This is a genomic window from Gordonia sp. CPCC 205515, assembly GCF_048537925.1.
Taxonomy (GTDB): Bacteria; Actinomycetota; Actinomycetes; order Mycobacteriales; family Mycobacteriaceae; genus Gordonia.
The window spans coordinates 1-56,525 of record NZ_JBCLVJ010000027.1 but is presented as its reverse complement, the minus strand read 5'-3'; the positions used below and the strand labels follow the sequence as shown (position 1 = coordinate 56,525).

51 protein-coding genes and 2 tRNA genes are annotated in these 56,525 nt (G+C 66.6%); 26 read left to right on the top strand and 27 right to left on the bottom strand.

The window, feature by feature from the left end:
- The first annotated feature begins 280 nt into the window (after positions 1–280).
- Both AAFP30_RS28290 and AAFP30_RS28285 read left to right on the top strand, forming a co-directional pair.
- On the top strand, positions 281–826 hold the full coding sequence (locus AAFP30_RS28290) for a GNAT family N-acetyltransferase (protein ID WP_419233385.1): 546 nt from the start codon (positions 281–283) through the stop codon (positions 824–826).
- A 39-nt stretch (positions 827–865) separates the two neighbouring features.
- A complete protein-coding gene (locus AAFP30_RS28285) occupies positions 866–1,801 on the top strand; it encodes a 4-(cytidine 5'-diphospho)-2-C-methyl-D-erythritol kinase (RefSeq protein WP_419233384.1) in 936 nt (311 codons plus the stop codon).
- A gap of 13 nt (positions 1,802–1,814) precedes the next feature.
- On the opposite strand, the gene AAFP30_RS28280 is transcribed toward AAFP30_RS28285, so the two are convergent.
- Positions 1,815–2,534 (bottom strand): glycoside hydrolase family 25 protein, encoded by a 720-nt coding sequence (locus tag AAFP30_RS28280; protein WP_419233383.1) that lies wholly within the window; start codon positions 2,532–2,534, stop codon positions 1,815–1,817.
- A 96-nt stretch (positions 2,535–2,630) separates the two neighbouring features.
- Here AAFP30_RS28280 and AAFP30_RS28275 point away from each other — a divergent pair, with 96 nt between their 5' ends.
- A complete protein-coding gene (locus tag AAFP30_RS28275) occupies positions 2,631–3,794 on the top strand; it encodes a lipase family protein (protein WP_419233382.1) in 1,164 nt (387 codons plus the stop codon).
- Between the two features lie 54 nt (positions 3,795–3,848).
- Entirely contained in the window at positions 3,849–5,663 is a 1,815-nt protein-coding gene (locus AAFP30_RS28270; protein WP_419233381.1) for an ABC-F family ATP-binding cassette domain-containing protein, read from the top strand.
- A gap of 45 nt (positions 5,664–5,708) precedes the next feature.
- Here AAFP30_RS28270 and AAFP30_RS28265 read toward each other — a convergent pair whose 3' ends face one another.
- The 3 genes from AAFP30_RS28265 to AAFP30_RS28255 all read right to left on the bottom strand — a co-directional run bounded on the left by AAFP30_RS28265 (position 5,709) and on the right by AAFP30_RS28255 (position 9,011).
- Positions 5,709–6,575: an SGNH/GDSL hydrolase family protein gene (locus AAFP30_RS28265; protein ID WP_419233391.1), complete on the bottom strand. Its 867-nt coding sequence runs from the start codon at positions 6,573–6,575 to the stop codon at positions 5,709–5,711.
- Positions 6,576–6,692: 117 nt separating this feature from the next.
- Complete coding sequence (locus AAFP30_RS28260) at positions 6,693–7,415, bottom strand: alpha/beta fold hydrolase (RefSeq protein ID WP_419233380.1); 723 nt, start codon at positions 7,413–7,415, stop codon at positions 6,693–6,695.
- A 42-nt stretch (positions 7,416–7,457) separates the two neighbouring features.
- Positions 7,458–9,011, bottom strand: a complete 1,554-nt coding sequence (locus AAFP30_RS28255) for an ABC-F family ATP-binding cassette domain-containing protein (RefSeq protein WP_419233390.1) — start codon at positions 9,009–9,011, stop codon at positions 7,458–7,460.
- Between the two features lie 151 nt (positions 9,012–9,162).
- Between AAFP30_RS28255 and AAFP30_RS28250 the strand changes: the two genes are divergently transcribed.
- Positions 9,163–10,167, top strand: a complete 1,005-nt coding sequence (locus AAFP30_RS28250) for an enoyl-CoA hydratase/isomerase family protein (protein ID WP_419233379.1) — start codon at positions 9,163–9,165, stop codon at positions 10,165–10,167.
- A gap of 15 nt (positions 10,168–10,182) precedes the next feature.
- Here AAFP30_RS28250 and AAFP30_RS28245 read toward each other — a convergent pair whose 3' ends face one another.
- A complete protein-coding gene (locus tag AAFP30_RS28245) occupies positions 10,183–10,938 on the bottom strand; it encodes a hypothetical protein (protein WP_419233378.1) in 756 nt (251 codons plus the stop codon).
- 8 nt (positions 10,939–10,946) lie between these two features.
- A complete protein-coding gene (locus AAFP30_RS28240) occupies positions 10,947–12,548 on the bottom strand; it encodes a peptide chain release factor 3 (RefSeq protein ID WP_419233377.1) in 1,602 nt (533 codons plus the stop codon).
- 132 nt (positions 12,549–12,680) lie between these two features.
- Between AAFP30_RS28240 and AAFP30_RS28235 the strand changes: the two genes are divergently transcribed.
- Positions 12,681–13,541, top strand: a complete 861-nt coding sequence (locus tag AAFP30_RS28235; protein ID WP_419233376.1) for a DUF559 domain-containing protein — start codon at positions 12,681–12,683, stop codon at positions 13,539–13,541.
- 58 nt (positions 13,542–13,599) lie between these two features.
- On the opposite strand, the gene AAFP30_RS28230 is transcribed toward AAFP30_RS28235, so the two are convergent.
- The gene (locus AAFP30_RS28230; protein WP_419233375.1) at positions 13,600–14,616 is read right to left on the bottom strand and encodes a beta-ketoacyl-ACP synthase III; all 1,017 of its coding nucleotides are present in this window, start codon (positions 14,614–14,616) and stop codon (positions 13,600–13,602) included.
- 176 nt (positions 14,617–14,792) lie between these two features.
- Here AAFP30_RS28230 and AAFP30_RS28225 point away from each other — a divergent pair, with 176 nt between their 5' ends.
- A complete protein-coding gene (locus AAFP30_RS28225; RefSeq protein ID WP_419233374.1) occupies positions 14,793–15,440 on the top strand; it encodes a DUF805 domain-containing protein in 648 nt (215 codons plus the stop codon).
- On the opposite strand, the gene AAFP30_RS28220 is transcribed toward AAFP30_RS28225, so the two are convergent.
- A complete protein-coding gene (locus tag AAFP30_RS28220; protein ID WP_419233373.1) occupies positions 15,425–16,102 on the bottom strand; it encodes a PadR family transcriptional regulator in 678 nt (225 codons plus the stop codon). The two genes, AAFP30_RS28225 and AAFP30_RS28220, sit on opposite strands and share 16 nt — an antisense overlap.
- A 182-nt stretch (positions 16,103–16,284) precedes the next feature.
- Here AAFP30_RS28220 and AAFP30_RS28215 point away from each other — a divergent pair, with 182 nt between their 5' ends.
- The gene (locus AAFP30_RS28215; protein ID WP_419233372.1) at positions 16,285–17,322 is read left to right on the top strand and encodes an ATP-binding cassette domain-containing protein; all 1,038 of its coding nucleotides are present in this window, start codon (positions 16,285–16,287) and stop codon (positions 17,320–17,322) included.
- Complete coding sequence (locus AAFP30_RS28210; protein ID WP_419233371.1) at positions 17,322–18,083, top strand: ABC transporter permease; 762 nt, start codon at positions 17,322–17,324, stop codon at positions 18,081–18,083. The genes AAFP30_RS28215 and AAFP30_RS28210 overlap by 1 nt, the downstream gene beginning before the upstream one ends.
- Here the strand turns inward: AAFP30_RS28210 and AAFP30_RS28205 are convergent, their stop codons facing one another.
- The 4 genes from AAFP30_RS28205 to AAFP30_RS28190 all read right to left on the bottom strand — a co-directional run bounded on the left by AAFP30_RS28205 (position 18,084) and on the right by AAFP30_RS28190 (position 22,285).
- Positions 18,084–19,103, bottom strand: coding sequence for a beta-ketoacyl-ACP synthase 3 (locus AAFP30_RS28205; RefSeq protein ID WP_419233389.1), 1,020 nt, complete (start codon positions 19,101–19,103; stop codon positions 18,084–18,086). It lies immediately after the preceding gene.
- A gap of 94 nt (positions 19,104–19,197) precedes the next feature.
- Positions 19,198–21,015 carry an SLC13 family permease gene (locus tag AAFP30_RS28200; RefSeq protein WP_419233370.1) on the bottom strand — a complete coding sequence of 606 codons (1,818 nt, stop codon included), beginning with the start codon at positions 21,013–21,015 and terminating at the stop codon, positions 19,198–19,200.
- A 52-nt stretch (positions 21,016–21,067) separates the two neighbouring features.
- Positions 21,068–21,634, bottom strand: coding sequence for an aminoacyl-tRNA hydrolase (pth, locus tag AAFP30_RS28195; protein WP_419233369.1), 567 nt, complete (start codon positions 21,632–21,634; stop codon positions 21,068–21,070).
- Positions 21,635–21,649: 15 nt separating this feature from the next.
- Positions 21,650–22,285, bottom strand: coding sequence for a 50S ribosomal protein L25/general stress protein Ctc (locus AAFP30_RS28190; protein ID WP_419233368.1), 636 nt, complete (start codon positions 22,283–22,285; stop codon positions 21,650–21,652).
- 200 nt (positions 22,286–22,485) lie between these two features.
- Between AAFP30_RS28190 and AAFP30_RS28185 the strand changes: the two genes are divergently transcribed.
- A complete protein-coding gene (locus AAFP30_RS28185; protein ID WP_419233367.1) occupies positions 22,486–22,923 on the top strand; it encodes a limonene-1,2-epoxide hydrolase family protein in 438 nt (145 codons plus the stop codon).
- 9 nt (positions 22,924–22,932) lie between these two features.
- On the opposite strand, the gene arsC is transcribed toward AAFP30_RS28185, so the two are convergent.
- Positions 22,933–23,274: an arsenate reductase (glutaredoxin) gene (gene arsC / locus AAFP30_RS28180; protein WP_419233366.1), complete on the bottom strand. Its 342-nt coding sequence runs from the start codon at positions 23,272–23,274 to the stop codon at positions 22,933–22,935.
- A gap of 65 nt (positions 23,275–23,339) precedes the next feature.
- Here arsC and AAFP30_RS28175 point away from each other — a divergent pair, with 65 nt between their 5' ends.
- Positions 23,340–23,903 (top strand): hypothetical protein, encoded by a 564-nt coding sequence (locus AAFP30_RS28175; protein ID WP_419233365.1) that lies wholly within the window; start codon positions 23,340–23,342, stop codon positions 23,901–23,903.
- Here the strand turns inward: AAFP30_RS28175 and AAFP30_RS28170 are convergent, their stop codons facing one another.
- Together AAFP30_RS28170 and glmU are read right to left on the bottom strand one after the other, a co-directional pair.
- Positions 23,904–24,881, bottom strand: a complete 978-nt coding sequence (locus AAFP30_RS28170) for a ribose-phosphate diphosphokinase (RefSeq protein WP_419233364.1) — start codon at positions 24,879–24,881, stop codon at positions 23,904–23,906. It abuts the gene before it with no gap.
- 6 nt (positions 24,882–24,887) lie between these two features.
- Positions 24,888–26,393: a bifunctional UDP-N-acetylglucosamine diphosphorylase/glucosamine-1-phosphate N-acetyltransferase GlmU gene (gene glmU, locus AAFP30_RS28165; protein WP_419233363.1), complete on the bottom strand. Its 1,506-nt coding sequence runs from the start codon at positions 26,391–26,393 to the stop codon at positions 24,888–24,890.
- 103 nt (positions 26,394–26,496) lie between these two features.
- Here glmU and AAFP30_RS28160 point away from each other — a divergent pair, with 103 nt between their 5' ends.
- Together AAFP30_RS28160 and AAFP30_RS28155 are read left to right on the top strand one after the other, a co-directional pair.
- On the top strand, positions 26,497–27,252 hold the full coding sequence (locus AAFP30_RS28160) for an SDR family oxidoreductase (protein ID WP_419233362.1): 756 nt from the start codon (positions 26,497–26,499) through the stop codon (positions 27,250–27,252).
- 46 nt (positions 27,253–27,298) lie between these two features.
- Positions 27,299–27,370, top strand: a tRNA-Gln gene (locus tag AAFP30_RS28155).
- A 28-nt stretch (positions 27,371–27,398) separates the two neighbouring features.
- On the opposite strand, the gene AAFP30_RS28150 is transcribed toward AAFP30_RS28155, so the two are convergent.
- Both AAFP30_RS28150 and AAFP30_RS28145 read right to left on the bottom strand, forming a co-directional pair.
- Positions 27,399–27,842, bottom strand: a complete 444-nt coding sequence (locus AAFP30_RS28150) for an N-acetyltransferase family protein (protein ID WP_419233361.1) — start codon at positions 27,840–27,842, stop codon at positions 27,399–27,401.
- Positions 27,839–28,189 (bottom strand): UBP-type zinc finger domain-containing protein, encoded by a 351-nt coding sequence (locus AAFP30_RS28145; RefSeq protein WP_419233360.1) that lies wholly within the window; start codon positions 28,187–28,189, stop codon positions 27,839–27,841. The genes AAFP30_RS28150 and AAFP30_RS28145 overlap by 4 nt, the downstream gene beginning before the upstream one ends.
- Before the next feature lie 496 nt (positions 28,190–28,685).
- Here AAFP30_RS28145 and AAFP30_RS28140 point away from each other — a divergent pair.
- Positions 28,686–28,757, top strand: a tRNA-Ile gene (locus AAFP30_RS28140).
- Between the two features lie 423 nt (positions 28,758–29,180).
- On the top strand, positions 29,181–30,434 hold the full coding sequence (locus tag AAFP30_RS28135) for an HNH endonuclease (RefSeq protein WP_419233388.1): 1,254 nt from the start codon (positions 29,181–29,183) through the stop codon (positions 30,432–30,434).
- Between the two features lie 91 nt (positions 30,435–30,525).
- On the opposite strand, the gene AAFP30_RS28130 is transcribed toward AAFP30_RS28135, so the two are convergent.
- Positions 30,526–32,040, bottom strand: coding sequence for a DHA2 family efflux MFS transporter permease subunit (locus AAFP30_RS28130; protein WP_419233359.1), 1,515 nt, complete (start codon positions 32,038–32,040; stop codon positions 30,526–30,528).
- 100 nt (positions 32,041–32,140) lie between these two features.
- Between AAFP30_RS28130 and AAFP30_RS28125 the strand changes: the two genes are divergently transcribed.
- Positions 32,141–32,809 (top strand): TetR/AcrR family transcriptional regulator, encoded by a 669-nt coding sequence (locus tag AAFP30_RS28125; RefSeq protein WP_419233358.1) that lies wholly within the window; start codon positions 32,141–32,143, stop codon positions 32,807–32,809.
- Here the strand turns inward: AAFP30_RS28125 and AAFP30_RS28120 are convergent.
- From AAFP30_RS28120 to AAFP30_RS28105, 4 genes are read right to left on the bottom strand one after another with little or no spacing between them, the layout of a single operon-like run.
- Complete coding sequence (locus tag AAFP30_RS28120) at positions 32,800–34,446, bottom strand: dipeptide ABC transporter ATP-binding protein (RefSeq protein ID WP_419233357.1); 1,647 nt, start codon at positions 34,444–34,446, stop codon at positions 32,800–32,802. The genes AAFP30_RS28125 and AAFP30_RS28120 overlap by 10 nt on opposite strands.
- 4 nt (positions 34,447–34,450) lie before the next feature.
- On the bottom strand, positions 34,451–35,374 hold the full coding sequence (locus AAFP30_RS28115) for an ABC transporter permease (RefSeq protein WP_419233356.1): 924 nt from the start codon (positions 35,372–35,374) through the stop codon (positions 34,451–34,453).
- A complete protein-coding gene (locus tag AAFP30_RS28110; RefSeq protein ID WP_419233355.1) occupies positions 35,371–36,330 on the bottom strand; it encodes an ABC transporter permease in 960 nt (319 codons plus the stop codon). The genes AAFP30_RS28115 and AAFP30_RS28110 overlap by 4 nt, the downstream gene beginning before the upstream one ends.
- A gap of 5 nt (positions 36,331–36,335) precedes the next feature.
- Positions 36,336–37,931 (bottom strand): ABC transporter substrate-binding protein, encoded by a 1,596-nt coding sequence (locus AAFP30_RS28105; RefSeq protein ID WP_419233387.1) that lies wholly within the window; start codon positions 37,929–37,931, stop codon positions 36,336–36,338.
- A gap of 167 nt (positions 37,932–38,098) precedes the next feature.
- Here AAFP30_RS28105 and AAFP30_RS28100 point away from each other — a divergent pair, with 167 nt between their 5' ends.
- The gene (locus AAFP30_RS28100; protein ID WP_419233354.1) at positions 38,099–40,441 is read left to right on the top strand and encodes an arylsulfatase; all 2,343 of its coding nucleotides are present in this window, start codon (positions 38,099–38,101) and stop codon (positions 40,439–40,441) included.
- Between the two features lie 121 nt (positions 40,442–40,562).
- Entirely contained in the window at positions 40,563–41,546 is a 984-nt protein-coding gene (locus AAFP30_RS28095) for a TauD/TfdA dioxygenase family protein (RefSeq protein ID WP_419233353.1), read from the top strand.
- A gap of 134 nt (positions 41,547–41,680) precedes the next feature.
- Here AAFP30_RS28095 and AAFP30_RS28090 read toward each other — a convergent pair whose 3' ends face one another.
- The 5 genes from AAFP30_RS28090 to AAFP30_RS28070 all read right to left on the bottom strand — a co-directional run bounded on the left by AAFP30_RS28090 (position 41,681) and on the right by AAFP30_RS28070 (position 45,919).
- Positions 41,681–42,652 (bottom strand): glycine betaine ABC transporter substrate-binding protein, encoded by a 972-nt coding sequence (locus AAFP30_RS28090; protein ID WP_419233352.1) that lies wholly within the window; start codon positions 42,650–42,652, stop codon positions 41,681–41,683.
- Entirely contained in the window at positions 42,649–43,386 is a 738-nt protein-coding gene (locus AAFP30_RS28085; protein WP_419233351.1) for an ABC transporter permease, read from the bottom strand. The genes AAFP30_RS28090 and AAFP30_RS28085 overlap by 4 nt, the downstream gene beginning before the upstream one ends.
- Positions 43,383–44,651, bottom strand: coding sequence for an ABC transporter ATP-binding protein (locus tag AAFP30_RS28080; RefSeq protein ID WP_419233350.1), 1,269 nt, complete (start codon positions 44,649–44,651; stop codon positions 43,383–43,385). The genes AAFP30_RS28085 and AAFP30_RS28080 overlap by 4 nt, the downstream gene beginning before the upstream one ends.
- Positions 44,648–45,292, bottom strand: a complete 645-nt coding sequence (locus AAFP30_RS28075) for an ABC transporter permease (protein ID WP_419233349.1) — start codon at positions 45,290–45,292, stop codon at positions 44,648–44,650. The genes AAFP30_RS28080 and AAFP30_RS28075 overlap by 4 nt, the downstream gene beginning before the upstream one ends.
- A gap of 210 nt (positions 45,293–45,502) precedes the next feature.
- Positions 45,503–45,919 carry a nuclear transport factor 2 family protein gene (locus AAFP30_RS28070; protein WP_419233348.1) on the bottom strand — a complete coding sequence of 139 codons (417 nt, stop codon included), beginning with the start codon at positions 45,917–45,919 and terminating at the stop codon, positions 45,503–45,505.
- Between the two features lie 61 nt (positions 45,920–45,980).
- On the opposite strand from AAFP30_RS28070, the gene AAFP30_RS28065 reads away from it, so the two are divergent.
- The 8 genes from AAFP30_RS28065 to AAFP30_RS28030 all read left to right on the top strand — a co-directional run bounded on the left by AAFP30_RS28065 (position 45,981) and on the right by AAFP30_RS28030 (position 55,958).
- The gene (locus tag AAFP30_RS28065) at positions 45,981–46,670 is read left to right on the top strand and encodes a TetR family transcriptional regulator (protein WP_419233347.1); all 690 of its coding nucleotides are present in this window, start codon (positions 45,981–45,983) and stop codon (positions 46,668–46,670) included.
- 131 nt (positions 46,671–46,801) lie between these two features.
- On the top strand, positions 46,802–47,308 hold the full coding sequence (locus tag AAFP30_RS28060; protein ID WP_419233386.1) for an N-acetyltransferase family protein: 507 nt from the start codon (positions 46,802–46,804) through the stop codon (positions 47,306–47,308).
- A 46-nt stretch (positions 47,309–47,354) separates the two neighbouring features.
- Complete coding sequence (gene mfd, locus AAFP30_RS28055; RefSeq protein WP_419233346.1) at positions 47,355–50,939, top strand: transcription-repair coupling factor; 3,585 nt, start codon at positions 47,355–47,357, stop codon at positions 50,937–50,939.
- A gap of 19 nt (positions 50,940–50,958) precedes the next feature.
- Positions 50,959–51,858 carry a MazG family protein gene (locus tag AAFP30_RS28050; protein ID WP_419233345.1) on the top strand — a complete coding sequence of 300 codons (900 nt, stop codon included), beginning with the start codon at positions 50,959–50,961 and terminating at the stop codon, positions 51,856–51,858.
- A gap of 84 nt (positions 51,859–51,942) precedes the next feature.
- Positions 51,943–52,986: a FecCD family ABC transporter permease gene (locus tag AAFP30_RS28045; RefSeq protein WP_419233344.1), complete on the top strand. Its 1,044-nt coding sequence runs from the start codon at positions 51,943–51,945 to the stop codon at positions 52,984–52,986.
- The gene (locus AAFP30_RS28040) at positions 52,983–54,086 is read left to right on the top strand and encodes a FecCD family ABC transporter permease (RefSeq protein ID WP_419233343.1); all 1,104 of its coding nucleotides are present in this window, start codon (positions 52,983–52,985) and stop codon (positions 54,084–54,086) included. The genes AAFP30_RS28045 and AAFP30_RS28040 overlap by 4 nt, the downstream gene beginning before the upstream one ends.
- A complete protein-coding gene (locus AAFP30_RS28035; RefSeq protein WP_419233342.1) occupies positions 54,083–54,940 on the top strand; it encodes an ABC transporter ATP-binding protein in 858 nt (285 codons plus the stop codon). The genes AAFP30_RS28040 and AAFP30_RS28035 overlap by 4 nt, the downstream gene beginning before the upstream one ends.
- A gap of 25 nt (positions 54,941–54,965) precedes the next feature.
- Positions 54,966–55,958 carry an ABC transporter substrate-binding protein gene (locus AAFP30_RS28030; RefSeq protein ID WP_419233341.1) on the top strand — a complete coding sequence of 331 codons (993 nt, stop codon included), beginning with the start codon at positions 54,966–54,968 and terminating at the stop codon, positions 55,956–55,958.
- Positions 55,959–56,525 lie beyond the last annotated feature (567 nt).

The following is a 56,525-nucleotide window of genomic DNA, read 5'->3' as shown; positions in this document are numbered from 1 at the left end:
CAGTGTATCGCGGGCCTCCGACAAGTTCGGATGGCTCCGATCGGGCACCTGTGGGCGATCGGAATTGTCGGTGGCGAGCGTTATGGTTTGTTTCGGGTCAAGGAGGAAGGCCTGACGGAGAGACGGCTCAGCGCAGCACATTTGACGCGTACCCGATGAAAGTCGGGACCGCGCATGATCTTTGAGAACTTCATAGTGACGCCCGACCGGAGGGTGCCTGCTCAACCATGTGCGGTCAGATGGTGCCAAAATCGGTTGCGGCCCTGCGTATCGTCAGAACATGGACGTGTGGACGGAGCGACTGAGGCTACGGCAGCCCGACGAATCGGATGTCGAGCCGATCTTCCGTGCCTGTCAGGACCCGGACATCCAACGGTTCACCCTGGTTCCGGTGCCCTACACTCGCGCTGACGCAACGGGATTCGTGTGGATGACCGCTGAGCGCGCGCAGTCGCACACCTGGACCATCCGCACCCGCGCGGGTGACGAGTTCGTCGGCGTCGTCGGCATCATGGAGCGCGAGGACCGCGTCGCGATCGGCTACTGGTGTGCGCCCGGTCAACGGGGGCGCGGTTACCTCGGCGAGGCGGTGGCCGGGGTCGTCGACCATGGCTTCGGGACCCTGGGTCTGCCCGAGATCAACTGGAGTGCGCTTGTCGGCAACATCGCGTCCGCCCGGTTGGCCGCTGGGCTCGGGTTCCGCTACGTCGGGCGGCGCACCGAATCGGTCCGCGGTGATGATGCGGAGCTACATACCGCTGTGCTGCAGCGCACCGATCGTCGCGACCGCCAGACCTGGCCGGTCGAGGTGTACGCCACCCGCTGAGGAAGCCGTTGCGGCGACGGTCTACTAGGGTTGTTCCTTGTGTCTCCAGCCTCGCTGTCGGTGGTGTCCGACGCGGTCACGGTGCGAGTGCCGGCCAAGGTCAACCTGTACCTCGGCGTCGGACCGCTCCGCGATGACGGCTACCACGACCTGGTGACCGTCTTCCAGGCGCTGTCGCTGTGCGACGACGTGCGCGTCAGCCCCAGCACCGACCTGCACGTGACCACCACCGGGGAGGGTGCCGCCGAGGTGCCCTCCGACGGCGACAACCTCGCGGCCCGAGCGGTCACTGCGGTGGGTACCCGCGTCGGCCGCACGCCCAAGGTGGCCATCGACGTCACCAAACGCATCCCGGTCGCCGGTGGCATGGCCGGCGGCAGTGCCGACGCCGCAGGAGCGCTCGTCGGGGTGTCCGCGTTGTGGGATCTCGACCTGGACCGCACCGACCTCGCCGACATCGCGGCCGACCTGGGCAGCGACGTGCCCTTCGCGCTGCACGGCGGCACCGCGCTGGGCACCGGTCGAGGCGAGCAACTGATGTCGATCCTGGCGCGCGGCGAATTCCATTGGGTGCTGGCGCTTTCCCGCGTCGGACTGTCTACGCCCGCGGTATACCGCGAGCTGGATCGGTTGCGTGAGAACCGTTCTCAGTACGACATCGAGGTGGAGCGACCCGACGAGCTGATGGCTGCGCTCACCTCGGGTGACCCGCACAAGGTTGCGCCCCTGCTGCGCAACGATCTTCAACCCGCCGCGCTGAGCTTGCAGCCCACTCTGCGTCGTACCTTGCGTGCGGGCATCGACGCCGGCGCGCTCAATGGCATCGTCTCCGGATCGGGTCCGACGTGTGCCTTCCTGTGCGCCGATGAGGCCGCAGCGGTCAACGTGGCCGCGGAACTATCCGGCGCGGGGGTCGCGCGGGCCGTACGCACGGCAAGTGGACCGGTGCCGGGCGCGCGCATCCTCATCAACTGAGGCTGAGGTCCCGTCAACTCCCGAACACGTTGATCGCGTTGCCGTAGGCGCGCAGTCCGGCGATCGACCCGTTGTAGCGGTTGAGGTCAACGCGGGTCGGCACGCCGGGTAGCCATCCGGAGTCGGTGAACTGCCAGAAGGTCCAGGTGTTCCATCCGCCGCGCGGCATTTGCGGTCCGCTGCCGCCGCGGTACGACGCGATCCACAGCGGATGGTCGGCGAACTCGCGGGTGCCGGCCATCGCGGAGTTCCAGAAGTTGGGATAGGTGTAGATGATCGTCTTGCGTCCGGTCAGCGGCTCGAGAACGGCGAAGAACTCGCGCAACCAGGCGGCCAGTGCGCGGGGTCCGAGCCCTCCGCTGTGTTCGAAGTCCAGCACCGGCGGTAGATCCAGGATGCCGTTCTGGCCGAGCACCATGGTCGCGTAGAAGATCGCCTGCGGTGCGGCCGGCCGACTGGGGTCGGCGTAGTGGTAGGTGCCGCGGATCAGTCCGGCCGCCCGCATCGCGAGGCTGTCGGAAATGAAGTACGGATTGACGTACCAGGTGGATTCGGTGGCCTTGACCATCGCCAACTGCTGTCCGGAGGCACGCACCGCGAACCAGTTGATCGACGCGCCGCCCGGATGCTGATGACTCGAGACGTCGGGTCCGACCTGCGGCGCGGCGTTCGCGGTGGCGCCCACCGCCGCCGACATCCCGATCGTGGCCGCGACGGCGGTGGTGGTGATCATTCGTCGGCAGAACACGTTTGCCACGGTAGGGGATCGGTGCGGGTCATGCAGTCCATTCCGCTGACCACGACCCGATAGTTCAGTACGGTTCGAGCCATGCGAGTCACGGCACGCCTGGGCGGACTGATCACCTCGACAGTGACGGTGATGATCGTCGTCGCCGGCTTACTCACGGGTTCGGCGACCGCCGCGCCCGCGCCACCGACAGCACGGGTCGGCACGGTGCTCCAGCAGACCGCGCTGGCGCCCTCGCAGCTGCCCACCGGCGCCGCACGTGGCTATCGGCTGCTCTACGTCACCCGTGATCAGCGCGGTCGTCCGGTCACCAGTACCGGTGCTCTCTACCTGCCCCGCGGGCAGGCTCCCGCCGGTGGCTGGCCGGTGTTCTCGTGGGCGCACGGGACCAGTGGGATCTCCGACCAGTGCTCGCCCAGCGCGGAGCCGGGGGCGCGTCGCGACGCGTTGGAGCCGTCGATCTCGCGGGCGCTGCGCTCGGGATATGCGGTGACGGCGACCGACTACCCGGGCCTGGGCAGCGGAGGGGTCGCCGAGTACCTGGGCGGTCGGGCCGAGGGCTACGCGGTCATCGACATGATTCGTGCGGGGCGACGCGTCGACCCGCAGCTCTCGCGACGATGGGTGTCCAGCGGTCACTCGCAGGGCGGCCATGCGGCGATCTGGGCGGCCCACCTGGCGCCGCGCTACGCTCCCGAGCTCCCGCTCAAGGGCACGGTCGCGTTTGCCCCCGCCTCCCAGATCGAGCGGATCTTCCCGGTGCTCGCACCCGGCGCACCCGACCTGGGCCGTTTCAACGGCGCCGCCGGACTCCTGCTCTACGTGATCTCCGGTCTCGACCACGCGCGCCCCGAGCTGCATGTGCAGGATCACCTCACGCCGCTGGGTCGCGACTGGGTGGCCCGCGCCCGCACCCTGTGCGTTTTCCAACTCGCCACGGCCCTGCGCAACGTCGCCCCCGGGACGCTGGTGGCCCGTCCGTTCACCGATCCGGCCACCACCGCGGCACTCATCGACTACCTTGCAGTTCCCGCCGGCGGTTATCGCACACCCGTACGCATCGAACACGGCACCTCCGACACCACGGTTCCGTTTCCGCTCAGCGTGGCGCTGACCGCGCAAATGCGGGCCGCGGGTACCGATGTCACCCTCATCCCGTATCCCGGCGTCGACCATAGGGGGGTGACCCGGGCCGCCGAGGCCGACGCGTTCGCCACCGTGGCGGCGGACTTCGCCCGCCGATGAGCACCCGCTGCGGTGCATAGCAGCGGCCGGCATGGGTGTTGCTAGGGTCGTCCGGTGGCACCCTCGACCCCATCTGCGCTGATCAACGCTGACCGCATCAGCAAGAGTTTCGGTATCAAACCGCTGCTCGAATCGGTCTCGCTGGGCGTCCACGAAGGCCAACGCATCGGCGTCGTCGGCCTCAACGGCGGCGGTAAGACGACGCTGCTGGAGATCCTCGGCGGCATCACCGAACCCGACAGCGGACGCATCTCCCGCGCCGGCGACATCAAGGTCGCGACCGTCACCCAGCGCGGGGAACTCCCGGTCGGTGCCACCGTCGCCGAGGTCGTCGTCGGGGGTCCGGAAGTCGCGGTGCACGAGTGGGCGGGCGACCCGCGCGTCCGCGGCATCCTCGCCGGTATCGGGGTCGACGGTCTGCTCGATTCCCGCGTCGACGAACTCTCCGGCGGACAACGCCGTCGGGTGGGCCTGGCCGCCGCGCTGGTCTCCGACGCCGACCTGCTGATCCTCGACGAGCCGACCAACCACCTCGACGTCGAAGGCGTGCAATGGCTCGCCGATCATCTGGTCGGCCGGCGCAGCGCGCTCATCGTCGTCACTCACGACCGCTGGTTCCTCGACACCGTCGCCCAACGCACCTGGGAGGTCCACTCCGGGCGGGTCGACGAGTACGAGGGCGGCTACAACGACTGGATCTTCGCCCGCGCCGAACGCGCTCGGCTCTCCGACGCCGCCGAGGAACGACGACGCAACCTGGCCCGCAAAGAACTCGCGTGGTTGCGCCGCGGACCACCGGCCCGTACGTCCAAGCCGCGCTACCGGATCGAGGCCGCGGAGAAGCTGATCGCCGACGTCCCGCCGCCGCGCGACTCCGTCACCCTGTCCGCGTTCGCCAAGCGCCGCCTCGGTCGGGTGGCCATCGAACTCGAGGACGCGCGGATCGCCACGCCAACCGACGACGTCTTGCTCGACGACCTGACCTGGCGGCTCGCGCCTGGCGAACGCGTCGGTCTGGTCGGGGTGAACGGATCCGGCAAGACGACGCTGCTGCGGGCATTGGCCGGCGAGGTCGACGTGTCGCCGGGACGCCGGATCGAGGGCACCACCGTCACCATCGGGTGGCTGCGCCAGGAACTCGACGACCTCGATCCCGATCAGCGGCTACTCGACGCCGTCGAGTCGGTGGCCGGTCGAATCATGGTGGGGGACAAGGAACTCTCGGCGAGTCAGCTGGCCGAGCGGCTCGGGTTCACGCCTGCACGGCAGCGGACACCGGTGCGCGACCTGTCCGGTGGCGAACGCCGTCGACTGCAGATGACGCGGGTCCTGATGTCCGAACCCAACGTGCTCCTGCTCGACGAGCCCACCAACGACCTCGACATCGACACGCTGCAGCAACTCGAGGATCTCCTCGACAACTGGGCCGGCACTCTCGTGGTGATCAGCCACGACCGCTACCTCATCGAGCGCATCTGTGACAGCACGTGGGCGCTGTTCGGCGACGGCACGCTGACCAACCTGCCCGGTGGAATCGAGCAGTACCTCACACGTCGCCGTGAACTGGCGAGCGCCCCACCGCGCCGGGCCGCCACATCGCCGACCGCCGCGGCGACCCCCACGCAGGCCGCTCCGGCGGAGACGGGATTGAGTCCGGCCGAGCATCGCGAGGCACGCAAGACGATGAATCGGCTGGAACGACAGATCCAGCAGCTGGATAAACGCGAGGATCAGCTGCATGACGACTTGGTCGCGGCGGCAACCGATCCCGACCGGCTGATGACGCTGAACGCCGAACTCAAAGAGGTCGTCGACGCCAAGGAGACCGCCGAGGCGGAGTGGCTCGAGGTCGCCGAGCGGGTCGAGTGAATCGCTGGTTGAGCAGGCCCGAGGAACGAGGGCCGTGTCGAAACCTCAGCGACGAATCGCCGCGTTCACCATGCCGGCGATGGCGATCGCACCGGCCTGATTGATGTGATACGGGTACGCGATGCTGCCGTTGGACAGTGAACTCTCGTACCACGGATTGATCAGATTGCACGGATCGTGGCCTGCGGACAGGCGATTGGCGTCGACGAACGTCCCGTCGACCTTGTTCGTCGCCCGACGCAGCGCGTTGTTGGCGCGGTCGAAGACGCCGTTCATCCAGCGCACGTCGGGGTCGCTGACCGGGACCATCGGCCAGCACCCATGGTTACCCATGAATCCGCCGATGCCCACGACAATGATCTGGGCGCGCGGGGCCTTCCGTCGGATGGCACGCAACGCCGGCGTCACCCGACCCTCCATCAGATTGATCCGCCAGTTGGTCTCCGCGGCGAGTTGGCGGTTCGAACGGCAGAAGCGATCGGCGAACGGGGTCGCGGTGCAGCGGCCCAGTATTGCGCCCCAGCGCATGTCATTGCCGCCGATGCTGACGGTCACGACCTGGGCGTCACGGGGCACCAACCACACCTGCGGGGGTTTCCTGCCGAACCGGGTGGGCTGACCGGCCGAGTACAGGTTCGCCGACACCGCCCCGGCGCAGGACGTGTCGATGAACTGCCGCGGCAGGGTCATCACCGCCACCAACGACGGATAGTTGATGGCCGACCGTTTGCAGCCGAGGAAATAGTCGGGCGTGGGGGTGAAAAAGCCGCCGGAGGCGCGTGAATCGCCCATTGCCACGTAGGGACCGTTCGAATAGCGGACCGGGGTCGCCGGACCGGGCGCGGCCTGCGCAAATGGCGTCGACGCCGCACCGAACGCGGTGGCGATCACCACTGCCAGCGCCAGCATCATCGAGTACCCGAACCGACGTCGACCCACCACACACCTCACGTAGCCCACCAGACAAGTCACCTGCGGCCGTGACCGCAGGTTCTCAGGGGATTGTAAGGGAGAGCCGATCGGGTGACCTCAGGTCGTCGATTGTCGCTGCGCGGCGACGTCGCAGCGCCGGGCGAACGCCGTGATCGCTTCGGCTGTCCGCACCGGCTGGATCAGCGGGAACAGGTGGGTGGCGCGGGGAAGGATCTGCAGTCGCGCATCTGCGGCCGCGACGAAACGAGCCTCGTGGATTCGGAACTGGTCCCAGCCGCCGTTGAGGAACTCCACCGGCCCCCGATAGCGGGAGACCGCGTCCAGCGCATCGAACGCGGCGAGTTCGTCGACGACGTCCCGGATGGAGTGCAGCGCCAACCCGCCCGCCTCCATGTCGGTGGCCACCCGTCGGCCCACCGCCAGCCGGGTCAACCCCATGCTGACCCACGCCGCCTGCCGCGGTAGCACGCTGGTCGCCACGCCGAACGCCTGGAATGGGGCGGCGAGCAGCCGGCTGGGCTGCGCCGTCGCGCCCATCGCGACGACACCGTCGACGACCGCGGGATGTCGCGCGGCGGTGGCCATCGCGACGTATCCGCCCAACGACATCCCGGCCACCACCGCGTGCCCGCCGAGCGACTCCACCGCGTCGCGCACCGCCGCGACCGCCGCGCCCATGGAGAACGTCTCGGTGCTGCGGGTGCCGTGGCCGGGCAGATCGGGGGTCAGCACCGGTCGGTCGGTGATCGCCTGGGCGATCCGGTGCAACGACGCACCACCGACGCGAAGACCATGAACCAGAACGATCGGCGTGGGCACGTCCACCGAGTATGCCGGTGTCTGCTCCGCACGTCGCGGCGTTCACCCCGCCGTCACCGTCCGTTCGATCCCGATCCGCTCGAGAAACCCTCTGTCGTGCGAGATCACGAGCAACGCCCCCGACCAGTCGGTCAGCGCGTCGGCGAGTTCCTCGGTGGTGTCGATGTCGAGGTTGTTGGTCGGTTCGTCGAGGATCAGCAACCGCGGGGTGGGGGAGCCGAGCACCGCCGAGGCCAACGCAACCCGCAGGCGTTCCCCGCCGGAGAGCACCTCGAGTCGGCGTTCGGCCCGCGCCCCGCGGAACAGGAACCGGGCGAGGTGCGCGCGCACCTGCGACACCGGGACGTCGGGATGGGTGACCTGCAGTTCCTCAGCGATGGTGCGCTGCTCGTCGTCGAACCGGATGAGTTGTGGCACAAGACCATACGGTCCGACGATGCCGTTGGCGTCGATGATCGACCGGATCAGGGTGGTCTTTCCGGAGCCGTTCGCGCCGACGAGCGCCACCCGCTCCGGGCCGTCGATCCGTAGCCGCTCGTCGACGATGATCTGTGCTCGCGGCGATACCTCCATGTCCGGCATGGTGATTCGTGCGGTCAGGTCGTCCCGGATGTCATCGCGGGCGTCGTCGAGCCGCTGCGACGCCTGCACCACGTCGTCGCGATGCGCGGTACGCAGCTTGCCCGCCGACACCTCGGCGGCGTTGCGTCGCAGACCCGCAATGATCTTCGGGACCCGTTTGGTCTCCTCGGCATGCCGCGCGGTGCGGGCCCGGCGGTCGAGTTTGATCTGCGCCTCGGTCAGCTCGCGCCGTTGTCGGCGCAGATCGTTGGCCGCGGTCGCGACCACCGCCTCGGCCGCGGCCTGCTCGGCCGCCACCGACTCGCGGTAGTGCGAGTACGGACCACCGAACAAGCGCACCACACCGTGATAGAGCTCGAGCGTGGCGTCGACGCGTTCGAGGAGTTCCAGGTCGTGACTGATGACGATCACGGTGCCGGAGAACTCGTCGATCAACCGAAAGAGGCGTTGCCGCGCAGCCTGATCGAGGTTGTTGGTCGGCTCGTCGAGCAGTAGGACCGACGGTCGGCGCAGCAACACGGAGGCGATGGCCAGCAGTGTGGCCTCCCCGCCGGACAGCGCCCCGAGCGTGCGGTCCAGGTCGGTGGGCAGCCCCAGCGCCGACAATTGCGCGACCGCGCGTTCGGCGATGTCCCAGTCGTCGCCGACGGCGTCGAAGTCGGCCTCGGCGATCGAACCGGCCTCGATCCGGCCGATGGCCGCGACGGTCCCGTCGATGCCGAGCACCCCGGCGATGGTTGTCTCCGGGCGCGCCTGTGGCTGTTGGGTCACCAGGCCGACGTCGCCGCTGGTGGTGACACTGCCGGTCGATGGCGCGAGGACCCCCGCCAGGAGCGCGAACAGCGTGGACTTGCCGGCACCGTTGGCGCCCACGAGCGAATGGGTGCCGTCGCCGACGGTGAAGGAGACGCCGCGCAGGACCGGGGTGCCGTCGGGCCACGCGAACCCGAGGTCGGACACGGCGACAGAGGAATGCGGAAAGGACACAGACGAACTCCAGAGATGGTCGGGCATCATCGATCGCGGATGCGGTCGACGGCGGAGCATCTCAGCTGTTCATCGCGGTGCGGTCCTCCAAGGTTCGGTGATGTCGCCACCACGATACCGGTCCTGTCCGGTTGGTCCAACCGATTTCTTGTTCACCCGGCGCGCTAACGTGACCTGCATGTCGTTCATTCGCACCTCGATCGCCAACGGTGTCGGCGAGATCGTCCTCGACCGCCCGAAAGCCCTGAACGCGCTCGATCAGACCATGATCGACGACCTGCACGACGTGCTCGCCGCCTGGGGCGACGACGATGCCATCGAGACCGTCCTGGTCACCTCGGCCAGTGATCGGGCGTTCTGCGCCGGCGGCGACATCCGCGCCATCCGTGAGCATGCCCTCGCCGGTGACCACGACGCCGTCACCCACTACTTCAGCAGCGAGTACCGACTCGACCAGATGGTCGCCAATTACCCGAAACCCTATGTGGCACTGGTCGACGGTGCTGCGATGGGCGGCGGACTCGGCATCAGCGTGCACGGCGAGATCCGCGTGGTGACCGAGAAGACGCTGATCGCCATGCCGGAGACCGCCATCGGGTTCCTCCCCGACATCGGTTCGACCTACTTCCTGCCGCGGCTACCCGACGGGGTCGGCATGTGGATGGGCCTGACCGGCGCGCGGATTCGCGGGGTCAACGCGGTGGAGATCGGATTGGCAACACATTTCGTGCCGTCGGCCGAACTGTCCCGGGTGGCCGAACTGATCCGCGGCGGGGCGCCGCTCGGCGAGGCACTCGGTGACTACCGCGACCGTCCGCCGGCCGATGTGCCGCTACGCCAGATCGGTGAGTACTTCGCCGACGACAACGTGGTCGCCATCGAGGGCGGCCTGCGGGGTGCGGTCGGCGACGAGTGGGCCGCCGAGATGGTCGACCTCATCGATCACGCCTCACCGACCAGCCTGTGGGTGACCGCCGCAATGCTCACCGCGGGTGCGCGATCGACCCTCGACGAATGCTTCGATCGGGAACTCCACGCAGCCGGGCAGATCACCCGCACCCCCGACTTCGCCGAAGGGGTGCGGGCCGTGCTCGTCGACAAGGACCGCACACCCCGGTTCGAGCCGGCATCCATCGCCGAGGTCGACCCGGCGGTGGTGGCGCGCATCGTCGGCGACCGCTGAGAACGCCGCTGCCGGTCAGGGTTTCAGCTCGAACCAGCCCGACAGCGCCACCGTCGATGGCGCGCCGATCATCGGCGGCGCCGGCGATGCCAGAGTCGCCGACGACTCATCGGTGTCGTAGGAGACATCATCCTGCGGGGCAAGAGGATTGGTGTCTGATCGGACGGCGACCGGACAACTGAAATGCGCCGCGGCTCGCTTTGACGACAGTGCGGTCACGGTCAGTGGGCACGCGGTCGCATGGTAGTACGTGTCGCCCACCGACACCCCGACCTGCGCGGCGATCGGACCGGTCAGCGGGCCGACGGACGGGCGGTTGGACCCGATCGGTGGCAGCACGCCACCGGTCAGATCGCTTGCCAGGAACTCGATCTGCGCGCCGTCGGCGCCGTCGCCCTTGAAGACGAACAGCAGTGAATCCGGTGGCACCGCCGGATCGGCCGGACCCCACCGGTTGAAGCCGAAGCAGGTGCTGACACCGGCGGTGGTGCTGGTGGGTGACGGTGCGGTGGGCTGCGTGGCTGTGTTCACCGCGATCCGGATGCCGCCGCGATCGAACCGTAGATCGTGGCCGGACCGGTCGGTGGTGCCGGAGTCGGGGGTCTCCCGGCAGGTCTGCGCATCGAATCGGGTGGACACCGCGGGTGCCGCCGTCGAGGACGCGACGGTACTGAGGGTGCCCGGCGTGCTGTTCGGGGTACCGCAGGCCGAGACGCCGACCAGCGCTGCCACCGTGACGCCCAGGAGTACGGCACGTGGGGGTCGAGCCACGAAGACCCTCAATCCGCCGTTGCGACAAGTGGTTCCAGCATCAGGTCGGGATGTTCTTTCTCCACGTACTGCAGCCGCCACTTGTCGCTGAACAGTGCCAGCAGCGCGCCGTCGGTGCGGGTGAACACCTCGACGCCGCGTTGCCGGGTGAGTTCGGTGGCACTCTGTTCATCGGTGCGTCGGGCCAGCGAGTAGCCGAGCGGCTCGATGGTGGTGTCGACGTTGAACTCGGATTTCATCCGCGCGGTGACGACCTCGAACTGCATCGGTCCGACCGCCGCGAGGACCGGCGACGCATCACCGCGCAGGTCGTTGCGCAGCACCTGCACCACACCTTCGCTGTCGAGCTGGTCCATCGCCTTGCGGAACTGCTTGTACTTGTCGGCGGTGTTCACGCGCAGCGCCGAAAAATGTTCCGGCGCAAAGGACGGGATCGGCGGGTACTGCACCTTGGGGTCGATGTAGAGCGTGTCGCCGGGGGCCAGCGCCATCGCGTTCACCAGGCCCACCACGTCGCCCGGGTAGGCGAGGTCCACGGTGGAGCGATCGCGTCCGAACACCGCTTGGGCGTACTTGGTGGCGAACGGTTTTCCGGTCTGGGCGTGCGTGACGACCATGCCGCGCTCGAACTCCCCGGAGACGATCCGCATGTACGCCAACCGATCTCGGTGACTGGTGTCCATGCCGGCCTGCACCTTGAACACCACCGCGCTGAACGGATCGGTGACCTCGCGCATCGTACCGTCCACATCGGCGCGGCCGGCCGGCGCCGGCGCCAGCGCCACCAGGGTCTCGAGGAGTTGGCGCACACCGAAATTCAGCATCGCAGACGCAAAGATCATCGGCGAGGTCTGGCCCGCCAGGAACATCTCCTGGTCGTGGTCCTGACCCATCTCGGTGAGCAACTCGCTCTCCTCGAGGGCCGTAGTCCACTCGTCGCCCTCACGGTCGAGTGCCGCATCGGCACTCATGATCTCCTCGGGGGCGACCTTGGCGCCGCCCGCGGTTCGGGTGAAGTGGATGTACTCGCCGGTCTGCCGGTCGAGCAGCCCGCGGAAATCGCCGGCGATGCCCACCGGGAAGAAGAGCGGCGTGGGGATCAGACCGATCCGTTCGGTGATCTCGTCGATCAATTCCAGCGGCGTCTGACCCGGGCGGTCCCACTTGTTGATCACCGTGATCACCGGGATGCCGCGATGGCGGCACACCTGGAACAGCTTGAGCGTCTGCGGTTCCAGGCCTTTCGCGGCGTCGATCAGCATGACCGCGGCGTCGACCGCGGTCAGCACGCGGTAGGTGTCCTCGGAGAAGTCGGCGTGGCCCGGGGTGTCGACGAGGTTGATGACGTGCGGTGTGTCGTCATCGCCGTCGGCGGTGTAGTTGAACTGCAGCGCCGTCGAACTGACGGAGATGCCACGGGCCTTCTCCATCTCCATCCAGTCCGACACCGTGGACTTGCGGCCGGCTTTGCCGTGGATCGCGCCGGCCTCGCTGATCATCCGCGCATGCAGCGCCAAGGCCTCGGTCATCGTCGACTTACCCGCGTCGGGGTGGGAGATGATCGCGAACGTTCGACGACGTTGTACTTCTTGGGCCAGCGCAGAACTCACCCGTCGAGGCTACCGGTCACGTCGTTGACGTGGCAAAAGCGCCGGGATGTTGCGATCTGGCCCGCTCACCGGGCCAGACCGCAACATCGGTGCAGCGGGGAACCGGGTGATTCGCGACGGCGTCCAATTCGCATGACCATCGCGCGCATTCTGGCCGAACACGACGGGGTGATCACGATGCCGCAGGCGCTGGCGTCGGGGCTGAGCCGTTCGTCGGTGCAGCGCAAGATCGCGCGCGGCGAGTGGATCGCGCAGGCGAGAAGTGTCTATCGTGCCGCCGACCATCCGATGAGCCTTCGTGTGCGGGTGCGAGTGGCAGTCGCCTCGGTGGGTCCCGGAGCGGTGCTGTGCGGCGAGGCCGCGGCATGGTGGCACGGCCTGACCCAGGCGGTGCCGACGTCGTTCACCGTCGTGGCACCCAGACGGGGTCGGCATGCCGGGGCGGTGCGGTGGGCGTCGGTGTGCCACCGGCAGATCGGTGATGTCGACATCGTCGAGCGAGATGGTCTGTGTCTGAACGCGATTCCGTTCACCGTACTCGACTCGGCGATCGAGCTCGGGGCGCAGGTGCTCGACAATGCACTCTTGCTCGACCGGGTCACGCTGCAGGAACTGGCGGAGGTGCACGCACGCTATCCGCGGCGGGCCGGGGTCGGACGCGCGCGGACGCTCCTGGCGTCACTCGAATCCGGAGCGCGATCAGCAGCCGAACGACTCGCGGTGCAGGTGTTCGACCACGGTGGCATCAGTGGGTGGCGGGCGAACCAGGAAGTGTGCGGGTATTTGGCCGACTTCGTGTTCGACGAGAAGAAGGTCATCGTCGAGATCGACGGATTCGCCTTTCACCGGGACGCGAAGACGTTCCAGCGTGACCGCACCAAGCGCAACGCCTGGACCGCAGCAGGTTACACGACGCTCAATTTCACCTGGGACGACCTCGACGCGCGACCGGACCAGGTTGTGGAGACGGTGGAGCGCGCCTTTTCGGCATAGATTTTGCGGTCTGGCCCGCTCACCGGGCAAGACCGCAACATCGGTGAGCCGTAGCCCCCTACTCGAACGGCACCGGCGGCATCTTGATGACCTGGGCCGCATAGCTCAGACCCGCACCGTAACCGAGGAGCAGGGCGGTGTCGCCGGGCTTGGCCTTGCCGGTCGAGAGCAAATCCTCGATGGCCAGCGGAATCGAGGCGGCACTGGTGTTACCGGTGTGCTCGATGTCGTTGGCGACGACGGTGCCCTCACGCAGTTTCAGGTTCTTCGCCAGCAGTTCGTTGATCCGCGAGTTCGCCTGATGCGGAACGAAGACGTCGAGATCCTCGGAGCCGATCTTCGCGGCGTCGAGGGCCCGTTGCGCGACCTTGCCCATCTCGAAGGCTGCCCAGCGGAACACCGCGGTGCCCTGCATCCGCAGGTACGGCCGCTGCACGCGGTCGCCGTCGAGGAAGGTGATCCAATCGATGTCCTGGCGGATCGCGTCGAACTGAGATCCGTCGCTGCCCCAGATGACGGGTCCGAGCTGCTGATCCTCGGTCGGTCCGACGACAACCGCGCCGGCGCCGTCGCCGAAGATGAAGCAGTTGGTGCGGTCGGTCATGTCCATGGTCACCGAGAGCTGCTCGGCGCCGATGACCAGCACGTGCGTGGCGCTGCCGCCGCGGATCATGTCCGACGCAATGGCCATGGCGTATCCGAAGCCGGCGCAGCCGACGGTCACGTCGAACGCCGGAACACCGTTGGCGCCGAGTTCGGTGGCGACCTTGACCGCGCCCGCGGGGGTCAGCAGCAGGTGGGTGTTGGTGGCGAGGATCACGGCGTCGATGTCCGAGCCGGAGAGCAGGGCATTGGCGATCGCGGTGCGGCCGGCGTTCACCGACATCTCGACGACGGTCTCGTCGCGGCGGGCGAACCGGCGGGTCTTGATGCCCGTGCGGGTGTAGATCCATTCGTCCGAGGAATCGATGTGCTGGCAGATCTCGTCGTTGGTGACGACGCGCTCGGGCCGGTAGGCGCCGATGCCCAACATGCCGATGTTGTTGATCCCGGCAGTGTCCGCGATGACAGCCATGAGGGTTCCTTTCGCTATGCGATTCGACATAGACCGTCTCACACGATGACGCTCCCCGGAAGAGCGCCCTGGGTATGACGTCGGACGCTCGAATGGTCGCGATGCTGATGACGTGCGATCTGATCGCTAGAGTTGTCCCGGCTCACATGGAGCCACGACGACTTCAGGGGGCAGCAATGGTCTATCAGGACCCGTACAACAATCAGCCTGGCGGCCACGGTCAGCCGACTCCGTCTCCCTACGGAGGGACCCCGCAGCCCTATGGTCAGCAGCCTTATGGGCAACAGCCCTACGGTCAGCAGCACTATGGGCAGCAACCGTACGGCCAGCAGCCTTACGGCCAGCCGTATGGCCAACCGATGTACGGCCAGCAGCCGTTCATGCCGCAGCCGCTCGGTGCCCAGCATCCCGACGATCTGTCGCTGCCGCTCTACCGCGCCAATATGAGTCAGGCCGTCAAACGGTACTTCCGCAATTACGTGAACTTCTCCGGTCGCGCCTCGCAGAGCGAGTTCTGGTTTGCCTACCTCTTCAACGTGCTGTCGATCCTCGTGCTGACGGTTGTGTCGGTCCTCATTGCCGGCGTTTCCGGCGGCAACTCTGTGGGTGGCGTGCTGGCCAGCATCCTCATGATCCTGGCCATGCTGTTCTCGCTCGCGGTGATCCTGCCGGGTATCTCGGTCGCGGTGCGCCGCCTGCACGACGCCAACCAGAGCGGCGCCTGGCTCTTCTGCGTGTTCATCCCGGTCGTCGGTGGCTTCACCACCCTCGTCGTCGGGCTGCTCCCGTCCGATCCGGCGGGTGTGCACTACGACCGACGCTGACCCTCGGCGTGAATTGCCTTCTCCTCGATCATCGTTCGGTACCGCGCGCGGTCGGCGACCATCTGCCGACCCGGATCATCCGACGGCGGTGTCCACACCTCCGGTGAGGGTGTGAAGCGTAGGCGCCCGGCTGCCAGATCCGCCAAGACCGTGGTGAGCCACTCGAGTTCGGCCCGGGCCTCGGCCGCCCACAGTTCGCTGCTGCGCAATGCGTGCGGTGGCACCGCGGGGTTGGTGGCCGGGTCGGTGGCGGCCGGGAAATCGGCGACGATCTCGGTCAGCGACGCGTGCCGGGCGGTGAGCCACTCGGCCGCGCGGGCGTCGCCGGGGATCGGTAGGAGTCCGAACGCGGCATGCAGATCTCGCCGGTCGAAGATGTCCACGGTGAGGATCGCCGTCTCGATCAGTCGATCGAGTTCGGCGCGGCCGACGTCGGTCAGTTCGTAGACCGCGACGTCGCGGGCGCCGTCGGGCAGGTCGTGGCGGCGCAGCAGGCCGTCCGTGGCCAGCCGCGTGAGTCCGTGATAGATCGAGCCCGGGTTGACGTGCGCCCACCGGTCGACCTGCCACGACAACAGTTCGCGTCGGATCTGGTAGCCGTTCACCGGTTCGAAGATCCCCACCGCCCCCAGTAACAGCAGGCGAGTGGTGGTGGCTCCCATGACTTCGGAGGGTAGTCGACAAGTGCGGCACTCCGGAGGACAGTCGTTGACCGCAATTCGATGAATCCTGGGTGTCAGGCCGGTCATTCCTCTTGTGGCCGCCGTCGGATTCGGTCGTTGACATCCGATATAAGCCTTGAGATGGTTGACATGTATTCAAACTTGAATAGTGGGAGATGCACATGATCCACGCACGCGGGCTGGTACAAACCTTTTCCACCGGCCGAGGAAAGAACAAACGAGAGGTACGCGCCGTCGACGGCGTCGACCTCGACATCGCCGAGGGCGAGGTGGTCGGCTTTCTCGGTCCGAACGGCGCCGGGAAGACCACCACCCTGCGCATGCTGACCACGCTGCTGCGGCCCACCGCGGGCACGGCCACGGTCAACGGCTATGACGTCGTCGAGGACTCGGTGATGGTGCGGCGCAGCATCGGCTACGTGTCGCAGGCCGGTGGCGCCTTCAGTCAGGCTCGGGCCGGCGACGAGGTCGTCGACCACGGCATGCTCTATGGCCTCTCGCGGGCCGAGGCGACCGCCACCGGACAAGCGCTGTTCGAACAGCTGCAACTCGAGGGACTCTGGGAACGCATGCCCAAGAACATGTCCGGCGGCCAGAAGCGGCGCCTCGACATCGTGATGGGCCTCGTGCACAACCCGACCCTGGTGTTCCTCGACGAACCCACCACCGGCCTCGACCCGCAGGCCCGCGCCAACCTCTGGGAACACATCCGGAAGCTGCGCACCGAGCGTGGCGCCACGGTCTTCCTCACCACGCATTACCTCGACGAGGCCGATGAGCTGTCCGACCGGATCCTCATCATCGACAACGGGAAGATCGTCGCCGCCGACACCCCGGACAATCTCAAGGCGCAGGTCTCCGGTGATCTCGTCGACATCGAGGTCGCCGACGGCGCGTGGGTGACCAGTGCCGCAGAGAAGTTGGCGTCGGTCGCCGCCGAGGTGGAAACCGACGGACGCCACGTACGGGGCCGCGTCCGCCGAGCGGGCCGCGAAGTGCCCGGTCTACTGCGGGAACTCGACACCATCGGTGTCGCACTCGACTCGATCGAGGTCATCCGCCCGACCCTCGACGACGTCTTCCTCACCCTCACCGGCCGATCCCTGCGCGACGCGCAGGACGAACAACCATCCGACGACACCGCGGTCGCCGACGACGCGTCGCCCGCCGCCGTCCCGGCTCAAGGAGCGCAGCAGTGATGACCATGGTCCGCGAGAGCAACATCGTGTTCCGCCGGCAGATCCGGATGAACCTCCGCAATCCCGCCTGGGTGCTGATCGGCATCATGCAGCCGGTGATGTACCTGGTGCTGTTCGGGCCGCTGCTCAAACCGCTGGTGAGCCAGTTCCCGGGCGGCTCCGACAACGCCTACACGTTTCTGGTGCCCGGACTTCTGGTGCAGCTGGGCATGTTCGGTGCCTTCTTCGCCGGCTTCGGGCTGATCGGGGAGTGGCGTGAGGGCGTGATCGAGGCCGAACGCGTCACCCCCGCCAGCCGCACCGCGCTGCTCACCGGTCGCCTGACGCGTGACGTCGCGCAGCTGTTCGTGCAGGCGGTGATCCTCGTCGTGCTCGGCCTGCTGATGGGTATGCGTGGGTCGTTCGTCGGGATCGTCGTCGGCATCCTGATCACCCTGCTCGTCGGCGGCGCCTGTGCCGCGGCGTCAAATGCGTTGGCGCTCACCACCAAGAGTGAAGACGTCATGGCGCCGGTGATCAACATGGTGATGATGCCGGTGTTGCTGCTGTCGGGCATCCTGCTGCCGATGACCCTGGGCCCGGAGTGGCTGCAGAAGCTCAGCGACTTCATGCCGTTCCGCTGGATCGTCGACGCGGTCCGTGCTTCCTTCGCCGGGGATGTCATGTCGTCCACCACGTTCTGGGGCTTACTCACCGCGCTGATTTTGTCGGCCCTCGGAACCTGGTGGGGGACATCGGTTTTCCGCAAGGAGAATGCCTGACTACCCGGTGCTGGTCTCCGCCGGCGCCGGGGGCAACGTGACGACCGCCCCGGCGTAGCTGAGCCCGGCCCCGAATCCGAGGAGTAGGGCGGTCTGGCCGCCGCGCGCCTTGCCGGTGGCCAGCATCTCCTCCATGGCCAACGGGATCGACGCCGCCGACGTATTGCCGGTGTTCTCGATGTCGTTGGCCATCGGGATGTCATCGGCGAGGCCGAGGTTCTTCTTCATCAGCTCGTTGATGCGGGCGTTCGCCTGATGTGGCACGAAGACCTCGATGTCCTCGATCGCTACGCCGGAGGTCTCGATCACCGAACCCAGCGCCTTGGGCAAGGTGATTGCCGCCCACCGGAATACGCGCGGACCCTGCATCGTGACGACCATCCGCCCGACGGGATCGGTGTCGGGATCCTTGTGCTGATACTCCTGCGCGCGGTCCATGTACTCGGGGATGTCGTAGTTCTGGCCGATCGCTTCGGCGTTCTCGCCGTCGCTGCCCCACACCGTCGGCGAGATCCCGTTCTCCTCGCTCGGCCCGACGACGACCGCGCCGGCGCCGTCGCCGAAGATGAACGCGGTGTTGCGGTCGGTCGGGTCCATCACCACCGACATCGTCTCGACCCCGACGACGAGCACGTAGTCGGCCGAGCCGGCGCGGATCGTGTCGGCGGCGACACCGAGGGCGTAGCCGAAGCCGCCGCATCCGGCGGCGACGTCGTAGGCGGGGATGCCGTTGATCCCGATGTCGTAGGCCACGATCGGACCACCGTGCGGGATCTTCGTCTTCCAGCTGTTGGTGGCCAGGATCAGCGCGCCGATCCGCTCCTTCGGCACCCCGGCGTTGCGGATCGCGCGTTCGGCTGCGGCGGCCGCCATCGAGCGTGCCGATTCGTCGCCGCTGATCCACCGCCGATTGCGGATACCGCTGCGCTCGAAGATCCACTCATCGGTCGAGTCGAGCACCTCGCAGACCTCGTCGTTGCTGACAAGTCGGGTGGGTCGGTAGGCGCCGATGCCCAACATCGCGACGTCTCGGTGACCGGTTCGCACCGCTATTCCCACGGCAGGCTCCATTCCTCGTCGAGTGGCCTTTTCGCGAGTCTAAGTGTCGATCCGTTCAACCCGACAGCGGCCACACCGTGGGGATCACGATCAGCGCCACGACCAGCCACGCGGCCATGATCGGCACGCCGAGCCGCCAGTAATCCCCGAATCGGTATCCGCCGGGGTTCATCACGATCATGTTGGCGGGCGTCGCGATGGGGGTCAGCACCGCGGCGGCCGCGGCGGTACACACCAGCATCAGGATCGGCTGCGCGCTCACCCCGACGTCGGCGGCCGCCGCCAGCGCGATCGGGATCACGATCAGCGTCGTCGCCGCATTGCTGATGAATTGCCCCAGAATCGCTGTGAGCAGGAACAACACCACGAGCAGCAGGTAGGGGCTGCGGTCAGCGACGAGATCGACAATGGGTCGCGCGATCATCTCGGCGGCGCCGCTGTCGGTGACGGCCGTCGACATCGGGATCAGCGCGGCGATCAGCACGATCGTCTGCCAGGAGATCGCCCGATACGCCTGCGCCGGAGTGACGACCGCAGTCGCGACCATCGCGCAGGCCCCGAGCAGACCCGCCACCACCGCCGGCACCAGTCCCGTCGCCAACAGCGCGATCATCACCACGACGATCGCCCCGGCCCGCGGTGCGCTCCGGCCGAGCGCGACCGTCTGTCGTCGTAGCTCCTCCGACGACGCCACCACCAGCACCTGCTGATCCTCGGCGAGGGCGTCGATCGCCCGCCATGGGCCATGTACCAGCAGGGTGTCGCCTTCGGTCAGGTTCACCACGCGGGTGCCGATGTCGCGGTTACGTCGCCGGATCGACAAAACGAGCAGGCCGTCGTCGGCCCGGATCATGCCCGGGAAGGCTGAAGTGGTGATCCACGACGACCGCGGCGGGATCACCACTTCGCTGATCCCCATGTCGCGGTCGACGAGCCGGCCACTGGCGCTGTGCCGGCCGGTCACGTCCTCGATCGTGAGGGAGTTCTCCCGGGCGAGTTGCTCCACCGCGGAGCCCGGCCCGGACACCACGAGCACGTCACCGTCCTCGAGCAGGTCGCCGTCGCGAAGCACGGCCGAGGAGCGGCCACCCTGCACGGCGATCGCGTCCACATCGGTGTCGTCGCTGATCGGGTGCTGCACCCGGCGACCGAGACAGGCCGAGTCGGGTCCGACGTGCAGTCGGTAGATGCGGTCCTCCAGCCCGTAGTGATCCACAACGGTGCCCAGATAGTTGCTGAAGTCAGTGGGCAGGGCGGTGGATTCGCGGGTGGGGAGCAGGCGGTCGCCGAGCAGGGCGATGATCCCGAAGGTGAACAGCACCAGCGGAATACCGACGACCGCGAACTCGAAGTAGCCGAAGTCGTTGCCGGTGGCATCGCGCGCGGCGTCGTTGATGATGACGTTGACCGGGCTGCCGGAGAGCGTGAGCATCGACCCGGCGCTGCACGCGTAGGCCAGCGGGATCAGGACCTTCGACGGCAGCAGCCCTGCATGTCGGGCGACCGACACGGTGACCGGTACCAGTGCGGCAGCCGCCCCGTTGATGGTGATCAGCGCGGCCAGGACGGCGGCGAGTGCGCAGATGGCGGCGAGCGCCCGGATACGGGTGTCACCGGCGACCCGGGTCAGCAGTCGCCCCGCCCATGCGGTGATCCCGGACGCCTCGAGACCTTCACTGACCACGAACAAGGCCGCGATGAAAGCGATGACGTTCTCGCCGAGACCGCCGGTCAGCCCGGCGAGGTCGATGAGTCCGCAGAAGTAGAGGGCCAACGCCGACGCGATGGCGACGACCCCCACCGACAGTCGATTCCAGACGAACAGGGCGACGGTGACCGCGAGGATGAGCAGGGTCAGCGTGGCGTCAGACACCGCATCATCGTTGCACCGCAATCCCCGGCCCGCAGGCGATGGGCGCGGATGGTCACCAGGCGTGGACGACGTTCTGGGCGGCTTCGAGACCGTAGGCGACGAGTTGTTCGGTGGCGTCGACGCCGTTGCCGATCAACAGATCGACCTCGGCGCGCGCCGACGACGGGAAAGGTTTGAGCACGAAGTCGGCGGGGTCCTGGCGGCCGGGCGGGCGGCCGATGCCCAGGCGCACCCGCAGGTAGTCGCGGGTGCCGATGACCTGGCTGATCGATCGCAGCCCGTTGTGGCCGCCTTCGCCGCCGCCCTGCTTGAGGCGCACCAGACCGAAGTCGATGTCGAGTTCGTCGTGCAGGACGATGAGATCGGCGGGCGCGACCGAATAGAACTTCGCCAGCGGTCCCACCTGTCGGCCCGATTCGTTCATGTAGACACGAGGTTTGGCGACGAGCACCTGCTGGCCGGCGAGGGTGATCGGTGCGGCGTCGGCACCCGACTTCTTGTGCACCTTCCACCGCTCGCCGGCCGAGGCGACGAGGGCATCGGCGACCATCGCGCCGATGTTGTGCCTCGTCTTCTCGTATTTCGGACCGGGATTACCCAGTCCGACAATCAATTTCACCTGATCGAGGGGGAATTACTCGGCGGCTTCGTCGGCCGACTCGTCACCCTCGGTGGGCACCTCGGCGCCGGCCTCAACGGCCTCTTCCTCGAGGTCGGCAGCGGTCGGGGCCTCGTTGACCGCGACGACGAGCGCCTCGGGATCGGTGATCAGGGTGACGCCCTCGGGCAGCTCGACGTCGCCGGCGTGCACGGACAGCCCGGCTTCCTTGCCCTCCACGCTGACGGTGATCTGCTCGGGGATCGACAACGCGTCGGCCTCGATCTCGATGGTGTTGGCGTCCTGGACGACCAGGGTGCCCGGTGCGGCGTCGCCCTCGACGACGACGTTGACCTCGACGGTCACCTTCTCGCCGCGGCGGATGACGAGCAGGTCGACATGCTCGATGTAGCTGCGGATCGGGTGGACGTCGACCTGCTTGGTCAGCGCGAGCTGGCTGGTGCCCTCGATGTCGAGGTCGATGACGGCGTTGGTGCCGTTGTTACGCAGAATGGTGGCGAGGTCGCGCGCCGGGAGGGTGAGGTGCTGCGGGTCGGTGCCGTGGCCGTAGAGCACGGCGGGGACGTTGCCCTCGCGGCGGGTGCGGCGGGCGGCGCCCTTACCCTTGTCGGTGCGGACCTGGACTGCGAGCTTCGGCGTCTGAGTTGCCATCGTGTTCTCCTCGTCGGGGCAGCCCCGGATGGACTGCGACTGTCGGTGGTTCGGTCGCGGCACACGGCGTCAACCAGCAGAAACCACCACATGGCAGGTGATGCGAACACCCGCGGAGGAGATCGTCGTTTGGTCGCGCCGATAACGGTGATAGCTCACCCTCGCCGAGACAACGGCAACCAGGCTAGCATACTGACCTCATGACCTCCCAGACGCCCATCGAGATCGTCACCAGGACCCTCGACGAGTTCGCCCGCGGAAACATCGACGCCGCCATGGCCGACATCGATGACGACATCGCCTACACCAACGTCTCGTTGCCCACCGTTCGGGGAAAACGGAAGGTGGCCAAGGTGTTCGCGCGTATGGACGGCGGGCGCTACGGCTTCAACTACCGGATGCTCAACGTCTCCGCCGACGGCCCGGTGGTGCTCACCGAACGTATCGACGAACTGCGCATCGGGCGGGTCGCGATCCAGTTCTGGGTATGCGGTCGCTTCGAGATCGTCGAGGGCCGAATCGCCGTGTGGCGGGACTACTTCGACTACTTCGACTTCACCAAGGGAATGGTCCGGGGACTTGCCGCGGCGGCGGTGCCGTCCATCCAACGCCGGCTACCCGCGCCGAGCCCGGTGTAACCCCGGGACTCAGAGGATCTCGTCGAGCTTCTCGAGTGGACGGGCGAGTCGGGTTCCCTTGTCGGTCACCACGAATGGTCGTTCCACGAGGACCGGATGCGCCACCATCTCGGTGAGCAGCTCGTCTTCGCTCGCGGACGCGAGGTCGTGGTCCTTGTAGCGGGCCTCGCGTTTGCGGGCCGCCTCGTGGGCGGTGAGTCCCGCGTCGGCGAACAGTTGCGTCAGCTGCTCCCGCGAGTACGGCTCGTCGAGATATCTGACGATGGTCGGTTCGATGCCGGCCTCGCGGAGCTTCTCGAGCGCCTTGCGTGAGGTCGAGCACTTCGGATTGTGATAGATCGTCGCATCCACGAGACATCACAGTACTCGCGCCAATGTCACCGTCCGGCACGTCTTGTCGCATTACGGTTGGCCGCATGACACTGGTGCGTGTGGTCGTCGTGTTGCTCGCGATGGGTGGACTCTTCTTGATTGCGCCCGGCACTGCGTGCGCGTGCACGTGTGTGCCGCGTCCCGCCGCGGCGGTGGTCAAGGATGCGTCGGCGATCGTGGTGGGCACGCCGGTGTCCCGAGAGGTCGACGGCACTGCGGTGCGCTATCGGTTCGAGGTGCGTGACAGCTATAAAGCGCGTGTGCCGCAGACGATCACGGTCCTCACGTCGTCGAACTCGGCGGCCTGTGGACTCGAGCTCGAACTCGACAAGGAGCGGATGCTGGTGCTCGGGCACACTCCTGGCGGCCTGGCCGCGGCGGACGGAGAGTGGGGAGCGTCGTTGTGCGACAACACCGCAATCGGCCTCGACGACGCCGTGGAGTACGCGGGCGCGAACATTCCGCCGTACACCGCCGAATCCGAACGCAGCCCGGCGCCGACGGTGATCGCGGTGTTCGTCGCGATCGCCGCGCTGATCGCGATTCCCGGCGGCATCGTGTGGTGGCGGGTCCGTGCGCGGGCCCGCCACCCCCATCCGCTGGACTAGTTACGCGATTCCGTCGAAAAGGCTTGTCACCGAACCATTCTCGAAGACCTCGCGGATGGTCTGCGCCAGCAGCGGAGCGATCGAGAGCACGGTGAGGTTGTCGAAGCGCTTCTCCGGGGGGATCGGCAGCGTGTCCGTGGCGATGACCTCTTTGGCGCCACAGTTGGCGAGGCGTTCGGTGGCCGGATCGGAGAACACGGCGTGGGTGGTGGCGATGACGACGTCACCGGCACCGGCGTCCTTGAGCTTGGAGACCGCGCCGGCGATGGTGCCGCCGGTGTCGATCATGTCGTCGATCAGCACGCAGGTGCGGCCCTCGACCTCACCCACAACACGATGAGCGACAACCTGATTGGCGACCATCGGGTCACGGGTCTTGTGGATGAACGCGACCGGCGCGCCATCGAGGGCATCGGCCCACTTCTCCGCGACCCGCACACGACCGGAGTCGGGGGAGACGATCGCGATGTTGTCGGTGCCGTAACTCTGGCGGACGTAGTCGGAGAGCTGTCCGAGGGCGTGCATGTGGTCGACCGGGCCGTCGAAGAAACCCTGGATCTGATCGGTGTGCAGGTCGACGGTGATGATGCGGTCGGCGCCCGCGGTCTGCAGCAGGTCGGCGATCAGACGCGCGGAGATCGGCTCGCGGCCGCGGTGCTTCTTGTCCTGACGGGCGTACGGGTAGAACGGCAGGATCACGCTGATGCGCTTGGCCGATCCGCGCTTGAGCGCGTCGATCATGATGAGCGCTTCCATCACCCACTGATTGAGCGGGAATGGGCAACTCTGGAGGACGAACGCATCCGATCCGCGCACCGACTCCTCGTAACGCACGAAGGTCTCGCCGTTGGCGAAGTCACGTGCGGTCTGCGGGGTCACCTTGATGCCGAGTTCGTCGGCGACCGCCTCGGCGAGTTCCGGGTGCGCGCGCCCCGAGAACAGCATCAGGGCCTTCTGATTGTCCGTGGTCCAGGTCATGAATCTCTACTTCTCCGATGTATGCGGTCCGTCGGCGGGCTGTTCGTTCGTACGGTGATCGGAGTCGAGGGCCTCGAGTGCGGCGCGAGCCGACTCGGTGTCCGGGCGCTTCCGTGTCACCCAGTTCTCGATATTTCGTTGTTGCCCCGCCGACACCGCAAGTGCACCGGGCGGAACGTTGTCGCGCAAAACCGTACCCGCACCTGTGTAGGCGCCGTCGCCGACCTGCACGGGTGCGACAAACATGTTGTCAGAACCGGTGCGGCAGTGGGACCCGATCACGGTACGGTGCTTCGCCACGCCGTCATAATTGACGAACACGCTGGACGCGCCGATGTTGGAGTGCTCGCCGATGGTCGCGTCGCCGACGTACGTGAGGTGCGGCACCTTGGAGCCCGCGCCGATGTCGGCCTTCTTGGTCTCGACGAACGTGCCGATCTTGCCGCCGACGCCGAGTCGGGTGCCCGGCCGTAGATAGGCGAACGGTCCGACGGTGGCGCGGGCCCCGATCTCCGACTCGCTGCCGTGGGTACGGATCACCGAGGCGCCTTCGCCGACGATGATGTCGCGCAGCGTCGAGTCGGGTCCGATGACGGCGTCGTCGGCGATGCTGGTGGCTCCCTGCAGTTGGGTGCCCGGCTCGATGCGGACGTCGGTGCCGAACGTCACGTCGACATCGATCCAGGTGGTGGCCGGATCCACCACGGTGACCCCGGCCAGCTGATGGCGTCGGATGATCCGCCGATTGAGTTCGGCGGCGAGCTCGGAGAGCTGGGCACGGTCATTGCACCCGGCGACCAGATACGGGTCGTCGACGGTGTGGGCGCGCACGGTCCGGCCTGCTGCGCGGGCGATCGCGACCACATCGGTGAGGTAGTACTCACCCTGCGCGTTGTTCGTCGACAGCTGTGACAGCGACGACCGCAAGGTGTCGGAGTCGAAGGCGTAGACGCCGGCATTCACCTCGGCGATCGCGCGCTGCTCAAAGGTCGCGTCGCGTTCCTCGACGATCGCGCGCACGCCGAGCCCGTCGGCGGTGCGCAGGATGCGCCCGTAGCCGGTGGGATCGGCCGAGACGAACGTGGTCAACGTCACCGCTGCGCCGCCGCCCGCCCGGTGGGTCGCCAGCACTGCGGCCAGTGTGTCGCCGTCGAGCAGCGGGACGTCGCCGGGGGTGACGAGGATGGTGCCGGTGAAATCGTCGGGTACGGCGAGCAGGCCGGCACGGACGGCGTCGCCGGTGCCGAGTTGCTGCTCCTGCTCGGCGGTGAGGATGGTGCGGCCGATGTTGGCCGCGATCTCGTCGACGGGGCCGCGGATGCGGTCGCGCTCGTGGCCGAGGACGGCGATGACATGGTCGGGCTCAAGGGCCGAGGCGCCGCGCAGCGCGTGGCAGACCAGCGAGTGACCACCGATTTCATGCAGGATCTTCGGGGTCGCGGACTTCATTCGCGTACCGGCGCCGGCGGCGAGGACGATCACCGCGGTATGCGCTGTGGACGTTTCCGTCATGGGGTCCGATGTTAGCGCCACGCGCCGACCGAGCGAATGATCGGGCCTGATAGAAAGCATGGGAACACCTCGACACTGTCCCGGACCTATGGAGGTACCGCCCATGACCACACAGAAGACCGCCATCGTCACCGGATCGGCGCGGGGCATCGGTGCCGCCGTCGCCAAGCGCTTGGCGTCGGACGGACTGGCCGTCGCCGTGCTCGACCTCGACGCGGACGCCTGCGCCGACACCGTCAAGGCCATCACCGACGCGGGTGGCAAGGCCATCGCCGTCGGCGCCGACGTGTCCAAGGAAGAGTCGGTGGCCGCCGCGATCGAGAAGATCGTCGCCGAACTCGGCGAGCCGACCGTCGTCGTCAACAACGCCGGCATCATCCGCGACAACATGCTGTTCAAGATGACCGTCGACGACTGGGACTCGGTCATGGCCGTGCACCTGCGTGGCGCTTTCAACGTCACCAAGGCCGCCCAGAAGTACATGGTCGACGCCGGCTGGGGCCGTATCGTGAACCTGTCGAGCACCTCGGCGCTGGGCAACCGTGGCCAGGCCAACTACTCCGCCGCCAAGGCCGGTATGCAGGGCTTCACCAAGACCCTCGCCATCGAACTCGGCCGCTTCGGTGTCACCGCCAACGCGATCGCCCCCGGCTTCATCGAGACCGAGATGACCGCCGCCACCGCCGAGCGCATCGGCGTGCCGTTCGAGGACTTCAAGAAGGCTGCCGCGTCGCAGATCCCGGTCAACCGCACCGGCGTCCCCGAGGACATCGCCCACACCGCATCGTTCTTCATCAGCGAGGGCGCGGGCTTCGTGTCCGGACAGGTCGTCTACGTCGCCGGCGGTCCGAAGGACTGATTTCGTGCGTGCGCAGACGGTTGTGGCACAATCGTCTGCGCAGTAATCCCCCATGGTGTAATCGGCAACACTTCTGATTTTGGTTCAGGCATTCTAGGTTCGAGTCCTGGTGGGGGAGCTTCTTCATTCGTGTTAGCGCGGCAGGGTCAGGCCGGCAGATCGATCTCGTAGACGACGAATCCGGTGGTGGCCACCTTGTCGTACAGGCCCCGCGCCGTGGAGTTGTCGACGGCGGTCTGCCAATACACCTTGGGAATGCCCTGCGTGCTCGCCCAATTCGTCACATGTTCGATCAGCGCCCGCCCAGTGCCGGAGGTTCGGGCGTCGGGGGCGACGAACAGATCTTCGAGGTAGCAGTACGGTGCTTCACTCCACGTCGACGAGTGGGTCAGCCAGTGGACGAAGCCGACAGCGCGTCCGGCATCGTCGCGCGCGATGGCACCCCACATGGCAAACCCGGGATCGAGAATACGGTTGAACGTCAGCGCGGTCTGCTCGTCGGACAGCGAGTGTCGGTAGAACTCGAGGTACCCCCGCCAGAGGGGGAGCCATTCGTCTCGGTCGGCGGTGGTGAGCGGTTCGATGGTCAATTCAGTAGCTCCTGCCAGTTCGCCGGAATCCGGTCCGCCGGGGCGGGAATCGGCTGATCGGCGGGATGGCTTGTCGGCGCGGACAACTCGGGTCCCTGCGCGAACTCGTTGGACGAGTAGTCCCAGAACCAGTCCTCGCCCGGTTCGAAACTCTGGACGTAGGGGTGTCCGGTTGCGGCGGCGTGGCCGGACGCGTGCTGGGCGGGTGAGCTGTCGCAGCAGCCGACGTGTCCGCAAGCGGCGCAACGTCGCAGGTGCACCCACCAACCGTTGTCGGTCGCGAGGCAGTCGGCGCAGCCGGTTCCGGACGGCGGGATGGTCGGATCGAGCGGGTTGTCGGTGGCCATGTTCTCAGGCTACCGGCGGTGGTCAAGAAAAGACGTTGACGTGATGTAGCGGTCGGCCTACTCTCCTGAGAGTTCCAAAAGCAAAGGGGCATGGCCCGATAACCCGGGGAGACTCAGGGAAAGGCAGGGTGACAACCTGCCGCCACCGCACGGCGGTACCACCATGCACGGTTCTCGCGAACGGGTATCGGGATCAGATCCGGTGCCACAGCGGGCCGAGTACGTTCGGGAGGGGACGGCAAGTGCTCACCCTCACGTCGACGCGACGCGGCGCGGCGTCGGCACCGAACACCAAGTATGAGGCACGCCAGCGGGTTTCGAGGAAGGATGGTCCGAGTCCGCCAGGCTAGGGCACTTTCCACGACTCCGGGAGATCGGTCGGCGGATCGGTGAACGGACGAGAGCGCATAAGTTGTGGCAGCCACGCGCGACGGTGTGGAGCATTCTGACGGTCAAAAGCCGTCGGAACTCTTCGGGAAAGCACATCGTCAGTCGAGTGCAACAAGCTCAACGGTAGAGCACATTGCTGATAACAATGAGGTAGCGGGTTCGACTCCTGCGTTGTTCCTTCAAGCAAAAGCCTTTCCTCGCTGCGATCCGACAGCACCGCAATCCCCGGCGGAGTGATCTGAACCGGGGCACCGCGCAGCCCGCAAGGCGGCCGGTGTTCGTGCGGCAGTAGGACCCACCAGGGGGTAGCTCCCGTTGTTGGTTCCGACCCCCGCGGAGTAGGGCGCAGCGTTACGAGTGGTTGCCGTAAGCAACCCGGTGTGACCGGATACGGGGGCGACTCCGTGGACACGTCGGGAATCCATGATCCGACAAAAGGCCGGTCGTCGAGCGGGGGTGGTCTCACCCCGCTCAACATTCAATCTTGCTGAGGTCCAGCACATTTGGTACACTCGAACATACATTCGATAACCATTTGGGGGTGGTTCCGATACTGGCAACCGACGACGATCTGCGCGGTCTGATCACGGATCTGGTGGCGATGCCCGCGGCCGACACCGAATCGCAGGCGGCGCAACGATTGACCGTTCTCGAGGAGATCAAGTCCGCGGCGACCGCGGCGCAGGCTCGTGAGGCCGGTCGCCTCGACGACCTGCGCAACGCCGACGAGGTCGCCCGCAAGGTCCCCAAGGCTCGGCAGGGGCGTGGACTCTCGGCGGAGATTGGCCTGGCACGCAAGGCTTCTCCGCAGAAGGGGGCGCAGTACCTCGGGTTCGCCCGAGCCATGACCGAGATGCCACACACGATGTCCGCGTTGGAGACCGGTGTGCTCACCGAATGGCGGGCGACCATTCTTGTGCGCGAAACCGGGTATCTCACCCGCGAGGCCCGCGGGGAGATCGACCGTCGGATGTGCGCCGACCCCGGATCGCTGATCGGCAAGAGCGACAAGCAGATCGAGGCCGAAGCGAAGAAACATGCCTACGAGCTCGATCCGCACGCGGTGGTTGGACGTGCGGCCAAGGCCGAGAAGCATCGTCGCGTCACCAGTCGCCCCGCTCCTGACCTGATGGCCAATGTGACCGCACTACTACCGATGAAGCAGGGTGTCGCGGTGTACGCGGCGTTGAAACAGCACGCGGACAGTGTGGTCGGTGGCGATGAGCGCACTCGAGACCAGATCATGGCCGACACGCTCGTCGAACGAATCACCGGACAGGCTGCCGCGCAGGCGGTTCCGGTGGCCGTGGACCTCGTCGTCTCCACCGATGCGCTGCTGGGCCTCAGTGATGAGGTCGCCGAGATCCCGGGCCACGGTCCGATCCCGGCTGCCATGGCGCGGCAGATGATCGTCGACGGTCTCGATTTCGCGGAGACCGAGACGACGCTGCGGCGACTGTTTACCCGACCCGACGACGGCGCACTCGTCTCCATGGAATCACGGGCCAGAGCCTTCCCGAAGGCGTTGGCGCACCTGGTCCGAGTGCGTGACAAGTGGTGTCGCACCGCATACTGCGGCAACGCGATCGCGGAGATCGACCACGCCCGTGCGCACGCCGAAGGCGGTGCGACGAGTGCAGACAACGCCGACGGGTGCTGTCGAGTGCACAACCGCGCCAAGGAGATGCCCGGGTGGAGCTACTACGTCGTCGAGTCGGGTGGGCGGCACACGATGGAGGTGACCACGCCGACCGGCGGTAGTCACACGACGACGGCGCCGGCTGCGATTGGTCACCGACCGGCTACCATCAGCCGCGCCGAGATTCGATTCCATCAATGGCTCGCGGTCGCCTGATAACGCAAACGCTCGGGCTCCCACCCAACGCTCACCGTGCAAAGTGAGCGGTTGGGAGGAACCCGAGCGTTTACTCAGATCCGGTTATTGCCTAGTGCGCCATGGCAACCGCGTCGGGTGCCGCCGCCGGCAGTTTCCCGCCGCGGACCACGACCGCCGCGATCACGCTGCCGAGCGCGAACACTGCTGCCGCGACCCAGAATGCGGTCGTGTAGGAGTGCACCGCCGCCAGCTGGGCGAGTTCGGCCGGGTTGATCACGTGCATCGCGTGGGTGGTGGCGTACGACGACGCCGCACTCGCTGCGATGGTGCTCAGCAGCGCCGTGCCCACCGAACCGCCGACCTGCTGCATGGTGTTGACGGTGGCCGAGGCGACACCGGCGTCGTCGGACGACACTCCGGAGATCGCGCCCTGCATGGCCGGGGCCATCGACGCGCCGATACCCACGCCCAGCACCAACAGTGCGGGCAACACATGCGTTGCATACGAGCTGGTTTCGGTGATCTGGGTAAGCAGCACCATGCCGCCCGCGGCGATCATCATGCCCGAGGCCATCAGCCAGCGCGGACCGAACCGCGGCAGCAGCACACCGGTCGCGGTGGTCGCGGTAACCACCAGCATGCCGATCATCGGGAGGAACGCGAGACCCGTACGGATCGGGCTGAACCCGAGGTTCTGCTGCAGGTAGTAGGTCAGGAACAGGAAGATGCCGAACATGCCGATCCCGGCGATGAACACCACCAGATAGGAGCCGGCCCGAGTGCGGTCGGCGATGACGCGCAACGGGAGCAGCGGATGCTCGGCCCGCGACTGCCACCAAACGAATGCTGCCAGCAGGACCGCGCCGGAGACGAGCCAGGTGATGGTCGCCCAGTCGGCCCAGCCGTTGGTCTCCGCATTGGAGAAGCCGTAGACGATCGAGAACAATGCGGTGGACACCAGGACGACGCCGGGGATGTCCAGCTTCGGACGATGCTCGGACCGCTGGGCACCGATGAACAGCACCGCACCGACCAGCGCGATGATGGCGATCGGGACGTTCACGTAAAGGCACCAGCGCCAGCTGGCCCACTCGGTCAGCATGCCGCCGAGCAGCAGGCCGAGCGCGCCACCGCCACCGGCGATGGCACCGAAGATGCCGAATGCGCGACCGCGTTCGGCGGGGTCGGTGAAGGTCGTCGTCAACAATGACAGCGCGGCAGGCGCGAGGAGAGCGCCGAAGACACCCTGGCCGGCGCGAGCGGCCACCAACATCTCGAAGCTCACCGCGGCACCACCGATCGCCGACATCGCGGCGAAACCGACGAGGCCGATGATGAACGTGATTTTGCGGCCCCAGAGATCAGACAGCCGGCCGCCAAGCAGCAGCAAACTGCCGAAGGCCAGCGCATATGCGGTGACGATCCACTGGCGGTCGGCGTTGTCGAACCCGAGCGCGGCCTGCGCGTGCGGGAGCGAGATGTTCACGATGGTCGCGTCGAGCACGACCATCAGCTGCGCGAGGGCGAGAACGCCCAGCACAACCCAGCGCAGGCGATGATGCCGCGCCGATTCCGATTCCTTCTCGACGGCGCCGCCGTCGAGTTCGGAGAGAGCAGTGCTCATGCGAGCCTCCGATCAGTCTTAGTCGGAGGTATTTCCTCCGGTTACTGGTGGCCAACGTAGACCAACCGGAGTTTGTTCCTCCACTTGATAGGCTGTGATCATGGTTACCTCTCCGCCCGCCGCCGATGCCGGGCGCCCGAAGCTGCGTGCCGACGCCGAACGCAATCGGCTACGCATCCTCGAGGCCGCCCGCGAGCTGTTCGCCGAGCGCGGACTCGACGTCACGCTCGACGACGTCGCTTCGCACGCCGGCGTGGGTGTCGGCACCGTCTACCGACGATTCGCCAATCGCGACGAGCTCATCGTCGGCGTGCTGACCGAGCATCTCGCGCGGGTGGCCGAGGCCGCGCGCGGCGCATTGGACAGCCCGGACCCATGGCAGGCGGTGGTCGATCTGCTGACGCTGATGGCGTCGTCGATGGCCACCGATCGAGGCCTGGCGGCGGTCATCATGCAGATCGACCACTCGCATCCCGACATCGAGGCGACCAAGGCGGTATTGACCACACAGCTGACGCAGGTCTACGAGCGGGCCAAGGCCGCGGGCGTGCTACGGCCGGAGCTGGCGTCGACGGACTTCTTCGGCGTGCTGACAATGCTCGCGGCGATCGGCGAGAAGACCGAGCCGATAGTGCCCGGCGCGTGGCAGCGCTATCTGGAACTGATCCTCGACGGCATCCGCGCGGACGGGCGAGTGGAGTTCACCGTCCCCGCGCTCACCGACGACCAGATCCGAGAGATTCAGCGGCGCAAAAAATCTCAGCGCTGACTTGCCACCGACTCGGCACGACGACCCCGCTGGATCACCGGGTCCGGGTAGGGGACCGCGTCGATCAGCGTCTTGGTGTAGGCGTCGGTCGGTGCGGTCAGTACGGTCCGTGCGTCGCCGCTCTCCACCACACGACCCTCGCGCAGCACGATGACCCGGTCCGCGACCTGCTCCACCACCGCGAGGTCATGACTGATGAACACGGCGGCGAACCCGAACTCGCGCTGGAGTTCCTCGAACAACTCGAGCACGCGCGCCTGGACCGACACGTCGAGCGCACTGGTCGGTTCGTCGGCGATCAACAGGCCGGGCTCGGCCGAGAGGGCGCGGGCGAGCGCCACACGTTGCCGCTGTCCGCCGGAGAGTTCGTGGGGGAGTCGGGCGGCAAATGACGTCGGCAGGTGCACCGCGGTCAAGAGTTCGGCGACCCGGCGGTCGCGAGATGCACGGTCGCCGATGTCTTGGATCTCCAACGGTTCTCGGATGGATTCGCGGACGGTGAATCGCGGATCGAGCGACGCGGCCGGATCCTGCGGCACGAAGGCGACCTTGCGTCGGACCGCACGCAGCTGAGACCGCGGGATGGTCGAGATGTCCTGGCCGTCGATACGGATCCGGCCGGCCGACAACGGCAGCAAACCACCGATGGTGCGGCCCAATGTGGTTTTGCCGGAACCGGATTCACCAACCACGCCGACGACCTCACCAGGCGCCACGGTCAACGACACGCCGGACAGCGCGACAAGGGGCTTGGTGCCGAGGCGACCCGGATGGGTCACCGTCACCGACTCGACCTCCAGGATCGGTCCGGTGATGGTTTCCGCGGCTTGCGCCGACGCTGCGTCGTCGGCTGCCTCGGGCAACTTCGGCACCGCGGCAAGCAATTGCCGCGTGTAGGGCTGGGTGGGATTGGCGAACAGTTCATGCACCTCGGCCTGCTCGACGACCTCACCGAGCTGGACGACCACCACCTGGTCGGCGATATCGGCGACCACCCCGAGATTGTGGGTGATCAACAGGATTCCGGCTTGCGTACGGTCCCGCAGGCGGACCAGGAGGTCGAGAATGTCGCGCTGGACCGACACGTCGAGGGCGGTGGTCGGTTCGTCGGCGAGCAGCAACACCGGATCGTTGGCCAGCGCCAGTGCGATGACGACGCGCTGCTTCTGGCCACCGGACAGCTGATGCGGGTAGTAGTTCACGCGCACTTCGGGTTCCGGTATCTCGACGAGCGTGAGAAGTTCGACGGCGCGTCGTTTCGCCTCCGCCTTCGTCACCTGCTGATGGGTGCGGATCGCCTGCTGCAGTTGCCAACCCACCGTACGGACCGGGTTCAGCGCGGTCTGGGGCTCCTGGAAGACCATCGCGACCTGGTCGCCGCGGATCGAATTCAGTTCCCGCTCGGGTCGATTGAGTACCTCGAGTCCGCCCACGCGGACCGATCCGGTGGCCACCGCGGTGTCCGGGAGCAGGCCGATGGCGGCCCGGGCCGTCATGGTCTTGCCGGAGCCGGATTCGCCGACGAGGGCGACGATCTGGCCGCGGTCGACGCGCAAGCTGATGCCGGCCACGGCGGGGCGCGGGTAGTCGAAGGTCACGCGCAGATCGGTGACCTCGAGCGCAGGGTTGGTGGTCACGGTGTCAGATCCTTCGGTCGCTGGAGATGGATTGGGCGATCAGGTAGAACCCGAGCACCAACGCGGAGATCACGATCAACGGTGCCAGGGAAAACCACGGGTTGGTCTCGAGGTAGCCGTTGCCTGCGGCCAGCACCGACCCCAACGACGGGGTGGGGGCGCTGACGCCGACCCCGAGGAAGCCGAGTGCACCCTCGATGAAGACCGCCAGGGACAGCGACAGCGCGAACTGGACACCCAGCGTCTCAACCGAATTGGGTAGAACGTGACGGAGCAGAATCCGCGACTGGGTGGCGCCACTGACCCGCGCCGCCTCGACATAGGGCATCTCACGCACCCGCAAGACGGCCGTCCGGGTGAGTCGGCCGAAGATCGGGATCTCGGCCAGACCGATCACCAGACCGACGGTGACCGCTCCCGGTCCGAGGATCGCGGTGAGTGCGATACCGAGGATCAATGCGGGGAACGCGAGGATCACGTCGAAGATACGTTGGGCCACCACATCGGACACCGGATTGGTGACGGTCAGCAGGCCGGCCAGGGTGCCGGCGAGCGCACCGACCGGAACGGCGATGAACACGATCAGCAAGTCGATGCGGATGCCGTAGAGCACCCGCGACCACACGTCACGGCTGACGTCGTCGGTACCGAACCAGTGACTTCCGCTCGGCGGCAACAGGTAGGCGCCGTCGATCTGTTGTTGCGGTCCGTACGGAGCCAGCAACGGAGCCGCCAGCCCCAGCACGATCACCACGAGCACCAGGATGGTGCCGACCAGTCCGGTTCCACGGGTCAGGCTGCGCCACAGTGGCACCCGGGTCGCGGTTCGCTCCCGGTCGTCAGGACTCTCCGGCAGCAGGCCGGGTTCGATGTCGGCTAGGGCGCCGACCGCATCAGTGGTGCGTGTCGGGGTGGCAGGGGTTGTCATTGTGCTGCTCCCAATCGGATTCGAGGATCAAGCCAGGCGTGCAGGACGTCGGCGCAGAGTTGGATCACGACGAACACCGTGACCGACAACAGCACCAGGACCTGCACGAGCGGATAGTCGCGGGTGAAAATACCTTCCTCGGTGAGCAATCCGAGGCCCGGCCAGCCGAAGATGGCCTCCACCAGCACCGCACCGCCGAGGAGTCCGCCGACCGTGATACCCAACGCGGTGAGCGTCGACGGCAGGGCATTGCGTAATGCGTACCGCAGGACGATGGTGTGGTGCGGCACACCGAGGGATCGCGCGGTGGTCGCATACGGTTGGCGCAACTCGGTCCGCAGCGCTTCGGTGAGGAAGCGGGCGAGCAGCGCCCCGGCCGGCAGGCCGAGAGTCAGTGCGGGCAGCAGGATGTACTGCGAGCTGATCTGCAGGCTGTCGGTGAATCCGTGCGGCGGAGTGCCACCGGCGGGTAGCCAGCGCAGGCGTACCCCGAACACCAGGATCAGCAGCGTGCCGACCACGAAGGTGGGCAGCGGGATCGCGAGCGCATTGATACCCGTGACAACGGCATTGAGGTAACGGTTGTCGAAGATCGTCGCCGCCAGGCTCAACGCCAGCGCCAGCACGACCGCCACCACAAGCGCCGAGATGGTCAGGATCAGCGTATTGCCGAGCCCGTAGGCGATCAGTCCGCCGATGCTGCCGCCGACCTGGTAGCTCTTGCCGAAGTCGAGGGTGACGACTCCGCCGATCCACGAGAAGTATTGGGCCACAAAACTTCGATCCAGACCGAGGTCATGGCGGATGGCGGCGAGATCGGCCGGGGTCGCATCCGGGCCGGCCAACGCCGATTCGGGGCCACCTGGGATCAGCCGCAGGATCGAGAAGATCAACAGGGAGGCGATCACCAACACGATCAGGGCTGTGGGGATTCGCCGGACGAGGTAACCGGTCATCGTAGTTATTGCTTTCCTTGTGTGGACAGATAGGTTCCGGCCAAATGCATCTGGGCGCGACGATCCCAGTCGATGCCGCCGACCGACGGGGCGGCGGCGAACTTCGGGAAGACCACCCCGATCTCCACCAGGAACAGGTCGTCGAGCATCGAGCGGTCGAGTTGTCGGTAGGCGGCGAGCGCGGCCGGCGACGTCGGATCCGCCGTCTGCCATGCCGCATTCGCCGCTTGTGCATAGGTCGGATTCTGGTAGTTCGACGAGTTCTTCGCGCCGTTGAACGGATAGGCCGAGACGGCCAGAGTCGACGGGGTGAACTGGGCAAACGCATGCTGCAGCAGCCACAGCGACTCGAACTTGCCGCCGATCAGCTTCGACGACTGCTGGGTCTGATCATTGGGCACCAACTTCACGGTGATCCCGATGTCGGCCAGGTTCGACTGGACGATCTCGCCGACCACCCGATCGACGCCCTGCGTCGAGTAGTCCAGGGTCAGCGGCGGTACCGGGCCGTGCGCGGCCACCAACTGACGAGCCTTGTCCAGATCCCGCGTGTAGGTCGAATTGGCCTCGGGCACATAGGCCGGAGACCACTTCGGCCACGGCAGATTGACCACATATCCGCTCTTGCGGAAGACGTCGTTGATGATGCGCGGCCGGTCGAGGGCGTAGGCGATCGCCTTGCGGATGCGAACATCCGACAGTGCCGGATTGGTCACGTTGATACCAACATATTCTTGGGCCTCGGCTCCGGTGCAGGTGATCTCACTGAATCCGTAACGGCCGGTGGCCAACTCCTGATCGTGATAGTTCAGTCCTGACACGACGTCGAGCTGTCCGGTGCGCAGCCGCGTGTAGAGCGACTGCTGGTCGGAGGCGACGGTGAAGGTCACCGACTGCAGTGGCGGTGCACCGCCCCAATACTTTTCGTTGCGGACCAACTTCACTGACGAACTCGGTTGCCAGGATTCGAAGGTGAACGGCCCGGTCCCGTTGAACTCGGTGCCCGCCTTGAGTTCCGGCAGCGTCCGCTGGTCGATAATCGGCGCCGAGTCGAGGAGATCGAAGATATTGCTCAGTGGATGGGCGAAACTCAGCACGATCCGATGCGGATCCCGGGTATCGAATCCGGTGATCGCCGCGGCGGTCCGCTTGAACTGCGGGGTCCATGGCCCGCCGAGATAGGCCTTGATCGAGTTCTCCACATCGGCGGAGACAAACGGCCGACCGTCGTGGTAGGTGACGTCGGAGCGCAGGCCCAGGGCGAGTGAGCGGCCGTCGGGTGCGAGTTGCCACGTGGTGGCCAGCGCGGGCCGCACGGTGAGGTCGTCGCGGGAATAGCGGATCAGGGTGTCGAAGACATTCGCCACGACCTGCCCGTTCATCGAACCGGTGCCGATCTGCAGGAAGGCCTTGGGTGACAGGTCGCCCAGCAATCCCACCCGGAGATTTCCGCCCTGCGGGACGGGTTGTCCGGCAGCAAGTTTCGATGTCGTCGAAGTGTCTTGCTGAGATACTGCGGATTCACAGCCGGCGGCCAGCACCGTGACTGTGACGGCCAAGGCGAAGGCGCGGCATGCGGCGAGCACGCGTCGTCGGGACATCTGTTGCATCGACCTTCCTCGTCTGACGGCGCGGTGCACCGAGAATCGAGGAACATCGTCGGGCACACGGCGGCCTACCTCCAACTGTTTGATTTTGTTGTCGCGGAATCCTTGACATGAGCTCATATCTCCGGCAGCGTCCCCGCTCGCACCCCAGAGGAGAATGAATGACGAACACGCACAACGGCATCCCAGCCCACGCCCGCGGCTACGACGACTTCGGCGGTGACATCGCCCGCACGACGTCACAGTCGACGCCCTGGTGGCCGGCGGAGCAGTCGGCACAAACGAACGCCCCGAACATCGTCGTGGTGCTGATCGACGACATGGGGTATTCCGACATTTCGCCCTTCGGCGCCGAAATCGACACGCCGAACCTCGATCGGCTGGCGCAGAGCGGCTTTCGGTTGAGCAACTATCACACGACTCCGGTCTGCTCGCCGGCCCGCGCCGCGCTCCTCACCGGTCTGAATCCGCACCGGGCCGGCTACGGCAGCGTCGCGAACTCGGATCCCGGTTTCCCGGGCCTGCGTCTCGAGCTCGCCGACGACGTGCTGACCCTGCCCGAGATCCTGCGGGAGGGTGGTTATGCGACATACGCCATCGGCAAGTGGCACCTGGTCCGGGACGCCAACATGGGCCCGGGACGACCGCGAGATTCCTGGCCGCTGCAGCGGGGATTCGACAGCTACTACGGGTCGCTGGAGGGCCTCAACTCGTTCTTCTACCCTAATCAGCTCATCGCCGACAACTCCGTCGTCGACGTCGACGAGTATCCCGAGGACTACTACGTCACCGACGACCTGACCGATCGCGCCATCGGCCAGATCAAGGCCTTGCGCGCCCAGGACGCCGACAAGCCGTTCTTCCTGTATTTTGCCCATATCGCCATGCACGGCCCCCATCAGGTCAAGGACAGTGACCTGCAGCGCTACCGCGGCCGCTACGCCCAAGGCTGGGATGAGGTGCGGGAGAAGCGCTTCGAACGGCAGATCGCCGAAGGACTATTCGACGAGAACACACCGATCGCGCCCCGCAACACCGAACCCGGATACGACGCACCGCCGTGGGCCGACCTGACGGCGGAGGAACAGCAGCGCTATCAGCGCTACCAGGAGGTGTACGCAGCGATGGTCGACAGCGTCGACCAGAGCGTCGGGCGGATCATCGACACCCTCGAGGAGTTGGGGGAGTTGGACAACACGATCATCGTGTTCACCTCCGACAACGGGGCGACCGCCGAAGGCGGTCCGGTCGGAACACGGTCGTACTTCAGCCAATTCGTGCACGGTCCGGTCCCGCCGGACTGGGAACGTGACGTGCCGCACGACGAGGAGCTGATCGGCTCCGCGGCGCTCGGCGTACACTACCCACGCGGCTGGGGGCAGGCGTCGAACACCCCGTTCCGGTTCTACAAGGGCCAGACCTTCGCCGGTGGCGTGCGAGTCCCGTTCCTCCTCTCGTGGCCCGCCGGACTGCAGCGCGCGGCCGGCGATACCGGTGTCCGCCGCCAGTTCTCCTACGTCACCGACCTCGCGCCCACCCTTCTCGAGCTCGCCGGAGTACCCACGCCCAGCGAGCGCCACGGCCGACCCGCGCAGGACCGCGACGGCGTGAGCATCGCCGACATACTCCGCGACCCGAGGGCGGAATCCCCGCACACCGAGCAGTACGCCGAGTTCGGTGGCCACCGCGGCTTCTATCGCGACGGCTGGAAACTCCTGTCGCTGCACACCGATCCGCAGTCCGTCGACGATCCGCGATGGCAACTCTTCGACGTCACCCTCGACCCGGCCGAAACCCACGACCTGGCCGACGCCTACCCGGAGAAGGTCGCCGAGCTCGCCGCGGCCTGGGACCATGCGGCCTGGCACAACACCGTGTTCCCGCTCGTCGACAACCCCGCCGCACTGGCACGACGACGACCGGCCGAGGACAGCTACGGACAACCGGTCCGCCTCCTGTCCGGCACCCCTACCCTCGAGCGGTACCGGTCGAGCCGGCTCATCGCCTACCGGGACTTCGATGTCGAGGCGGAACTGAGTGGCTGGACTGCGGCCGATGAGGGAGTGCTCGTCGCGCACGGCGACCAGCAGGGCGGGTATCTGCTCTACATCGAGGGCGGCAGTGCGCATTTCGTCTTCAACAGCTACGGGCGGATCAGCCGGGTGGCGGGCCGGCTGCCGGCAGGCACCACCCGGGTGACGTTGCGGGCCGGCGCAACTCCGCAGGTGCGGTGGGATTTCACCATCGAGGCAACCAGTGGCGATGACACCATCGTTGTGGCGACGCTCGCCGACCAGTTCCAGCTCGTCGGCATGGCGCCGTGGACCGGCATCTCGGTCGGGCTCGACGCCCGCGGCCCCGTCGACGTCGAATTGCGCCGTCGCCGTGGAGTTTTCCGGTTTGGTGCGACGCTCCGGTCGGTCACCTATCGCCCCGGCGCCGTCCGGGTACCGGCACCGGTGCGGCGCGAGATCGCCGAAGCGGCGGAGCTTGCCGCTGACTGATCCGTATTCAAATCACCGTGAGTCAATGCCTCGGCCTGCGGGCCGGGCGGTGATGAAATCGGCTGGGAGACACGCCCTAGGCAGTCCACGACATCCGTCGAACGAAAAGTAAGGAAATCTCATGACATTGGCGCAAATCGACGATCGTACCGACCGGGAGCAGGCAGCACAGCGCGTGTACGCCGACGCCGGTATCAGCGTCGAGAAGCTCGGTGAACACATCGGTGCGCGCATCTCCGGGGTCACGCTGTCCGGTGACCTGGCACCTGAACAGGTCGAGGCCATCCGCACTGCACTCGCCGTCAACAAGGCGATCGCGTTCACCAGCCAGCAACACCTCGACGACGACGCGCAGTACGCGTTCGCGCACCTGCTCGGTGAGCCGACCGCCCCGCATCCGACCGTCACCTCCCGCGGATCGCAGCTGCTCACCATCGAAGGTGCGGCCAACAGTTGGCACAGCGACGTCACCTTCGTCGACCGCATCCCGAAGGCATCGATCCTGCGGGCGGTGACCCTGCCGGCCTACGGTGGCGCGACCACCTTCGCGTCGACGGTCGCCGCCTACGAGCAGCTGCCGAAGCCGTTGCGTGCGTTGGCCGAAGAACTGTGGGCCACCCACACCAACCTGTACGACTATGTGTCGCAGAAGGAACCGTCCGGCGGTGTGGACGTGGCGAGCAAGACCGAGCATTACAAGGAGTTCACCAGCACCGAGTACCAGACCCTGCATCCCGTGGTGCGGGTCCACCCGGAGACGGGGGAGCGCAGCCTGTTGCTCGGTCATTTCACCAAGGAATTCCGCGGACTCAAGTCATCCGAGTTCGAGTCGCTCTACCAGCTGTTCCAGGCGCGGATCACCAAGCTGGAAAACACCTTCCGCTGGAACTGGAGCCTGGGCGACGTGGTCATCTGGGACAATCGGGCAACCCAGCACTACGGCATCGCCGACTACGGCAACCAGAAGCGTGAACTGCACCGGATCACCCTCGCCGGCGACGTTCCCGTCGACGTGAACGGCTCGTCGAGCCAGGTTCTCCTCGGTGACGCCTCGCACTACTCAGGAGTCGAGGATTCCCGGCGGCTGGCGGTCTACGCGGCCTGACCCGACGAGCATTTTCCGCTGGTCGAGTAAGTGAGGAGCTTGCGACGAGCGCATCGAGGCCACGTTCACGTCGATCTCGATGCGCTCGCTCGCAAGCTCGCGGGCTTACTCGATCAGCGAAAACAAAAGTGTCGCTACGTGACAAACCCCTCGCTCTTCAGCCATTCGTAGGCGACATCGGACGGATCCTCGCCGTCGATGTCCACCCGCCCGTTGAGTTCCTGCATCACCTCGTCGGTCAGTTTCTCGGAGATCGGCGCCATCAGCGGGGCGATCTCCGGATGCGCGTCGAGTGTTTCCTTGCGCACCACCACAGTTCCGCTGTAGGGCAGGAAGTACTTCTTGTCGTCCTCGAGGACGACAAGATTGAGATTCTTGATACGTCCGTCAGTCGTGTAGACCATGCCGAAGTTGCACGGCTCCCCCTTGGCGGTGGCGGTGTAGACGACACCGGAATCCATCTGCGTCACGTTGTCGGCCGGCACTCCGTTCGGCGTGTTGTAAGGCATGCCGTAGGTCTGCAGCATCGGCAGGAAACCGTCGGGGCGGCTGAAGAACTCGTCATTGATGCAGAAGGTCCGCTCGTTCACCGGCAGCTTGGCGATCTCCGACATCGTCGTGATCTTCAGCCGATCCGAGGTCGGTGTCGACATCGCGAAGGCATAGGTGTCGTTGAAGTTGGCGGGCGGCAGCCAGACCAGATTGTTCTGCTCCAACTCGACGTCGTGGACCTTCTGCCAGAGTTCCTGCGGATTCGCGATGACCTCTTTCTCATGCAGATACGTCACCCATGCCGTTCCCGTGTACTCCCAGGTCAGATCGGCGGTGCCGTTGAGCATGGCCTGGCGCGAGGAAGCAGAACCGGGCGCGTTGGTCATGTCGGTGATGTCCGCGCCTGCCGCAGCCAGATAAGTCGCCGCGATCTTGCCCAGCAACACACTCTCGGTGAAGTTCTTGGATGTCACCGTGATCTCGGCGCCCTCGAGCGGCTTCTTCCCGTCCGGCAACGACGTCGCGCGGAACGTGCCCGATGAACTGACCAGACCGCACCCGGCCAGCGCGACCATGGCCACCGCCAGCCAGATCAGCCATCCACGCCTTCTCATGAGATGCCCTTCGGTGTGGCGAAGAGTTCGAAGAGTCTGCCCAGCCAGTCGATCGTCAGGGCCAGCAGCGCGACGAGAATGGCGCCGGAGACAAGGAGTTTCGGCAGGAACAAGGTGACGCCGGTGGTGATGAGCGTGCCGAGGCTGTTGGCGCCGATGAAGGTGCTCAGGGTCGCGGTGCCGACCAGGATAACCAGGGCGGTGCGCACACCGTTGAGGATCACCGGTACCGCCAGCGGCAATTCCACCTGCACCAGGGTGCGCATGCCGGAGTATCCGATACCGCGGGACGCCTCAACCGTGCGCTGATCCACTTGGCGCAGACCGACAATGGTGTTCTGCAGGATCGGCAGGATGGCATACACGACCAGGCCGACGACGGCGGTCTTGAAGCCGGTACCGAGCCAGAAGGTGAACAGCACCAGCAGGCCGACCGCCGGTGCGGCCTGACCGACGTTGGCGATGTTGACCGCAATCGGGTTGAGCCGCCGCAGCGACGGACGAGTGAGTGCGATACCTGCCGGGATCGCGATCACCACCACGATCACCGTGGACACGACAGTCAGCTGGATGTGGTCGTAGATGGTGAGCCGCAGGCTGCTCCACTGCAGGGCGGCCTGTTCGGTCTCGGTCAGCGTGGTGTGCGTGTACCACACGATGTATCCGACCAAGCCCACGACGATGAGCAACGGTTCCATCCACACATCGATCGGTAGGCTGCGAAACCGTTTCATGACTGCTCGTCGGGTTCGTCGGCCGCGACGATCACGGGCATCTCGTCGGTGTGCGTGCCCTCCGGATGCTCGATGTAGGACTGCTCCTCGTGCTCGGGGCGGACCTCGGCGCGTTGGGCGCGAATGATTTCCATGACCGCGTCGATACCGAGCGAACCGACCACGGCGCCGCGGCCGTCGGTGATCAGGGCGCCGCCCTGGCTGGTGTCGAGCATCGAGTCGAGTGCGTCGTTGAGGGTCGACGACCGCGCGACCACCGGCAGCCGGCGATCGAGGTAATCGGAGATCTGCGGTTTGGCGGCCACCTCGTCGAGCGACGGCCATGCCCGCGGATGGCCTTGGTTGTCCACCACGACCACCCAGTCGTGGCGGGCCTGATGGGCGCGGGCGAGCACATCCTGCGAGTTCTCGCCCACCGTTGCGGTGGTGATCTTCTTCAGGTCGACGTCCCGGACGCGGGTAAGGGTCAGGTGCGCCAATGTCGCTCCGCGCCCGACGAAACGTTCGACGAACTCCGACGCCGGATTCGCCAGGATCTCCTCCGGGGAGGCGTATTGCTCGATGTGGCCGCCCTCGGACAGGATCAATACCTTGTCGCCGAGCTTGGTGGCCTCATCGAAGTCGTGGGTGACCACGACGATCGTCTTGCCGAGTTCGTGCTGAATGTTGATCAGGCTGTCCTGCAGCCGGACTCGAGTGATCGGGTCAACGGCGCCGAACGGTTCGTCCATCAGCAGGATCGGCGGATCGGCGGCCAGCGCCCGAGCCACACCGACACGCTGCTGCTGACCGCCGGACATGTCTTTCGGGAGCCGGTGGGCGAAGGTGGCGGCGTCGAGACCGACGAGATCGAGCAGATATTCGGTGCGTTCGGCGATGCGCTTCTTGTCCCACCCGAGGACTCGGGGGATGGCGCCGATGTTCTTGGATACCGACCAGTGGGGGAAGAGACCGCCGGATTGGATGACGTAGCCGATGCCCTGACGTAGCTTGTCCGGATTCTCGTGTGTGACATCGCGACCGCCGATCAGAATTCTGCCCTCACTGGGCTCGATCAGGCGGTTGATCATCTTCAGCGTCGTCGTCTTACCGCAGCCCGACGGTCCGACGAAGGTCACGATGTGTCCGGCGTCGATGTCCAGATCGAGGCGCTCGACGGCTGGCTTGTCTTGTCCGCGATAGCGTTTGACCACACCATCGAGCTGAATCGGCACGCCGGTGACGGTGCGGTCGGGGGAGGCGGCGTCATTCGACAGTGTGGTCATTGCAGTCCTTTGGAGATGGTGAGTCGGCCGAGGAGGACGAGCAGGCCGTCGAAGATCAAGGCGATGATGACGATGAGAATGGTTCCGGTCAGCGCCATTTCGAGGGCGTTGGCGCCGCCGAGACGGGACAGTCCGCTGAAGATCAGTGATCCCAGACCCGGGCCGAGGACGTAGGCGACGATGGCCGCGATGCCGATGATCATCTGCGTGGACACCCGTATCCCGGTGAGGATGACCGGCCACGCAATCGGCAACTCGACCGAGAGCAGAATCCGCCATCGCGACAAGCCGATTCCCTGCGCGGCCTCGACGACCGACGGCGGGACCGAGCGCAAACCGACGATGGCGTTGCCGATAACCGGCATGGTCGCGAAGAACGCCAGCATGATGAATGACGGAACCACACCGAGACCGAACGGCACGATCAACAACGCCAGGAGCGCCAGCGAAGGGATGGTCAGCGCGACCCGACTGGTGGTCATCGTGAAGGCGGAAAAGAACGGCATCCGGTAGACCACGATGGACACCAGGATCGCAACGATGGTGCCGACAAGCACCGTCTGGAAAGCGAGCGATGCGTGCTGATAGGTCAAGAACGCCAGCGTGGCGGCATGCCCCTGAACGTAATCCCATAGTTGCACGGGAACATTCCCTCCTCACCCCTGCCGACCGCGGCCAGGACGCGACGCGGGCACTTGCGCGTAACACTATCGGCCGTTTTGTCCGAGACTTGAGAAATACTGCCAATTGCCCGATTCGGGTCGCGGTGGTGGCCCTCGGAAATCTCCCTGAACTGCAACGATTCCGAAACATAACGATTCGGCGAACCGTTTGACAGCTGTGAGCTCGCTCTATAACAGCTTGGTATCGAAGCATTTCTCGAGCACGCGGGTGCGAATCCGCCACCCGTCGGTGGTCGCGGACCAGGTGTCGGCGTACCAGAGACCGAGGAGGAAGGTCGAATCATCCGGTGTCTGCATCGGATTCAGGCAGAGTGTCCGCGTGACGGCGTGGTCGCCGTCGATCGTGATGTCGTGGTTGCCGAGCAGGTGGCAGTAGGCCGAGAAGCCCGGAAGCACTTGCCCAAGCCACTCTTTCACCTCGGTGACGGTGCCCGCGATCCCGCCCATCACGCGGTAGTCGATCACCGCGTCGTCGGTGAAGACCGCATCGAGGTCGTCGAACCGACCCGAGTCGACGGCAGTGGAGTAATCGGTCAGAACCTGCTGGATCTCCAGACGTGCCGAGATCTCCTCGATGGTGAGCATTTGTCTTGCCTACCAGACTCATGATTACCCGGGCGGGCGCATCGTCGATACCCTTGTCACCATGGCAGTGACTCGTCCGACCGACGGCGGTGACGAGGTGACGCGCGCACCTCGGGCCAGGATGACCGGCCCGCAGCGCCGAGCGCAGCTGATCGAGGTTGCCCGAGGGTTGTTCGCGGAACGAGGATTCGAAGGAACCTCCATCGAGGAGATCGCACAGCGCGCCGGGGTGTCCAAGCCGATCGTCTACGAACATTTCGGTGGCAAGGAAGGGCTCTACGCGGTGGTGGTCGACCGCGAGATGGAAACCCTGCTCGAAATGGTCTCGTCGTCGTTGACGAAAAACCGCTCGCTCTACCGCATCCAGCAGGTGGCGCTCGCGCTGCTCACCTACATGGAGGAACGCACCGACGGATTCCGCATCCTGGTCCGCGGCGATCGCAGTCACACCGGTGAGACGGCCACGTACTCAAGCCTTCTCACTGACGCCATCAGCCAGGTCGAGCACATCCTGGCGAGCGACTTCGAGCGCCGCGGTTTCGACCCGGCTCTGGCGCCTTTGTACGCGCAGGCGCTGGTGGGCATGGTGTCGGTGACCGCTCAGTGGTGGCTCGACGTCCGCGAACCGTCGAAAGAGGTTGTCGCGGCGCATCTGGTGAATCTGTGCTGGAACGGGCTCACCCGACTGGACCCGAACCCGGAGCTCGTCGGCCCCGACTATGTCGAGGCCAAGGATCGCAATACCCAGTAGGGATCGTCTGGGTCAGGATGTCGGCCTCCGGATACATGACCGTCAACGGCACGTATGCGCCGTGGTCGGATAATTTCGGGCTTTTCGGACGTTGCCCGTGGTTGTCGGCGAAGTGCGGCATCATCGAGCACATGGTCACCATCCGGTCGGGGACTGCGGCGGACTGTGCCGCGATAGCCGACATCTACCGACATTACGTCGAACACACCGTCGCCACCTTTGATTACGTGGCACCGACGGTCGAGACGTGGACGACCAAATTGGCGTCGATCCGCAGTGCGGCGCGACCCTTCCTGGTGGCCGTTGATGACGACCTCGAGCGCACCGTGCTCGGATTCGCCTACCTCGGAGCCTTCCGCGAGAAGCAGGCCTACGCGTGGACCACCGAGGACACCATCTACCTACGTCCTGACGCCGGTGGCCGCGGCATCGGGTCGGCTCTGCTCGGGGCGCTGCTGGCGGCCGCCGAGCCGCACAACGTGCGACAGATCATCGCGGTCATCGCTGCCACGGGCGGTGAGGCGTCGGTCGCGCTGCATGCCAAGCACGGGTTCGTCGAGGTGGGTCGCACGCCTGCGGTCGGGTTCAAATTCGGGCAGTGGGTCGACTGCATCTACATGCAGCGCGCGCTGCCCTGATCGGTCGTCGGCGGGGATGTCCGGGGCACCACTTAGAATCAGTCCGGTGTCCACCCACTCCGCTCTGCACGGACTCGCCACGGTTGCCTGCGCCGACAAGGCCATCGCCGATCTCCTCGGACGCCGAGGTGCCGAACGCCTCGATGTCACCGCCCCCGACGCCGCGCGTCCGTTCGTCGTCGCGTGTCTCGCGCAATCCGCCGACGCGCCGCTGCTCGTGGTGTCGGCCAACGGCCGTGAGGCCGACGACCTGACCGCCGAACTGGCCGAACTCCTCGACAACCCCGCGGCAGTCGCCCAGTTCCCGTCCTGGGAGACGTTGCCCCACGAGCGGCTCTCGCCCAGCGCCGACACTGTCGGTCAACGGCTCGCCGTCCTGCACCGCCTCGCCCATCCCGACGCCGCCGCCCCGCTGCGGGTGGTCGTCACCACCGTCCGGTCGCTGGTCCAGCCGATGGCACCCGGACTCGGGTCGGTGCGCACCATCACGCTGCGCGAGGGCATCGAACTCGACTTCGACGCGCTGCTCGCCGACCTCGTCGAGATGGCGTATGAACGCGTCGACATGGTCGGTCGGCGCGGCGAGTTCGCGGTGCGCGGCGGCATTCTCGACGTCTTCCCGACCACCGCCGACTATCCGGTGCGGGTGGAGTTCTGGGGCGATGAGGTCAGCGAGATGCGGGCCTTCTCGGTGGCCGATCAGCGCAGCCAGCCCGAGGTGGACGCGAGCGTGGTCCGCATCCACCCCGGCCGCGAACTCATCCTCACCGAACGCGTCCGGCTGCGGGCCGGCGATCTCGCCGCCGAGCATGCCGGCGACCCGACCCTGAGTGACATGCTCACCAAGCTGTCCGAGGGCATCCCCGTCGAGGGCATGGAGGCGTTGATCCCGCTACTCGTCGATGCCCCGATGCAGATGCTGACCGAGGTGGTGCCGGCGGGCACCGGAGTGCTGCTGCTCGATCCGGAGAAGGTCCGCACCCGCGCCGCCGACCTCGCGCAGACCGGCGCGGAGTTCCTCGAGGCGTCGTGGACCGCGGCGGCGATGGGCGGCGACGCGCCCATCGACGCCCGCGGCGGCAGCATCGGGATCGATCTGCAGGCCAGCGCCTATCGGTCCCTCGACGACGTGGAGAAGACCACCCTGGGTGCCGGACGATCCTGGTGGACGCTGAGTCCGCTGGCGACCGGCAGCGACGACGAGGTCGCCCTCGACCTGACGCCCGGACCTGCGCCGCACGGCAACGAGGACGAGATCGCCGCCACCTTCACGACCTTGCGTGCCCACGTGAGCACCGGCGGGTCGGCGGCCATCGTGGTGGCGGGCAAGGGAACCGCACAACGCGTCGTGGAACGGCTGGGCGAGGCCGAAGTGCCCGCTCGTATCGCCGAGCCCGGTGCGCGACCCGAATCCGGCCAGGTGTCGGTCTACCACGGCACCCTGCGTAACGGCCTGATCTGCCCGGACGCCGGGCTGGTCATCGTCACCGAGACCGACCTGACCGGCAACCGGGTTGCCGGCGTCCGCGACGGGCGTCGGCTACCGGCCAAGCGGCGCAATCAGGTTGACCCGCTCGCGCTGGCCGCCGGTGATCTCGTGGTGCACGATCAGCACGGCATCGGCAAGTTCGTCGAGATGATCGAGCGCACCGTGTCCGGCGCGCGGCGCGAATACCTGGTCCTGGAATACGCGTCCAGCAAGAAAGGCCAGCCCGCCGATCGGCTCTACGTCCCGATGGACGCCCTCGACCAGCTCTCCCGCTACGTCGGCGGTGAACAGCCGTCGCTGTCCAAACTCGGGGGGTCCGACTGGCAGAACACGAAACGCAAGGCGCGGAAGGCGGTTCGCGAGATCGCCGGCGAGCTCGTGCAGCTCTACGCGGCACGGCACGCGGCACCCGGCTACGCCTTCAGTCCGGACACCCCGTGGCAGCGGGAGATGGAGGACGCGTTCGACTTCACCGAGACGATGGACCAACTCACCGTCATCGCCGAGGTCAAGAGCGACATGGAAAAAGCGGTGCCGATGGACCGGGTCATCGTCGGTGACGTCGGATACGGCAAGACCGAGATCGCCGTCCGGGCGGCGTTCAAGGCCGTGCAGGACGGCAAGCAGGTCGCCGTCCTGGTGCCGACAACGATTCTGGCGCAACAACATCAGCAGACCTTCGCCGAACGCATGAGTGGCTTCCCGGTGCGGGTGCGGGGCCTGTCGCGGTTCACCGACGCCAAGGAATCCAAGGAGATCATCGAGGCGATGGCCAAAGGTGACGTCGACGTCGTCATCGGCACTCACCGACTCCTGCAGACCGGGATCATCTGGAAGGATCTGGGCCTGGTGATCGTTGACGAGGAACAGCGATTCGGCGTCGAGCACAAGGAGCACATCAAGTCGCTGCGCACCCACGTCGACGTGCTGACCATGTCGGCCACCCCGATCCCGCGCACCCTGGAGATGTCGATGGCCGGCATCCGCGAGATGTCGACCATCCTCACCCCGCCCGAGGAGCGTCACCCCGTCCTCACCTATGTCGGTGGGTATTCGGCCAAACAGGTGGCCGCGGCGATCCGTCGGGAACTGTTGCGCGACGGCCAGGTGTTCTACGTCCACAACCGCGTCTCCACCATCGACAAGACGGCCAAGGAGATCGCCGACATGGTGCCCGAGGCGAGAGTCGTGGTGGCCCACGGTCAGATGAACGAGGATCAACTCGAGCGCACTGTCTCCGGGTTCTGGAACCGGGAATACGACGTGCTGGTGTGCACCACCATCATCGAGACCGGCCTCGACATCTCCAACGCCAACACCCTCATCGTCGACCGGGCGGAGAACCTCGGGCTCTCCCAGCTGCATCAGCTGCGTGGCCGCGTCGGTCGGAGCCGGGAACGCGGCTACGCCTACCTGCTCTACAGCCCGGAGCGGCCGCTCACCGAAACCGCCTACGACCGGCTCGCGACCATCGCGCAGAACAACGAGCTCGGTGCCGGAATGGCCGTGGCGCTCAAGGACCTCGAACTGCGTGGCGCCGGTAATGTGTTGGGCGCCGAGCAATCCGGGCACGTGGCCGGTGTCGGATTCGATCTCTACGTACGGCTGGTAGGGGAGGCTGTCGAGGCCTATCGTGCTGCGGCAGACGGTCAACCGATCGAGTCGACGGAACCCGCCGAGGTGCGCATCGATCTTCCGGTGGACGCGCACATCCCCGTCGAGTACGTCGACTCCGATCGGCTGCGGTTGGAGGCCTACCGCAAGCTGGCCTCGGCCACCGACGACGCCGCCGTCGACGGAGTACTCGCCGAACTCACCGACCGCTACGGCGAACCGCCCGAGGAGACCCGCCGCCTTGCCGGTATCGCACGACTGCGGTTGCGGTGCCGTGAACGGGACGTCACCGAAATCGGGCTCGCCGGAACGGGAGTCAAGGTCTCGCCGTTCACTCTGCTGGACAGCGAGCAGGTCCGGCTCAAGCGCCTCTATTCCGGCGCGACCTACCGGGCGACGACGTCGGTGGTGACACTGCCCATTCCGCGCACCGGCGGCATGGGATCGGCACGACTGCGCGACGACGAACTCGTCGACTACCTGACCACCTTCCTGCGTACCATCAGACCGTTGGCGGGGGACTCATGACCGAAAGGCGCGGTACACGATGACCGTCGTGCTCTTGGATCCACTACGGCCGGATACGATCCCGATCCGCGCCTGGCGTCACCTGACCGGCACGGTCCTCGTCACCGAAGACGTGCCCGCGACGCTGCTCTGGGAACTCGACCATGTGGAACCCGCGCTCGACGACTCGGATCCGCAACTGACCCTGCTCAGTGCCGATCCGCGCCACCGCTTGGTGACCGCGCGCATCACGCGGGGCGATGAGGTCATTGCCGCGCAACCGGTTTCGGGTGACGATCTGCTCGAAGCGGTGGCCCTCATGGACACCCTGCGTCGCAACGGACCGTGGGAGAGCACCCAGACCCACGCCTCGCTCCGGCGTTATCTGCTCGAGGAGGTCTACGAACTCCTCGACGCCATCGACTCCGGTGACAGTGACGACCTGCGCGAAGAACTCGGTGATCTGCTGCTGCAGGTGCTCTTTCACGCACGCATCGCCGCCGACGACCCTGATCGTCCGTTCGACATCGACGCCGTTGCCCGCAGCTTCACGGCCAAGGTGTCACATCGGACTCCCGGGGTGCTCTCGGGTGCGCACTCCGACCTGGAGACCCAGATTCGGGAGTGGGAGGAACGCAAGGCGCTGGAGAAGAGTCGCGGTTCGGTGCTCGACGGCATCGCGACCACGGCGCCCGCGCTCGCGTTGACCCAGAAGGTCCTCGAGCGTCTCGAGGCTGCCGATTTCCCCATGGAGATCATCGACCCGATCATCACCACCGTGCTCGTGGCGCCCGGCGGCGACAGCGTCGAGGAGGTGACCCGGCAGCGGACGCGGGGACTCATGGACCAGGTGCGCGACGCCGAGGCGCGGGCCGTCGAGTCAGGGGATGAGCTGACCACCCGCGACACGTGGCTCGCCTATCTGACTGAGCTCGGCTGAATCCGTACGAATTAGGGATGCCTCACCTATAGTCGGAGTTGTCCGAGTCTTCGACGACGGGTGGTGTGCTTGAGCGTTGACACGGTGGACCAACCGGCTCGCTCGGCGCCGCCCTCCTCGCCCGGGGCGCGACTCGGGTCGCTGCCGCGGGCGGCCATCCTGCTCATCCTCGTGGCGCTGCTCGCCGGCCTCACCTTGCTGGGTTTCTTCATCGGTTCCGGCAACTACTCGATCGCCGACGCCTGGCACGCGCTGTTCAACCAGGGCGATCCGACGACCCTCGAGGTGATCCGCAACAACCGGGTCCCGCGCACCCTGCTCGCCGTCCTCGTCGGCGTCGCACTCGGCGCGGCCGGTGCGATCATGCAGGGACTCACGCGCAACCCGCTCGCCGATCCCGGCATCCTCGGCGTGAACTCGGGTGCCTACTTCGCGATGGTCGTCGCCGCGGTCGCCTTCGGGGTCAGCAGCATCAACGGCTACATGGCCGCCGCCATGGTCGGCGCGTTGCTCGCCGCGAGTCTCGTCTACTTCGTCGGCTCCCGCGGCGTCAGCGGCACCAGCCCGGAGAAGTTGGTCCTCACCGGTGTCGCTGCGGGATCGATCTTCAGCGGCATCGGGTTCGGCCTCACCATGATCGACCCGAAATCGTTCGACTCCATCCGGTCGTGGCAGGTCGGCACCCTCGACGGACGAGGATGGACGGAGGTGTCGGCGGTGTGGATTCCGATCCTTGCGGCGGCGCTGCTGTCGATGATCCTCATCCCGTACCTCAACGGACTGGCTCTCGGCGATGACCGCGCCCAGGCTCTTGGCATCCCCGTCCGCAGGGTCCGGCTATGCGGCTTCATCGTTCTGACGGTGTTGTGCGGCGCCGCGACCGCCGCGCTCGGCCCCATCACCTTTGTGGGCCTGATGGTCCCCCACGTGGTGCGCATCCTGTTCGGCCCGGACAATCGCTGGTTGCTGCCGGTGTGCGTCATCGTCGGTCCGATCGTGATGGTCGGCTCCGACCTGGTGGCCCGCGTGGCGACCGCCGCCGAACTGCCCGTCGGCATGGTCACCGCGTTCATCGGCGCGCCGGTACTGATCGCGTTGGTCCGGAAGAAGGGCGGCACCGGCGAATGACAATCCAGGAACGCACCCCGAGCGGTCCCGCCGCCGATGTGCCCTCGGCCCGCTGGCCACGCCGCACCCGTTTCGTCCGCGTCGGACCGCTGAGCCTCAAGCTCGACCTGGCGTCGGCCGCGATCGCGGTGGTGCTGGTCCTGCTGGCGATGATCGTCGGGGTGTGGTCCCTCGGGGTGAGCACCACCGACACCCCGCGACTCGGCTTCGGTGAAACACTCAAGGTCCTTGCCGGACAGATCTCCGGGGGGCCGGCGAACCTCGTGGCCGCGGCACTGCCCGCCGTCCTGGTCGCGCTGGTCGGCGGCGCCGCGTTGGCGCTCTCCGGTGCGATCTTCCAGACGATCACCCGAAACCCGTTGGGCAGCCCCGATATCATCGGCTTCACCACCGGCGCCTACACCGGGGCGCTGATCGCGATGCTGGTACTGCACTTCGACTACACCGGCGCCACCCTCTGTGCCCTCATCGGCTCATTGCTGACCGCGATCACCGTCTACTATCTCGGGATGCGCGGCGGCACCAGCGGATACCGGTTCGTCGTCGTCGGTATCGGCATCAACGCGATGCTGGTCGCGTTCAACGGGTATCTGATCGCGTCGGCGGACGTGCAGAACGCGGCGTCCGCGGCCGCCTGGGGGATGGGCGACCTCCACGACATCCGCATGTCGGACACCATCCCGGTCGTCGTCGGCCTGATCATCCTGGTGCCGTTCCTGATCGTCGTCGCGCCGCGGATGCGCATGTTCGAACTCGGCACCGACTCGGCGCAGAGCAAGGGCGTCGACGTCGCGCGCACCCAAATGGTGCTGCTGTTGCTCGGGGTCGGCTTCGCCGCGGTGATCACCGCCATCGCCGGCCCCATCGCGTTCGTCGCGCTCGTCGCGCCGCAGCTGGCCGCCCGGATCTCACCGAGTCCCGGTATCCCACTGGTCACCTCGGCCGCGGTGGGCGCGGTGTTGCTCGTCAGCTGCGACGCCATCGCCCGTACCATCCTGGCGCCGACGGTGCAGCTGCCGGTCGGTGTGGTCACCACTTCGATCGGCGGCATCTATCTGTTGGGACTGCTCATCGCCCAGTCACGAAAGGCCCGGCCATGACCGACGATACGACCACCACCGGCCGGCTCACCGGGCAGAATCTGGTAGTCGGGTACGACGAGCACACCATCCTCGACGGCCTCGACGTGGTGGTCCCCGACGGGTCGTTCACCGTCATCGTCGGACCCAACGCATGCGGCAAATCCACTCTCCTGCGGTCCCTCTCGCGCCTGCTGGCACCCCGTGGCGGTCAGGTACTGCTCGACGGCAAGGACGTGAAAGGGTTCGGCGGCAAGGAGTTCGCGCGTGAAGTCGGGTTGCTGCCGCAGCAGTCGATTGCGCCCGACGCCATCACCATCATCGACCTCGTCTCCCGCGGCCGGTTTCCGTATCAGACGATGTTCCGACAGTGGACCGACGCCGACCAGGCGGCCGTCGACTTCGCGTTACGGGTCACGCGGCTCACCGATCTGTCGCAACGGCGCGTGCAGGCCCTGTCCGGCGGTCAGCGCCAACGGGTCTGGATCGCGATGGCGCTGGCCCAGGAAACCCCGATCCTGCTCCTCGACGAGCCCACCACCTATCTCGACCTCGCGCACCAACTCGAGGTGCTCGAGTTGTGCACCACACTGAATCGCAGTGGCACAACACTTGTCGCAGTGCTCCACGACCTCAACCAGGCCGCACGCTACGCCACCCACATCATCGCGATGCGCGGCGGCGACGTCATCGCGCAGGGCGCACCGTCGGACGTGCTCACCGCAGACATGGTCGAACGCACCTTCGGAGTGCGGTCCCGCATCATCGACGACCCGGAATCGCACACCCCGCTGGTGATCCCGCTCGGCGAGGGCGCGGTGTCCTTCGACGAGGTACCCGGCGACACCGCAACCCTGCGAGCCTCGAAATCATGACCTCGACCCCGATGGAGGAGATCCGATGACCACAGCGCTGCGGCGGGTCCTAACCCTGTGCGGACTCATGTTGCTCGTCCTGTCCGTGGGAACGGCATGCGTGCAATCGGATTCGACGGAGAGCCAGGTCTATTCGAATCCCTCGGAGACACCCGACCTCGGGTTGCCGGACAACCCGCGCGTCGTCGCCCTCGGCTGGTCCGACGGCGAGATCGCCCTGAGTCTCGGGGTCAAACCGGTGGCGATCTACGACTGGATGTCCTTCGGTGCCGCCAACAAGGGTGTCGGGCCCTGGGCCACGGCCGAATTCGGCTCCGACACACCCGAGCTCATCGACGCCGCCAGTGCCGGTGACTTCAACTATCAGCAGATCAAGGAGTTCGATCCCGACCTGATCCTCAACGTGCGGGCCAAGGCCGATTCCAAGGTCACCGACAGCCTGAAGGCGATCGCGCCGGTCGTCACCGCCCCGGAGGGCACCCCCGACTACGCGATCAACTGGAAGGTCCAGACCCAGCTGATCGCGAACGCTCTCGGCAAGTCCGCGGAAGGCGAGAAGCAGATCACCGAAACCACCGACCTGCAAAGCAAACTGCGCGACGAGAACCCGGACTTCACCGGCAAGACCTTCGTGTGGGGCGCCAAGTTCGGCACCGCCTACGGCGCCTACCTGCCCGGCGACGCCCGCTTCGATACCTTCGCCGAACTCGGCTTCGTCGAGTTCCCGCCGGTGAAAGACCTGCAGGCCCAAGGGTTCTTCGCCACCGTCCCGGTAGAGAAGGTCACCGCCCTCGACGCCCAGGTCGCGGTGTTCTCCACCATCGGCATGCCGCTGTCGGCGCTGCAGAGCGACAACCTCATCAACTCGCTGCCCGTAACCCGCGACGGCCGTGCCATCGAGATGGGCGAGACCGACCCCGTCGCACAGGCGATGTCGGCCGGCACACCCGAATCCCTACGCTACGCACTGGAAAAACTCACCCCCCAACTCGCCGCCGCCACCGCCAAGGTGCAGTAGCAGACCACCCCGCTCCCTGAGGCGCCGCCACCCCGCCCGCTCCCTGAGGCGCCGCCACCCCGCCCGCTCCCTGAGGCGCCGCCACCCACTCGCTCCCTGAGGCGCCGCCACCCACTCGCTCCCTGAGGCGCCGCCACCCACTCGCTCCCTGAGGCGCCGCCACCCACTCGCTCCCTGAGGCGCCGCCACCCACTCGCTCCCTGAGGCGCCGCCACCCACTCGCTCCCTGAGGCGCGAGCCGCCAGGCGAGCCACGAAGGGCGTCGCGAGGGGCGGGTTGTGTCGGCTGCCTGAGGTACCGCCTATCCGCTCCCTGAGGCGCCGCCACCCACCCGCTCCCTGAGGCGCGAGCCACGAAGGGCGTCGTGAGGGGCTTCGTGACGTGTCGGGCTCGCAGGCTCGCTCGTCGCTCCTCAGCCGACGGGGTTGTGTCGGCTGCCTGAGGTGTCGCCTATCCGCTCCCTGAGGTGCGAGCCGCTAGTACTACAGCCGTAGATCGCGGTTCGTGAGAATCTTGCGGCGTGTTTGCGCAGGTTAGGGCGGTTGTCGGGGCATGATTCGGAATTTG

Excerpts from the sequence above, each read along its gene's own strand:
- AAFP30_RS28275 (WP_419233382.1), top strand. The coding sequence starts at position 2,631 with ATGCGAGTCACGGCACGCCTGGGCGGACTGATCACCTCGACAGTGACG.
- AAFP30_RS28230 (WP_419233375.1), bottom strand. The coding sequence starts at position 14,616 with ATGGCTGTCATCGCGGACACTGCCGGGATCAACAACATCGGCATGTTG.
- AAFP30_RS28290 (WP_419233385.1), top strand. The coding sequence starts at position 281 with ATGGACGTGTGGACGGAGCGACTGAGGCTACGGCAGCCCGACGAATCG.
- AAFP30_RS28215 (WP_419233372.1), top strand. The coding sequence starts at position 16,285 with ATGATCCACGCACGCGGGCTGGTACAAACCTTTTCCACCGGCCGAGGA.
- AAFP30_RS28205 (WP_419233389.1), bottom strand. The coding sequence starts at position 19,103 with ATGTTGGGCATCGGCGCCTACCGACCCACCCGACTTGTCAGCAACGAC.
- AAFP30_RS28250 (WP_419233379.1), top strand. The coding sequence starts at position 9,163 with ATGTCGTTCATTCGCACCTCGATCGCCAACGGTGTCGGCGAGATCGTC.
- AAFP30_RS28130 (WP_419233359.1), bottom strand. The coding sequence starts at position 32,040 with ATGAGCACTGCTCTCTCCGAACTCGACGGCGGCGCCGTCGAGAAGGAA.
- AAFP30_RS28225 (WP_419233374.1), top strand. The coding sequence starts at position 14,793 with ATGGTCTATCAGGACCCGTACAACAATCAGCCTGGCGGCCACGGTCAG.
- AAFP30_RS28265 (WP_419233391.1), bottom strand. The coding sequence starts at position 6,575 with ATGATGCTGGCGCTGGCAGTGGTGATCGCCACCGCGTTCGGTGCGGCG.
- AAFP30_RS28190 (WP_419233368.1), bottom strand. The coding sequence starts at position 22,285 with ATGGCAACTCAGACGCCGAAGCTCGCAGTCCAGGTCCGCACCGACAAG.
- AAFP30_RS28115 (WP_419233356.1), bottom strand. The coding sequence starts at position 35,374 with ATGACAACCCCTGCCACCCCGACACGCACCACTGATGCGGTCGGCGCC.
- AAFP30_RS28090 (WP_419233352.1), bottom strand. The coding sequence starts at position 42,652 with ATGAGAAGGCGTGGATGGCTGATCTGGCTGGCGGTGGCCATGGTCGCG.
- AAFP30_RS28070 (WP_419233348.1), bottom strand. The coding sequence starts at position 45,919 with ATGCTCACCATCGAGGAGATCTCGGCACGTCTGGAGATCCAGCAGGTT.
- AAFP30_RS28280 (WP_419233383.1), bottom strand. The coding sequence starts at position 2,534 with ATGATCACCACCACCGCCGTCGCGGCCACGATCGGGATGTCGGCGGCG.
- AAFP30_RS28040 (WP_419233343.1), top strand. The coding sequence starts at position 52,983 with ATGACAATCCAGGAACGCACCCCGAGCGGTCCCGCCGCCGATGTGCCC.
- AAFP30_RS28080 (WP_419233350.1), bottom strand. The coding sequence starts at position 44,651 with ATGACCACACTGTCGAATGACGCCGCCTCCCCCGACCGCACCGTCACC.
- AAFP30_RS28170 (WP_419233364.1), bottom strand. The coding sequence starts at position 24,881 with ATGACCTGGACCACGGACAATCAGAAGGCCCTGATGCTGTTCTCGGGG.
- AAFP30_RS28220 (WP_419233373.1), bottom strand. The coding sequence starts at position 16,102 with ATGGGAGCCACCACCACTCGCCTGCTGTTACTGGGGGCGGTGGGGATC.
- AAFP30_RS28145 (WP_419233360.1), bottom strand. The coding sequence starts at position 28,189 with ATGGCCACCGACAACCCGCTCGATCCGACCATCCCGCCGTCCGGAACC.
- AAFP30_RS28085 (WP_419233351.1), bottom strand. The coding sequence starts at position 43,386 with ATGAAACGGTTTCGCAGCCTACCGATCGATGTGTGGATGGAACCGTTG.
- AAFP30_RS28175 (WP_419233365.1), top strand. The coding sequence starts at position 23,340 with ATGACACTGGTGCGTGTGGTCGTCGTGTTGCTCGCGATGGGTGGACTC.
- glmU (WP_419233363.1), bottom strand. The coding sequence starts at position 26,393 with ATGACGGAAACGTCCACAGCGCATACCGCGGTGATCGTCCTCGCCGCC.
- AAFP30_RS28035 (WP_419233342.1), top strand. The coding sequence starts at position 54,083 with ATGACCGACGATACGACCACCACCGGCCGGCTCACCGGGCAGAATCTG.
- AAFP30_RS28185 (WP_419233367.1), top strand. The coding sequence starts at position 22,486 with ATGACCTCCCAGACGCCCATCGAGATCGTCACCAGGACCCTCGACGAG.
- AAFP30_RS28095 (WP_419233353.1), top strand. The coding sequence starts at position 40,563 with ATGACATTGGCGCAAATCGACGATCGTACCGACCGGGAGCAGGCAGCA.
- AAFP30_RS28105 (WP_419233387.1), bottom strand. The coding sequence starts at position 37,931 with ATGTCCCGACGACGCGTGCTCGCCGCATGCCGCGCCTTCGCCTTGGCC.
- AAFP30_RS28100 (WP_419233354.1), top strand. The coding sequence starts at position 38,099 with ATGACGAACACGCACAACGGCATCCCAGCCCACGCCCGCGGCTACGAC.
- AAFP30_RS28030 (WP_419233341.1), top strand. The coding sequence starts at position 54,966 with ATGACCACAGCGCTGCGGCGGGTCCTAACCCTGTGCGGACTCATGTTG.
- AAFP30_RS28135 (WP_419233388.1), top strand. The coding sequence starts at position 29,181 with ATGCCCGCGGCCGACACCGAATCGCAGGCGGCGCAACGATTGACCGTT.
- AAFP30_RS28060 (WP_419233386.1), top strand. The coding sequence starts at position 46,802 with ATGGTCACCATCCGGTCGGGGACTGCGGCGGACTGTGCCGCGATAGCC.
- AAFP30_RS28050 (WP_419233345.1), top strand. The coding sequence starts at position 50,959 with ATGACCGTCGTGCTCTTGGATCCACTACGGCCGGATACGATCCCGATC.
- AAFP30_RS28065 (WP_419233347.1), top strand. The coding sequence starts at position 45,981 with ATGGCAGTGACTCGTCCGACCGACGGCGGTGACGAGGTGACGCGCGCA.
- AAFP30_RS28110 (WP_419233355.1), bottom strand. The coding sequence starts at position 36,330 with ATGACCGGTTACCTCGTCCGGCGAATCCCCACAGCCCTGATCGTGTTG.
- AAFP30_RS28210 (WP_419233371.1), top strand. The coding sequence starts at position 17,322 with ATGACCATGGTCCGCGAGAGCAACATCGTGTTCCGCCGGCAGATCCGG.
- AAFP30_RS28255 (WP_419233390.1), bottom strand. The coding sequence starts at position 9,011 with ATGCCCGACCATCTCTGGAGTTCGTCTGTGTCCTTTCCGCATTCCTCT.
- AAFP30_RS28160 (WP_419233362.1), top strand. The coding sequence starts at position 26,497 with ATGACCACACAGAAGACCGCCATCGTCACCGGATCGGCGCGGGGCATC.
- AAFP30_RS28125 (WP_419233358.1), top strand. The coding sequence starts at position 32,141 with ATGGTTACCTCTCCGCCCGCCGCCGATGCCGGGCGCCCGAAGCTGCGT.
- AAFP30_RS28235 (WP_419233376.1), top strand. The coding sequence starts at position 12,681 with ATGACCATCGCGCGCATTCTGGCCGAACACGACGGGGTGATCACGATG.